The organism is Enterobacter cloacae complex sp. P38RS (assembly GCF_014930775.1).
Lineage (GTDB): Bacteria > Pseudomonadota > Gammaproteobacteria > Enterobacterales > Enterobacteriaceae > Enterobacter > Enterobacter bugandensis.
Genome location: NZ_JADBRS010000017.1, coordinates 1 through 56913, shown reverse-complemented (window position 1 = coordinate 56913; position 56913 = coordinate 1). Strand labels below are relative to the sequence as shown.

Sequence of the window (56913 nt, the reverse complement as noted above, 5' to 3'; positions counted from 1 at the left end):
CTTTATTACAACGAGGACGGCATCATTCCTCAACTGAAAGCCGTTGCCGAAGCCGAAGCACGTCTTAACGCAACCCCGCACGGTGCTTCGCTTTATTTGCCGATGGAAGGGTTAAACACCTACCGTAATACGATTGCGCCGCTGCTGTTTGGTGCGGACCACGCGGTGCTCGCGCAAAAGCGCGTGGCGACTATCCAGACGCTGGGCGGCTCGGGTGCGCTGAAGGTAGGCGCAGATTTCCTGAAAAAATATTTCCCGGATTCCGGCGTGTGGGTCAGCGACCCGACGTGGGAAAACCACGTGGCCATCTTTGAAGGTGCGGGCTTTAAGGTCGAGACCTATCCGTGGTTCGACAGCGAAACCAACGGCGTGCGCGTCGAAGCGCTGCTGGAAAAACTGAACACCCTGCCGGCGCGCAGCATCGTGCTGCTGCACCCATGCTGCCATAACCCGACCGGGGCGGACCTCACCAATGCCCAGTGGGATGCGGTGATCGAGGTGCTGAAGGCACGTAACCTGATCCCGTTCCTCGACATCGCCTATCAGGGCTTTGGCGCGGGCATGGAAGAAGATGCTTACGCCATCCGCGCCGTTGCCAGCGCCGGGCTGCCAGCGCTGGTCAGCAACTCCTTCTCAAAAATCTTCTCTCTCTACGGCGAGCGCGTTGGCGGTCTGTCCGTGGTGTGTGAAGACGCCGAAGCCGCGGGGCGCGTTCTCGGCCAACTGAAAGCGACGGTCCGCCGTATTTACTCCAGCCCGCCGAACTTTGGTGCGCAGGTGGTGGCGACCGTTCTGGGCGACGAACAGCTGAAAGCCACCTGGCTTGCGGAAGTGGAAGCGATGCGCAAGCGCATTCTGTCGATGCGTCAGGAACTTGTTAACGTGCTGAAAGAGGCGGTGCCGGGGCATAACTTCGACTATCTGCTCAAGCAGCGCGGGATGTTCAGCTATACCGGACTGAGCGCGGCACAGGTCGATCGCCTGCGTGACGAGTTCGGTGTCTACCTGATCGCCAGCGGCCGTATGTGCGTGGCGGGCCTGAATGCCGGCAACGTCCAGCGCGTGGCGCAGGCGTTTGCTGCTGTAATGTAAATGCTCACTAACCCAGCCCTCTCCCCGTGGGAGAGGGCTGGGGTGAGGGCATCAGACCGCATAAACACGTCCCCCGGCACTTTGTGATCGTCTTCTTTTTATTCATCTTTATAAGTAAAAACTCCTTTCCTTCCCCTCCCTCCGGGGTTATGGTCGGATAGATTTTTGACCATCCACTCAAAATATAAAGATAACAAACTGAATATTCAGGGGAAAATATGCGCAAGATCACACTGGCGCTCAGCGCCGCCTGCTTATTGTTCTCGCTTAATAGCGCCGTCGTCGCGCGAGCTTCCGCACCGACGCCGCTTTACACCGGCACCACCGCCGCCATCCTTGCCGAGCAGGCACCCATTCACTGGGTTTCCGTGGCCCAAATCGAAAACAGCCTGATGGGCCGCCCGCCAATGGCCGTGGGCTTCGACATTGACGATACCGTGCTGTTCTCGAGCCCAGGCTTCTGGCGTGGCAAGAAAACGTATTCTCCGGACAGCGAAGCGTATCTGAAGAACCCGGAGTTCTGGGAAAAAATGAATAACGGCTGGGATGAGTTCAGCATTCCGAAAGAGGTGGCCCGCGCGCTGATCGCCATGCACGTTAAGCGCGGCGACAGCATTTACTTTGTCACCGGCCGTAGCCAGACCAAAACGGAGACCGTCTCCAAAACCCTGCAGGACGATTTTCAGATCCCGGCAGCCAGCATGAATCCGGTCATTTTTGCCGGTGATAAAGAGGGACAAAACACCAAAACCCAGTGGCTGGAGCAGAAAAACATCAAAGTGTTCTACGGTGATTCGGATAACGACATTACCGCGGCGCAGGATGTGGGAGCCAGAGCGATCCGGGTGCTGCGTGCCTCTAACTCGACCTATCGACCGCTGCCGATGGCAGGCAAGTTTGGCGAGGAGGTGATTGTTAACTCCGAGTATTAGTTCTTGAGCGGCGGGTTTGATTCTTTTTTGAACAAATCCGCCGCTGCGGGTTTTACCTTTCGCCTTCTTGCTGCACACTTAGAAAGATTCATCTTTCAGAACGGAGCAGCTCATGTGGTATCAACAGACCCTGACCTTAAGCGCTAAACCCCGCGGATTTCACCTTGTGACGGACGAAGTCATCGGGCAACTCCGCGACCTGTCGCGCGTCAAAACGGGTTTACTGCATCTGCTGCTTCAGCACACGTCAGCCTCCCTCACGCTTAATGAAAATTGCGACCCTACCGTCCGGTCTGATATGGAACACCATTTCCTGAAGACGGTTCCGGACAATGCCCCCTACGAGCACGATTATGAAGGCGCAGATGACATGCCTTCGCATATCAAATCTTCTCTGCTGGGCGTATCGCTGATGCTGCCGGTTCATAACGGGCGGCTAATGCTGGGCACGTGGCAAGGGATCTGGCTGGGAGAACATCGCATTCACGGTGGTTCGCGTAAAATTATCGCAACGCTACAAGGGGAATAAAGATGACAATTTCGGAGATACTTCAGTACTGCATGAGCAAGCCTGGCGCGGAACAAAGCGTTCACAGCGACTGGAAAGCCACGCAGATCAAAGTGGGAGACGTGCTGTTTGCGATGGTGAAAGAGGTTGAAGGGCGCCCGGCGGCGTCGCTGAAAACCAGCCCGGAACTGGCGGATCTATTACGTCAGCAGCATGATGATGTGAGGCCGAGCCAGCACCTCAATAAGGCGCACTGGAGTACCGTTTATCTGGACGGCTCGCTGCCCGGCTCACAAATTTACTATCTGGTGGATGCGTCCTACAAGCAGGCGGTTGAGCTGCTGCCGGAAGCGACCCGACAGCAGCTCTCCGTGTAACAATTACAGCAACGGTTTAAGGAAGCGCGCGGTGTGCGAGGCTTCGCACTCTGCAACGGTCTCTGGCGTACCGGAGACGAGGATTTCACCCCCGCCGCTGCCGCCTTCCGGGCCGAGATCGACAATCCAGTCCGCGGTTTTAATCACGTCCAGATTATGTTCGATGACCACAATCGTGTTGCCCTGATCGCGCAGCTGGTGCAGCACCTCAAGCAGCTGCTGGATATCCGCAAAGTGCAGGCCGGTGGTCGGCTCATCCAGAATGTAGAGCGTCTGGCCGGTACCACGCTTGGACAGCTCGCGCGCCAGCTTCACGCGCTGCGCCTCACCGCCGGACAGGGTTGTTGCTGACTGCCCCAGGCGAATGTAGGTCAGGCCTACGTCCATCAGCGTCTGCAGCTTACGCGCCAGCGCAGGGACGGCGTCAAAGAACTCGCGCGCCTCTTCGATGGTCATGTCCAGCACTTCGTGGATGGTCTTGCCTTTGTACTTAATCTCCAGCGTTTCGCGGTTATAGCGCTTGCCTTTGCACTGGTCGCACGGCACGTAGATATCCGGCAGGAAGTGCATCTCAACCTTGATCACGCCGTCGCCTTGGCACGCTTCACAGCGGCCGCCGCGCACGTTAAAGCTGAAACGTCCTGGCGTATACCCGCGCGAACGCGCTTCCGGTACGCCAGCGAAGAGTTCACGTACGGGCGTGAAGACGCCGGTATAGGTCGCCGGGTTGGAACGCGGCGTACGGCCAATCGGGCTCTGGTCGATGTCGATAACCTTGTCGAAATGCTCCAGCCCCTGAATATCGCGGTACGGTGCAGGCTCGGCCAGCGTCGCGCCGTTCAGCGCCCTCTGCGCAATCGGGAACAGCGTATCGTTGATCAGCGTCGATTTACCGGAACCGGACACGCCGGTAATGCAGGTAAACAGGCCAACCGGCAGCGTCAGGGTGACGTCCTTCAGATTGTTGCCGCGCGCCCCTGTGAGCTTCAGCACTTTTTCCGGGTTCGCCGCGACGCGCTGTTTTGGCACTTCAATTTTGCGCTTGCCGCTCATGTACTGGCCGGTCAGCGACTCGGGCACCGCCATAATGTCCTTCAGCGTACCTTCCGCCACCACCTGGCCGCCGTGCACGCCCGCGCCCGGGCCGATGTCGATCACGTGGTCTGCGGCGCGAATTGCGTCTTCGTCGTGCTCCACCACGATTACCGTGTTGCCGAGATTGCGCAGGTGGATCAGCGTGCCGAGCAGACGCTCGTTGTCGCGCTGGTGCAGGCCGATGGACGGTTCATCCAGCACGTACATCACGCCGACTAAGCCCGCGCCAATCTGGCTCGCCAGACGGATACGCTGGGCTTCACCGCCGGAGAGCGTTTCCGCCGAGCGGGAAAGCGTCAGGTAGTTCAGGCCAACGTTCACGAGGAACTTGAGGCGATCGCCGATCTCTTTCAGCACTTTTTCGGCGATTTTCGCACGCTGGCCGGAAAGCTTCAGGTTGTTGAAGAAGTCCATTGCGTGGCCGATGCTCATGTCTGAGATGGTCGGCAGCGCCGTGTTTTCCACAAACACGTGGCGCGCTTCGCGACGCAGACGCGTGCCCTCGCAGGTGGCGCAGGAGCGGTTGCTGATGAACTTCGCCAGCTCCTCGCGCACCGCGCTGGATTCGGTCTCTTTGTAGCGGCGCTCCATATTGTGCAGCACCCCTTCGAACGGGTGGCGACGCACGGAGGTATCGCCGCGATCGTTCATGTATTTGAACTCGATGTTCTCTTTGCCGGAACCGAACAGGATCACTTTGTGCACGTTCGGGCTCAGGGTCGCCCACGGCGCTTCAACGTCGAATTTGTAGTGCTCCGCCAGCGACTTCAGCATCTGGAAGTAGTAGAAGTTACGCTTATCCCAGCCGCGAATCGCACCGCCCGCGAGCGACAGCTCGGGGTTCTGGATCACGCGATCCGGATCGAAATACTGCTGCACGCCCAGACCGTCACAGGTCGGGCACGCGCCCGCCGGGTTGTTGAACGAGAACAGGCGCGGTTCCAGCTCGCGCATGCTGTAGCCGCAAATCGGGCAGGCGAAGTTGGCGGAGAAGAGCAGCTCTTCCGCTTTCGGGTCGTCCATGTCGGAGACCACGGCCGTGCCGCCAGAGAGTTCCAGCGCGGTTTCAAAGGATTCAGCCAGACGCGTGGCGAGATCGTCACGCACCTTAAAGCGGTCAATCACCACTTCGATGGTGTGTTTCTTTTGCAGCTCAAGCTTTGGCGGATCGGACAGGTCACACACTTCGCCGTCGATACGGGCGCGGATATAGCCCTGGCTTGCCAGGTTCTCCAGCGTTTTGGTGTGCTCGCCTTTACGCTCTTTGATGATCGGTGCCAGCAGCATCAGGCGTTTGCCTTCCGGCTGCGACAGCACGTTATCCACCATCTGGCTCACGGTCTGTGCCGCCAGCGGGACATCGTGGTCCGGGCAGCGCGGCTCACCCACGCGGGCATACAGCAGACGCAGGTAGTCGTGAATTTCGGTAATGGTACCGACCGTTGAACGCGGGTTATGCGAGGTAGACTTCTGCTCAATAGAGATAGCAGGCGATAACCCTTCAATATGATCGACATCCGGTTTTTCCATCAGCGACAGGAACTGACGCGCGTACGCCGAGAGAGATTCGACGTAACGACGCTGTCCTTCGGCATACAAAGTGTCGAAAGCCAGTGAGGATTTGCCAGACCCCGAAAGCCCGGTCACGACGATGAGTTTGTCGCGAGGGATTATGAGGTTGATATTCTTGAGATTATGGGTGCGGGCGCCCCGAACTTCGATCTTATCCATTCACCTTTCCCGGTTGGAACACGGATTGCCTGGTTTGTTTGAAGGACAAACGGCTGTCAGAAACGGCTAATTATGACACAAAATGACCTGTTTGAATATACAGTATTGGAATGCATTTTCTGATTCACTGTGTAACAATGTTGAGTTCACGGGAGAACTCTGGAACGTGCTACGCAACTATCAAAGTGCAGCATGGAAATGGTACACTCGCGCGTTTACACTATTAAGAAACGTATTCAGGAGACACGAACATGGCCAGCAGAGGCGTAAACAAGGTGATTCTCGTCGGTAATCTGGGCCAGGACCCGGAAGTACGCTACATGCCGAGTGGTGGCGCAGTTGCCAACATTACGCTGGCTACTTCCGAATCCTGGCGTGATAAAGCGACCGGTGAAATGAAAGAGCAGACCGAATGGCACCGCGTTGTGCTGTTTGGCAAACTGGCAGAAGTAGCCGGTGAGTATCTGCGTAAAGGTTCTCAGGTCTATATCGAAGGCCAGCTGCGTACCCGCAAATGGACCGACCAATCCGGTCAGGAAAAATACACCACGGAAGTGGTGGTGAACGTGGGCGGCACCATGCAAATGCTGGGTGGCCGTCAGGGCGGTGGCGCACCGGCAGGTGGCGGTCAGAACCAGCAGCAGGGTGGTTGGGGTCAGCCTAAGCAGCCGCAGGGCGGCAACCAGTTCAGCGGCGGCGCGCAGTCTCGTCCGCAGCAGCAGTCTGCTCCTGCTCCGTCTAACGAACCGCCAATGGACTTCGACGACGATATCCCGTTCTGATCAACGGATGCTAAAAAAAACCCAGACATCGTCTGGGTTTTTTTATTGCTGAAGAGATCAGGTAATCACCATCGGCCAGTCTGGTGGGGTGTGGTTCATCGCCTCAACCATCACCACTTTTATATTTTCCCAGACCGCGGCCATATCCAGCAGGGTAATGCCCAGCAGGCCCGTTGCGAACCAGCAGGCCGCGCCAAGCCCTAACAGGGTACTTATGACGGCAAGACCCGCGTAGTCGGATTTACGAAACTGAATGTTCAGCGTGCTGGCTAAAAACATCAAAACCGCGCTCAACAAGGGCCAGCGCAGGAGAACCATGCTGGTAGTAATGGTTGCCATAAAACCCATCCTCTACAAAACAGACGAACTGAATGAAACAGTGTTTCTCGTTACACAATATGTGTGAACTATATCACATTTGTTGATTTATTCGCCAGTGCCTGCGTAGCCAAAAAAGGGGATTTTATTACCCGAAAAAAGAGCATGCGGTTCGGGACCGCCTTCGGACAGGGGGGGAGGCGGATCCACAACGCGCTGAGGTAATCCCGTCGGGTAAGTGGGGAAGAGCATCTGAAGGCAGAGAGACGGCCAGCCGTGCCGTTTTTAGGGGGCGCATTATTTTCTGATAATATTGTGGTGATGTCTGATTATTTATAAAACAACGAACAAAATATACCCGCAGAAATAGGATAAAACGTCACGTTGGTGTTGTACTTTTTTCATGCCGCCAGAAGTTTTGCTTAATCAGCGATCCTCTGTTGTGTTCTCTTCAAACCTCCCGTACGCGATGGATAATTATTTTCCTTAATTAAAACGGAACGAATACTTACAGTTTAGCTTACGGGAAAATATTATCGTCATAACGAAATTTAAGATTTTTAATACTAAAAGTCAGTTGCTAACTTCGCATGATTCATGCAACGTAATCACCTGTTTAACAAAGCATCCGGCCTTCATTACTACAGGCGTACAACATGCAGGGATATAGGGCGGGAAATGAATCGTAGCGCGCGGCGCAAAATGCTCAGAGTGGTAGGGATCATCATGGTAGTTATGCTGCCGGTGATGCTTGCTCTATGGTTTGCCCAGCTACGAGCCGAGTCGGAAACGAGCGCTCAGCTACGGACATTTGCTGAACTGGCTTTAGACAAAACAGAACTGGTAATTCAACAAGTTGAACTGGCCAGGGGCGAGGCAGAAAAATATCAGGGTGAACGTTGTACGCCGGAACATCGTCAATATATGTTGAACGTTGTTCGTGGCCGCCTGTTTGTCGCCGATTTAATTTATGCAGAAGGTCAGAATTTTCTTTGTTCGACCGTTTTTACACCGGATCAACCCTACGTCATTCCGGTCGCTAATTACACGCGTAAACCTGACGTTGCTATCTATTATTTTCGCGATACGCCATTTTATACTGGCTATAAAATGACATATATGCAGCGCGGAAATTATGTCGTGGTGGTCAATCCGCTTTCTTACAGTGAAGTGATGTCTACCGATCATTCCCTCGCATGGGGGGTATACGACACGGTAACTAATGCCTTCTTTTCCGTCAGCCAGAAAGCCAATGCGACTTTATTAAATTCGATGATTCAGGATAAGGAATCGGTATTTCAAAAAGATAACCGTTTCTATACCGTCGTGAAATCGACAAATCGGCCTATTGCCGCCATCGTGTCGACGTCAGATAAACGTTTTTATGAAACGCTCTATCACCAGGCGACGTTGACGCTACCGCTGGGAATGATCTGCAGCATTATTATTTTGCTGGTGTGGTCCCGCACCCATCGTGAGCTTAATTCGCCGGGGCGCTTACTGCACCGGGCGCTAAACAAGCGCCAGCTTTGTGTGCACTATCAGCCGATTATTGATATCAAGAACAACCAGTGTGTGGGGGCAGAGGCGCTGTTGCGCTGGCCTGGTTTCAATGGGCAGGTAATGAGCCCGGCTGAGTTTATTCCGCTTGCGGAAAAAGAGGGAATGAGCGAGCGGATTACGGATTATGTCGTTGAGGAGGTGTTCAGCGATCTGGGCCATTTCCTGGCGGCGCATCCGCATCTCTATATTTCGATCAACCTGTCGGCCACGGACTTCCACTCCTCGCGGCTGATCGCCATGATTTCTGACAAGGCCCGGCACTACGCCGTACGCGCCCAGCAAATTAAAATCGAAGTGACGGAACGCGGCTTTATCGATGTGCCAAAAACCACGCCGGTGATTCAGGCCTTCCGTCAGGCGGGCTATGAAGTGGCGATCGATGATTTCGGGACCGGTTATTCCAACCTGCACAACCTCTACTCGTTGAACGTGGATATTCTGAAAATCGATAAATCGTTTATCGACACCTTAACCACCAACAGTACCAGCCACCTGATCGCCGAGCATATTATCGAGATGGCGCAAAGCCTACGGCTTAAAACCATTGCGGAAGGGGTTGAGACGGCTGAGCAGGTGAGCTGGCTGTTGAAGCGCGGCGTTGAGTTCTGTCAGGGATGGCACTTCGCGAAAGCGATGCCGCCCCAGGAGTTTATGACCTGGCAGCAGCAACCTTTGCACTGATATGCATTAATTCAACTGGTGGCGATAATCGCTCGGCGTACGGTCAAACTCGCGGCGAAACACACGGGAAAAGGTTTGTTGCGAAACATAGCCAAGATCCATCGCGATATCAAAAATCGGCCGCTGCGTTGAGCGTAACGCCTGCGCCGCCAGCAGGAGCCTGCGCTGGCGAATGTACTCCCCCAGCGTCTGGTGCATGACCGTACGGAACATTCTCTGTAAATACCATTTCGAATAGCCCGATTTTTTTGCGACCACATCAATGTTCAACGGTTGGTCGATATGATCGTCAATCCATTCAATAAGTGTCTGAATAATTTGCTGATGCGACATAAGGTTGCCCCTCTGTAGATACAACTTTCTCGGTTGATTCGTCGTTTTCTCTGCGGGGGAGTATAATTCCTCAAGTTAACTTGAGGTAAAGAGGTTTTATGGAAAAGAGATTGCCGCGCATTAAAGCGCTTTTAACCCCCGGCGAAGTGGCAAAGCGAAGCGGTGTTGCGGTATCGGCGCTCCACTTCTATGAAAGCAAAGGGTTAATTAAAAGCATCCGTAACGGCGGAAACCAGCGCCGCTACACCCGTGACGTGCTCCGCTACGTGGCGATTATCAAAATTGCGCAACGCATCGGCATTCCCCTGGCGACGATCGGTGAGGCATTCGGCGTGTTGCCGGAAGGGCACACGCTTAGCCCGAAAGAGTGGAAAGAGCTTTCGTCCCAGTGGCGTGAAGAGCTGGACAGGCGTATCCACACGCTGGTGGCGCTGCGTGACGAGCTGGACGGCTGTATCGGCTGCGGCTGCCTGTCCCGTAGCGACTGCCCGCTACGTAACCCTGGCGACAGGCTGGGCGAGCAGGGGACCGGGGCGCGGTTGCTGGAGGAGGATTAAGTTCTTGCGGCAAAAAGCATAATAAAGAACTAAAGCGCCACTAAGGGCGCTTTAGTTTTTCCCGGTCTTTGTCTTTCTCTCTATCCCGCTGGTTCACGGGAGGGTTTCCCCCGACATCAGCACCCCTCGTGTCGAGCTGGTTGGGGAGGTTCCGGATTGTGCTGACACTTTAATTCTATGCAAGACCCGTTTTTTCGCCAGCCGCGCTAGCCGTTTTTTAGACGAAATTTTTTCGCGGTGTTGTTCGATTTTCTATAGTTAAAAAGTATGAATAACAGGAGAAAATCATGCTCACGGTACATCACCTTAACCAGTCGCGCTCGCACCGCGTGATCTGGGCGCTGGAAGAGCTCGCCCTGCCTTATGAGATTGTTCACTACCAGCGCGAAAAGAACATGCTGGCACCCGAGTCCCTCAAAAAGGTGCATCCGTTGGGCAAATCGCCGGTCATTGAAGATAACGGGCTGATCCTTGCGGAGTCAGGCGCCATTCTGGAATATCTGCAGGAAACCTATGATGCCGAATCGCGGCTGAAGCCTTTAGACCCCGCGCATAAGGTGCAATACCGCTTCTGGCTGCATTACGCAGAAGGGTCGCTGATGCCGCTGCTGCTCATGAAGCTGGTCTTCAGCAGCCTGGGCAAACCGCCCGTGCCGTTTGGCATCCGAACGCTGGGCAAGGCGCTGGGGCAGGGGGTACAGAAAGCGTATCTCAACCCCCAGCTGGAGACCCATGCGCGCTTTATTGACTCACATCTTGCTAAAAACAGCTGGTTTGCCGGAGAGACGTTAAGCATGGCCGACATTCAGATGAGCTTCCCCCTCTTTGCCCTGCTGGCGCGCGGCGGCATTGCTAATCTTCCGCATATTCAGGCATGGAAGCAAAAAGTGGAAACTAGTCCTGGCTGGCAAAGAACCCTGCAACAAGGTGGCCCGTTAACGATCCCGGGCGAGGATTGAAATGTAAACAAATTGCGCATAGACGATAACGTTTGCGCATCCTCTGTTTATTTCTTCATCGTCATAAGTGAATTTTAGCGAAAAACGACAAAGTTCAGTTGAAAAGGGCGGGTATTAGGCTGGATAATCGTTTGCCTTAATTTGACCACCCGTTTTATAAGCGCGGAGCTAAACGTTTGCTTTTTTTGTGACGCCCTTTCGTCGCAAACGCAACACACGGATTTGACGTTTTAGCTGGCAGCGGTGTCTCCACCACGCTTATGGACGTTCTATAAAAACTCTCAGGGGATGTTTTCTATGTCTACGCCATCTGCGCGTACCGGCGGTTCACTTGACGCCATGTTTAAAATTTCGGCTCGTGGCAGCACCGTGCGCCAGGAAGTCGTTGCCGGTCTGACCACGTTTCTGGCGATGGTTTACTCCGTCATCGTGGTGCCGGGCATGCTGGGCAAGGCGGGCTTCCCGCCTGCGGCTGTCTTTGTCGCCACCTGCCTGGTGGCCGGCGTGGGCTCCATCGTAATGGGCCTGTGGGCGAACCTGCCGCTGGCGATTGGTTGCGCCATCTCTTTGACCGCCTTTACCGCGTTCAGTCTGGTGCTGGGCCAGCAGATCAGCGTACCGGTTGCCCTCGGCGCCGTGTTCCTGATGGGCGTACTGTTTACCGTTATTTCTGCCACCGGCATCCGTAGCTGGATTTTGCGCAACCTGCCGCAGGGCGTGGCGCACGGCACCGGTATCGGTATCGGCCTGTTCCTGCTGCTGATCGCTGCCAACGGCGTGGGTCTGGTCATCAAGAACCCGCTGGACGGCCTGCCGGTAGCGCTCGGTCATTTCGCGAGCTTCCCGGTCATTATGTCGCTCATCGGTCTGGCGGTGATTATCGGCCTGGAAAAACTGAAGGTGCCGGGCGGCATTTTGCTGACCATTATTGGCATTTCTATTGTCGGCCTGATTTTCGATCCGACCGTTCACTTCTCCGGTATTTTCGCCATGCCGTCGCTGAGCGATGACAAAGGCAACTCCCTGATCGGCAGCCTGGATATCGTCGGCGCGCTGAACCCGGTGATCCTGCCAAGCGTGCTGGCGCTGGTGATGACCGCGGTATTTGACGCCACCGGTACCATTCGCGCGGTGGCCGGTCAGGCCAACCTGCTGGATAAAGACGGTCAGATTATTGATGGCGGCAAAGCGCTGACCACCGACTCCCTGAGCAGCGTCTTCTCTGGTCTGGTGGGTGCGGCGCCTGCGGCGGTGTATATCGAATCTGCAGCGGGTACGGCGGCAGGCGGTAAAACCGGTCTGACGGCCATCACCGTCGGCGTGCTGTTCCTGCTGATCCTGTTCCTCTCTCCGCTCTCCTACCTGGTACCTGCGTATGCGACCGCGCCAGCGCTGATGTACGTCGGCCTGCTGATGCTGAGCAACGTGGCGAAAATCGATTTTGCGGACTTCGTGGAAGCGATGTCCGGCCTGATTACCGCAGTGTTTATCGTCCTGACCTGTAACATCGTGACCGGCATTATGATCGGCTTTGCCTCGCTGGTGATTGGCCGCCTGGTCTCCGGTGAGTGGCGCAAGCTGAACATCGGCACCGTGGTGATCGCCGTTGCGTTGGTCGCCTTCTACGCGGGCGGCTGGGCAATCTGAGTTATCCATTGATGCGAAAACGGGTGGCTCAGGCCGCCCGTTTTTATTTTCAGGACTCATCCCGTTGCCTTTTGCGTTACTCTGGAGAGGATAGAATAAGAGGCACGACGCCTCAGGTTTGGCTTAAAAAGAAACACAGCAAACAGGGAACGCATGGAAATTTTCTTCACAATACTCATCATGACCCTTGTGGTCTCATTATCCGGGGTGGTTACACGCGTACTGCCCTTCCAGGTCCCCCTGCCTTTAATGCAAATAGCCATCGGTGCGCTGCTGGCGTGGCCGACGTTCGGTCTGCACGTGGAGTTCGATCCGGAACTGTTCCTCGTGCTGTTTATCCCGCCGCTGCTGTTTGCCGATGGGTGGAAAACGCCGACGCGCGAATTTCTTGAGCATGGGCGAGAGATCTTCGGCCTGGCGCTGGCGCTGGTGGTCGTTACCGTGGTCGGGATTGGTTTCCTGATCTACTGGGCCGTACCGGGTATCCCGTTAATACCCGCCTTTGCGCTGGCCGCCGTGCTGTCGCCGACCGACGCCGTGGCCCTTTCCGGCATTGTGGGTGAAGGGCGCATTCCGAAGAAAATAATGGGCATTTTGCAGGGCGAGGCGTTAATGAACGACGCTTCCGGCCTGGTGGCCCTGAAGTTTGCCGTGGCGGTAGCCATGGGCACCATGGTCTTTACCATTGGTGGCGCGACCCTGGAATTCTTCAAGGTGGCGATTGGCGGTATTCTCGCGGGTTTCGTGGTGAGCTGGCTGTATGGTCGTTCGCTGCGCTTCCTCAGCCGCTGGGGCGGCGATGAACCGGCGACGCAAATCGTTCTGCTGTTCCTGCTGCCGTTTGCCTCTTACCTTATCGCTGAACATATCGGCGTCTCGGGCATTCTGGCGGCGGTAGCGGCGGGGATGACCATCACCCGCTCCGGCGTGATGCGCCGCGCGCCGCTGGCGATGCGCCTGCGCGCCAACAGCACCTGGGCGATGCTGGAATTTGTCTTTAACGGCATGGTCTTCCTGCTGCTGGGCCTGCAGCTGCCGGGCATTATGGAATCCTCGCTGATCGCGGCGGAGGCGGATCCAAACGTTGAAGTCTGGATGCTGTTTACCGATATAGTGCTGATCTACATGGCATTAATGCTGGTGCGTTTCGGCTGGCTGTGGACGATGAAAAAGTTCAGCGTCCGCTTCCTGACCAAAAAGCCGATGGAGTTCGGCTCCTGGACCACGCGCGAGCTGCTGATTGCCTCCTTCGCGGGCGTACGCGGGGCGATAACCCTCGCCGGTGTGCTCTCTATTCCGCTGCTGCTGCCGACGGGCGACGTCTTCCCGGCGCGCTACGAGCTGGTGTTCCTGGCGGCGGGCGTGATCCTCTTCTCGCTGTTTGTCGGCGTGATTATGCTGCCGATTTTACTCCAGCACATTGATGCCGGTGACTCGACCCAACAGCACAAAGAGGAGCGGATAGCCCGCGCGGCGACGGCGGAAGTGGCGATAGTGGCCATTGAGAAGATGGAGGAGCGTCTGGCTGCCGATGCCGAAGAGAACATTGATAACCAGCTGCTGAAGGAAGTCAGTTCACGCGTAATTGGTAATTTGCGCCGTCGTGCTGACGGACGTAACGACGTGGAAAGCTCGCTGCAGGAAGAGAACCTCGAGCGTCGTTTCCGCCTGGCGGCGCTGCGCTCCGAGCGTGCCGAGCTGTATCACCTGCGCGCGACGCGTCAGATCAGCAACGAGACGCTGCAAAAGCTGCTGCACGATCTGGACCTGTTAGAAGCGCTGTTAATAGAGAATCAGTAGCGCGTTGTTGCCCGGTGGCGCTGCGCTTACCGGGCCTACGTTTGAACCGTAGGCCGGGTAAGGCGAAGCCGCCACCCGGCACTATTCAGACCGCACCCAAAACCCCTCACAACATTGCAGCCACGCCTGTGCGCTGTGCGAAAGATACACCCCTTCACGCCAAATCATCCCCAACTGCCAGTGCAGGTCACTCTCCAGCGGGATCCAGCGCAGCGTGTTTTTATCCAGCCGCTCGCAGATCGGCTGCGGCAGAATGGCAATTCCCACGCCCGCCTGCACCATCGCCGCCAGGAAATCCCACTGGCCGCTGCGCACCGCAATGCGGGGCTTCACGTTATGGTGGTTAAACAGGGTCATCAGCTGGCGGCTTAAGGCGAAGTCTTCGTTGTAGATCAGCAGCGGGTGTTCACCGAGCAGATCGGGCTTCACTGAGTCTATCTTCAGCCAGTCGCCGGAGCGGGGCACCAGCACGCACAGCGGATGGCTGAACAGCGGCAGCGTTGCCAGCCCGCTCTCTTCCTCCACGGGAAGGGCCGTCATCGCCACGTCCAGCTCGCCGTTGATCACCGCCTGCTGCACGGTCAGGCCGCCAAATTCAGAAATTTTGAGCTCAACGCCAGGGTAACGCTGGCGAAACAGGCTTATCGGCCCGGCCATCATCATGCCGACCATCGGCGGAATGCCGAGCCGCAGCAGACCTTTCGTCAGGTGGTTGATGTCCGCAAGCTCGGCCTCAAGCTGGCGAAACTCCGCCAGGATCGCCAGCCCGCGCTCGAACACCACGCGTCCGGTATCGGTCAGCAGCAGCTTGCGTCCGTCGCGGATCAGCAGGGTACAGTTCAGCTCGTCTTCGAGGTTTTTCAGCATCTTGCTGATGGTTGGCTGGGTAACGAACAACTTCTCCGCTGCGCGGGTAAAACTTTGCTGGCGAACCACCTCGACAAAATAGCGCAGCGTTCTTATGTCCATGATTATTCCTCGAAACTATACCTTCGATGATTTTAATTCATTTCAGTCGATGACGTACGCTCACTATACTGGCGCCTCGTCTCATTTCTGAGGAAAACCCCCATGGCCGTGGCGTTAAGCCGTGTTACGCCTGCCGTTGTGCAACGACTCCAGGTCCCGGTTCAGGTACTGCTCTACGCGGGACTGTTTATTTTTGCGGAATACCTTGTCGACTGGCTGCATCTGCCTTTACCCGCCAACCTGGTGGGAATGGTGCTGATGCTGGTGCTGATCCTCTGCCGCGCGTTGCCCCTCAGCTGGGTGCGCGCCGGCGCGCGCTGGCTGCTGGCGGAGATGCTGCTGTTCTTCGTTCCGGCCGTGGTGGCGGTGGTGAACTATGCGCAGCTGCTGATGGTCGACGGCTGGCGCATCTTCACGGTTATTGCCCTGAGCACGCTGATGGTGCTGGGTGCCACCGCCTGGGTGGTGGATAAGGTGTACCGGTTCGAAATCAGCAGGCAAAAGCATGACTAACTTTCAGATAAGCGTGTTGTGCCTGATCGTGACGGTCGCCATCTACTTTGCCAACAAGCGCCTGTATCGCCGCTTTCGCACGCTGCCGCTGATGCCGCTGGTCTTCACGCCGATCCTGCTGGTGCTGATGCTGGTCTTCGGCCATATCTCCTGGCAGAACTACATTGGTGAATCCCACTGGCTGCTGTGGCTGCTCGGCCCGGCGACTATCGCCTTTGCGGTGCCGGTGTATGACAACCTGGCGATTATCAAACGCCACTGGATGTCGCTCAGCGCGGGCGTCGTCACCGCGACGGTGGTGGCGGTCTGTAGCTCCGTCTGGCTGGCGCGGCTGTTTACCCTCTCCGATGAAATTCAGCGCAGCCTGGCCGTGCGCTCGGTGACCACGCCGTTTGCGCTGGCGGCCGCCAAACCGCTCGGCGGGCAGCCGGATCTGGTGGCGCTGTTTGTGGTGGTGACGGGCGTCTTTGGCATGGCGGTGGGAGATGTACTGTTCCTGCGGCTCTCTATCCGTGAAGGGATGGCGAAAGGAGCAGGGTTTGGCGCGGCATCTCACGGGGCAGGCACGGCGCGTTCGTATGAGCTGGGTCAGCAGGAAGGGGTCGTTGCAAGCCTGGTGATGATGCTCTCGGGCGTGACGATGGTGCTGATTGCGCCGCTGGTGGCGTGGGTGATGTTTTAAGCTCCCCGGCCAGCGTGACCGGGGAGAAAGGCTTAGTGTGCGCGGCCCTGCTCAACGCCGAGGCCGGTTTGTGAGCGGATAAACTGGGCGCGGAATTTCTCACGCTCCAGGTTACCCTCCGGCGAGTTGTCGGTAGCCGAGAAGATCCAGATACCGATAAACGCCACGGCAATGGAGAACAGCGCCGGGTACTCGTACGGGAAGATAGCGCTTTCGTGACCGAGGATCTGCACCCAGATGGTCGGGCCGAGGATCATCAGAATTACCGCTGTCAGCAGGCCGAGCCAGCCGCCTATCATCGCCCCACGGGTGGTCAGTTTGGACCAGTACATGGAGAGCAGAATGATTGGGAAGTTACAGCTTGCCGCAATTGAGAAGGCCAGTCCCACCATAAAGGCGATGTTCTGTTTCTCAAACAGGATCCCCAGCAGAATAGCGACCACGCCCAGCACCAGCACGGTGATTTTGGAAACCTTCAGCTCGTCGCGCTCGCTCGCGCCTTTACGGAAGACGTTGGCGTAGAGGTCGTGCGATACCGCAGACGCGCCCGCCAGCGTCAGCCCGGCGACCACCGCAAGGATGGTGGCGAAGGCCACGGCGGAGATAAAGCCGAGGAACAGGTTGCCGCCCACCGCGTCGGCCAGGTGCACCGCCGCCATGTTGTTACCACCAATCAGCGCGCCCGCCGCGTCTTTAAACGCCGGGTTCGCGCCCACCAGCATGATCGCGCCGAAGCCGATGATAAAGGTCAGGATGTAGAAGTAACCCATAAAGCCGGTGGCGTAGAAGACGCTCTTACGTGCTTCACGCGCGTCTGACACCGTGAAGAAACGCATCAGAATGTGCGGCAGGCCAGCGGTACCAAACATCAGGCCGAGACCGAGAGAGAGCGCGGAGATCGGATCTTTCACCAGCCCGCCCGGGCTCATGATCGCTTCTCCTTTCGGGTGGACAGCCATCGCTTCGGTGAACAGGTTATTGAAGCTGAAGCCGACGTGCTTCATCACCATAAAGGCCATAAAGCTCGCGCCGAACAGCAGCAGTACGGCTTTGATGATCTGCACCCAGGTGGTGGCCAGCATGCCGCCGAACAGAACGTACATCACCATCAGCACGCCCACCAGCACCACCGCGACGTGGTAGTTCAGGCCAAACAGCAGTTCGATAAGCTTGCCCGCGCCCACCATCTGGGCGATCAGATACAGCGCCACCACCACCAGCGAGCCGCAGGCGGAGAGGGTACGAATCGGCCCCTGCTTCAGGCGATAGGATGCCACGTCAGCGAAGGTGTAACGTCCCAGGTTGCGCAAGCGTTCGGCAATCAGGAACAGAATGATCGGCCAGCCGACAAGGAAGCCGAGGGAGTAGATCAGGCCGTCATAGCCGGAGGTGTACACCAGTGCGGAGATCCCGAGGAACGAGGCGGCGGACATAAAGTCACCCGCAATCGCCAGGCCGTTCTGGAAGCCGGTAATGTTGCCGCCCGCAGTGTAGTAATCGTTACGGGAGCGAACGCGTTTCGACGCCCAGTACGTAATGTACAGCGTCAGCACCACGAAAATCAGGAACATGATAATCGCCTGCCAGTTGGTTGGCTGGCGCTGTACCTCGCCGGTAATGGCATCCGCCGCGTGGGCGGCAAAGGGAAGTGTGGCGGCTAGCGCCGTCAGGACTCGCTTCATGATGCTTTTACCTCTTGCAGTACCGCTTTATTAAGACGATCGAACTCACCGTTCGCGCGCCAGACGTAGACGCCGGTCAGCACAAATGAAATCACGATCACGCCAATGCCAATGGGGATACCGCGCGTCACGCTGGTGCCCTCATGTAACGGGGTGCCCAGCCAGTGCGGCGCAAAGGCGATCAGCAGAATAAAGCCGACATAGATAATCAGCATGATGATGGAAAGGGTGAAGGCAAACCGTTGCCGCTTATCGACGAGCTCCCTGTAGTGCGCACTATTCTCTATCTGCTGACAAATATCGTTATTCATCACAGAAATCTCCAGAGGTAAGGTTGGTTTGTTTTATCCCCTCTCCCCTATGGGGAGAGGGTGAGGGGAGGAAGGTGCGGTCTGATGCCCTCACCCCGGCCCTCTCCCACGGGGAGAGGGAGAAAACACTAGGATGGCATTGCGATGGCCTGCTTCTCTTCGAGCAGTTTGTCCACCACGCCAGGATCGGCAAGCGTTGAGGTATCGCCGAGGTTGCTGGTATCGCCTGCCGCGATTTTGCGCAGGATACGGCGCATAATCTTGCCGGAACGGGTTTTCGGCAGCGAGTCTGTCCAGTGCAGTACGTCCGGCGTGGCAAGCGGGCCAATCTCTTTACGTACCCAGTTGCGCACCTCGGTATACAGCTCCGGCGACGGCTCTTCACCGTGGTTCAGGGTGACGTAGGCGTAGATCGCCTGGCCCTTGATGTTGTGAGGAATGCCGACCACCGCCGCTTCGGCAATCTTCGGATGCGACACCAGCGCGGACTCAATTTCTGCCGTACCCAGACGGTGGCCGGAAACGTTCAGCACGTCGTCCACGCGTCCGGTGATCCAGTAATAACCGTCTTCATCCCGGCGCGCGCCGTCGCCGCTGAAGTACATGTTTTTAAAGGTCGAGAAGTAGGTCTGCTCGAAGCGCTCGTGATCGCCAAACAGCGTGCGCGCCTGGCCCGGCCAGGAGTCTGTGATCACCAGGTTACCCTCGGTGGCGCCTTCCTGCGGATTGCCTTCGTTATCCACCAGCGCAGGCTGCACGCCGAAGAACGGACGGGTTGCCGAGCCGGCCTTCAGCTGCGTGGCACCCGGCATTGGGGTGATCATGAAGCCGCCGGTTTCGGTCTGCCACCAGGTGTCCATCACCGGGCACTTCTCGTTACCGATTTTCTTCCAGTACCACTCCCAGGCTTCCGGGTTGATGGGCTCGCCCACGGAGCCGAGGATGCGCAATGAGGAGCGGTCAGTGCCCTCGATGGCCTTATCGCCTTCCGCCATTAACGCGCGGATCGCCGTTGGCGCGGTGTAAAGAATGTTGACCTGGTGCTTATCGACCACCTGACACATGCGCGCCGGGGTCGGCCAGTTCGGTACGCCCTCAAACATCAGCGTCGTTGCGCCGCAGGCCAGCGGGCCGTACAGCAGGTAGCTGTGTCCGGTGACCCAACCCACGTCGGCGGTACACCAGTAGATGTCGCCCGGATGGTAGTCGAAGACGTATTTAAAGGTGGTGGCCGCATAGACCAGATAGCCGCCGGTGGTGTGCAGTACGCCTTTCGGTTTACCGGTTGAGCCGGAGGTGTAAAGAATAAACAGCGGATCTTCCGCGTTCATCTCTTCCGGCTGATGCTGGTCGCTCGCTTTTTCAATCAGGTCGCTCCACCACAGGTCACGCCCCTCGTGCCAGTCGATCTTGCCGCCGGTACGCTTGAGGACAATGACGTTATTGATGGATTTGACGTTCGGGTTTTTCAGCGCTTCATCGACGTTTTTCTTCAGCGGAATACCGCGCCCGGCGCGTACGCCCTCGTCGGCGGTGATCACCAGCTTCGAGTTCGAGTCAACGATGCGCCCGGCAACCGCTTCAGGGGAGAAGCCGCCGAAGATGACGGAGTGGATCGCGCCAATACGCGCGCAGGCGAGCATAGCTACCGCCGCTTCCGGCACCATCGGCATGTAGATCGCCACCACGTCGCCTTTTTTAATCCCCTGGTCCAGCAGCACGTTAGCGAAGCGGCAGACGTCGCGGTGCAGCTCTTTATAAGAGATGTGTTTGCTCTGAGAGGCATCGTCGCCTTCCCAGATAATGGCCGTTTCGTTGCCGCGTTCGGCAAGATGGCGGTCCAGGCAGTTCGCCGCCAGGTTCAGCGTGCCGTCTTCATACCATTTAATGGAGACGTTGCCTGGCGCGAAAGAGGTATTCTTCACCTTCTGATAAGGTTTGATCCAGTCAAGGATGTGACCCTGCTCGGCCCAGAAGGCGTCCGGGTTGGTAACAGATTGCTGATATTTCTCGTGGTACTGCTCCGGGGTGATCAGGCAACGGTCCGCAATGTTTGCGGGAATGTCGTGTTTGTGTATTTGGCTCATGGCTTTTTTTCTCCTTGTAAGATGTTAATAATATGTCGCAAAAACGTTAATAGTAGGGGCTTTACAAGCTTTGTTTAGTATTTGGGCGACAGATCACGCATTGTTTGAACAGGTTGAAAATTGAGCGAATGAAACTTTGAAGGGAAATAATTCACGATGCCGATTATTCACAATTCTTTATAAAAAAGCGTTTTTATAACAAAAGGTTATTTATCAGAATTATGACAAACTTGCGTCATAACCGCTTTTGATAGTGAAATGCGTCGTTCTTTAAGGCTTGCGCAACAGGTCGTGCAAATGATACTCATACGCCGCGTTAAAAAATCCCATAAACCAACGCAACACAATTCATACCCTTTCAGTATGTCTCCATATTCATGCAGTTTTGCTGGTGCGGAGATTTCATTGAGGAAGTCAGTTTCTATGAAAAATTTGAAAGTCAGCCTGGCCTGGCAGATCCTGCTGGCCCTTGTGCTGGGCATCTTGCTGGGCAGTTATCTTCATTATCATAGCGACAGCCGCGAGTGGCTGATTGCGAACCTGCTCTCTCCGGCAGGCGATATTTTTATTCATCTGATTAAGATGATTGTGGTGCCCATTGTGATCTCGACGCTGGTGGTCGGTATCGCGGGCGTCGGCGATGCGAAGCAGTTAGGTCGCATTGGCGCGAAAACTATTCTCTATTTCGAAGTGATCACCACGGTTGCGATTATCCTCGGCATAACGCTGGCGAACGTATTCCAGCCAGGCTCCGGGATCGATATGTCGCAGCTGGCGACGGTGGATATTTCGAAATACCAAAGCACCACCGCTGACGTGCAGAGCCATTCCCACGGTCTGATGGGGACTATCCTGTCGCTGGTGCCGACCAACATCATTGCTTCCATGGCGAAAGGCGAGATGCTGCCGATCATCTTCTTCTCGGTGCTGTTTGGTCTGGGGCTCTCCTCCTTGCCGGCAACGCACCGTGAGCCGCTGGTGACCGTATTCCGCTCTATCTCCGAAACCATGTTCAAAGTGACCCACATGGTGATGCGCTACGCGCCGGTTGGGGTGTTCGCGCTTATCGCCGTGACCGTGGCGAACTTTGGTTTTGCCTCCCTGTGGCCGCTGGCGAAGCTGGTGATCCTGGTGCACTTCGCCATTCTGTTCTTCGCACTGGTGGTGCTGGGGATTGTGGCGCGCCTGTGCGGGCTGAGTATCTGGATCCTGATCCGTATCCTGAAGGATGAACTGATTCTGGCGTACTCCACCGCAAGCTCCGAGAGCGTGCTGCCGCGCATTATCGAGAAGATGGAGGCGTACGGTGCGCCAGCGTCGATAACGAGCTTCGTGGTGCCGACCGGCTACTCCTTTAACCTGGATGGCTCGACGTTGTACCAGAGTATTGCGGCGATCTTTATCGCGCAGCTGTACGGCATTGACCTGTCGCTGTGGCAGGAGATCGTACTGGTTCTGACGCTGATGGTGACCTCAAAGGGCATCGCAGGCGTGCCGGGCGTCTCCTTCGTGGTGCTGCTGGCGACGCTGGGCAGCGTGGGTATTCCGCTGGAAGGCCTGGCGTTTATCGCCGGTGTGGACCGTATCCTCGATATGGCGCGTACGGCGCTTAACGTGGTGGGTAACGCGCTGGCGGTGCTGGTTATCGCCAAGTGGGAACACAAATTCGACCGTAAAAAAGCGCTGGCGTATGAACGCGAAGTGCTGGGTCGTTTTGATAAGACGGCTGACCAGTAACATCCTAAGCCCGGTGGCGCTGCGCTTACCGGGCCTACGGGTTTTGTAGGCCCGGTAAGGCGAAGCCGCCACCCGGCACGTTATTCTCCGCTCAACGCATCAAACTCCTCACACCCCGTATCAAACCCTTCGGTACAGCTCAGGTTTAGCCAGTAGAGCGCTTTCTGCTTATTCGGCGTGATAAAGCCTTTCTCTCCCTGCTGGAACAGCATCCCTGCCCAGTACTCCGCATAGCCGGTACGTGACAGTGACGAGCTGCGCTTAAACCATGACGCCGCCTGTACGTCATCCTGCGGCACCTCTACGCCGTTGGCATAAATCAGCCCCAGCAGCAGCTGCGCATCGACCGCCGAGTCGTTGTCGATATCTTCGGCCGCCGTTTGCAGGAGCTTGATGGCCTGAGGATAGTCGGTTTTACCCGCCTGCGTGTTCACCATAATACGCGCCAGCATAATCGTGCCGCGCTTGCTGCCGGCGATGGTGGCCTGCTGTGCCAGCGCTTTAGCCTGAGCGTAATCCCCCTGCGTAAAGAGGATCTGCGAGAGTAACCCCATGGCGTCGACATCACCGCCTTTTGCGGCTTTCTCGGCCCACAGCGCTGCCTGCTTTCTGTCACCGGAGCTGAAGTAGGTATCGGCGAGATAATACTGGGCGCGGGCATCGCCGGCTTCCGCCTGCTTCTGATACTGGCTGCCTATCTCATCCGCGCGGGCGAACGACGTAAAAAATAACAACAACAGAAAAATGGCTTTCATGGATTCTTATCATCTGGGTACACGCCGCGCAGTATAATCGCGGTAGCAAAAGAAAAAAATGGGTGCATTAAGACCTCAGCATCCTACAAGCCGGGCGGAACCGTGGTTTCGCCCGTAGAGGTTAGCCTGCCACGCAGGCTAATTTCGCCGCCACCTCCTGATGTTCACTCTTTATTGAAAACTCGCACAGTCTACCGCGAGTAATAAAGGTAAATATCACTATCGTCAGGCAGATAATAAAGACGATGCCTAACGCAGTTTTTAATGGCGTCATGCCTTTTACTCCTTGTCAAAAAAAGAATAAGAGGCTACTCTCAACCTGTTGGTAGTTGAGGGGTAGCCTCGGGTGAATGAAAATTTCCCGGGGCTTTCCACTTTCTGTCCCTCAACAATGCTCAAGACAGAAAGTCTTAAGCACCCGCCGCACATCTTATCCTTCTGAATTAAAATGCAAAGATGTAATTCTGTTCTGAGCAAATTACATTATTTTGCGAGCCGCTTTCCAGAATAATAATTTATATTTTTAATGTTTTAAGCGGAAATAAAAAGGGAGTGAATAACTCACTCCCTTTATTCAACGATTAATTAACGGCTTCAACCCATTGCGCTTTCACGCAGCCGTGCTTTCAGCTTGTTATATTCGTCGATCACATACTGTTCCGCCGCGTGCTGATCCGCTATCGGCTCCACGTTGACGGCGCAGTATTTATACTCCGGCGTTTTGGTTATCGGGCTGAGGTTCTCCGTCACCAGCTCGTTACAGGCACCAATCCACCACTGGTAGGTCATATAGACAGCCCCTTTGTTGGGACGGTCGCTGACCTGCGCGCGGGTAATGATGCGGCCTTTGCGCGAATTCACCCACACCAGCGCTTCATCCTCAATGCCGAGGCGCTCCGCATCGGCGGTGTTGATCTGCGCGTAGCCCGGTTCGTCCGCCAGCGCCGCCAGCGCGGCGCAGTTGCCGGTCATTGAACGACAGGAGTAGTGGCCTACTTCACGCACGGTAGAGAGCACCATCGGGTATTCGTCGGTGAGTTTATCGATCGGCGCAACCCAGTCGCAGGTGAAGAACTGCGCCAGCCCGTTCGGGGTGTCAAATTTCTCTTTAAAGAGATACGACGTCCCCTGGTCGGCCTCCGACTCGTCCCGGCACGGCCACTGGATGTAGCCCAGCTCACCCATTTTTTCATAGGTTGCCCCATAAAAGTCCGGGCACAGATGCCGCAGCTCGTCCCAGATCTCCTGGGTGTTGTTGTAGTGCATCGGGTAGCCCATGCGGGTGGCGATTTCGCTGATGATCTGCCAGTCCGTTTTCAAATCCCACTTCGGCTCGACCGCCTTAAAGAAGCGCTGGAAGCCGCGGTCCGCCGCCGTGTAGACGCCTTCATGCTCGCCCCAGGAGGTCGACGGGAGAATCACATCCGCCGCCGCCGCGGTTTTGGTCATGAAGATATCCTGGACAATCACCAGCTCCAGATCCTCAAAGCCTTTGCGCACCGCAGACAGCTCGGCGTCGGTCTGGAGCGGATCTTCACCCATGATGTAGGCCGCCCGCACTTCACCGTGCGCCGCGCGGTGCGGCAGCTCGCTGATGCGATAGCCGGTGTGTGCCGGCAGGCTCTCCACGCCCCAGGCCTTCGCGAACTTCTCGCGGTTTTCCGGGTACTTCACGTACTGGTAGCCCGGATACGTGTCCGGCAGCGCGCCCATGTCGCAGGCACCCTGGACGTTATTCTGGCCGCGAACCGGGTTAACGCCGACGTGCGCTTTGCCCAGATTCCCGGTCAGCATCGCGAGGCTGGTCAGGGAGCGCACGGTTTCCACGCCCTGGTAGAACTGGGTCACGCCCATGCCCCACAGGATGGCGGCGGTTTTCGCTCCGGCATACATCCGTGCCGCCTGGCGGATCTCCTGCGCGCTCACGCCGGTTATCGCCTCTACCGACTCCGGCGTGTAGCCTTCGACAATTTTCCGGTACTCTTCAAACCCTTCCGTACGCGTGGCGACAAACGCCTGATCGTACAGGTTTTCCTCGATAATGACGTGCCCCATCGCATTCAACAGCGCGATATTCGAGCCGTTTTTCAGCGCAATGTGCATATCCGCAATGCGCGCGGTTTCGATTTTGCGCGGATCGCAGACGATAATTTTCGCCCCGTTCTGTTTAGCGCGAATCACGTGGTTCGCGACGATAGGGTGAGAATCCGCCGGGTTATAACCGAAGATAAACACCAGATCGGTGTTATCTATCTCGTTGATAGCATTACTCATTGCGCCGTTACCGACCGACTGGTGCAGACCTGCAACCGATGGGCCGTGTCAGACGCGAGCGCAGCAGTCGACGTTATTGGTACCAATAACGGCGCGCGCGAATTTTTGCATCACGTAGTTGGTTTCATTCCCGGTCCCGCGTGAGGAGCCGGTGGTCTGAATGGCATCCGGGCCATACTTGGCCTTAATAGCACTCAGGCGCGTGGCGACGTAATCCAGCGCCTCGTTCCAGGAGACGGCTTCCAGCTTGCCGCCGCGCTCGCGGCGGATCATAGGGTTTTTCAGGCGCGGGGTGAGGATTTGTGTATCGTTAATAAAATCCCAGCCGTAATACCCCTTCAGGCACAGCGTGCCCTGGTTGGTTTTCCCCTGCGCGGCCTCCGCCCGGACGATTTTGCCGTTATCGACCACCAGGTGGATCTTGCAACCTGAGGCACAATAAGGGCAAACCGTGACGACTTTTTTCATCAGTCTGCTCCAGTTAATCAAATCTTTCGCACCGACTAATGCAGCTTCTATGCCATGTTTTTAGTGGGGTTACTCACCGGCTTTACGGTGCATTCCCGGCGAAATCCCTGACGAAAAGCAGACAATCGTCAAAATTGACGTGTCGAATGAGCGGCGGATGTGACATGGGTTGAATTTCCGTCACGGAAAAATCCATTTCACTGGAGCCGACGGCAGAATGGTTCAGACTTAACATAATCCCCTGACGGAAGCATATGATGAAACCGGCGATTCTGGTGGTTGATGACGATATGGCAGTGTGTGAACTGCTGCAGGATGTGCTGAGCGAGCACGTCTTTAGCGTGCTTGTCTGCCACAACGGCCAGGATGCGCTGCGGCAGGTCCAACAGGAGCCGGCTATCGCCCTTGTTCTGCTGGATATGATGCTGCCGGACATCAACGGCCTGCAGGTTTTGCTGCAGCTGCAAAAGCAGCGCCCGGCGCTACCGGTGATCATGTTAACCGGGCTGGGCAGTGAATCAGACGTGGTGGTGGGGCTGGAGATGGGGGCTGACGATTATATTGGCAAACCGTTCAACCCGCGCGTGGTGGTCGCCCGCGTGAAGGCGGTGCTGAGGCGTACGGGCGTGCTGGCGGCGGAAGCTCCCGCCGCGGGCATTGTGTTTAACGGATGGACGCTGGATACCTCCCGCTGCGAGCTGAGCGATCCGCAGCGTAATACCGTGCCCTTAACCCAGGGCGAGTACGGCCTGCTGCTGGCGCTCACGCAGAATGCCCGCCGGGTGCTGAGCCGCGATCGCCTGCTCGAGCTGACCCACAGCGAAAGCGCCGACGTGTTCGATCGCACGATTGACGTGCTGATCATGCGCCTGCGCCGGAAAATAGAGGCTAACCCGCATCAGCCTGCGCTTATCAAAACGATCCGCGGGCTGGGTTACGTGTTTGCCTCCGATGTGAGCCGACCCGAACAGGCGGCATAAGGCTTACGTTATCGCCGGAACAATGATGGCGGCAAAGATTGCAGCGATGCACAGATACTTGATGGCGTAATAGGCCTTACGGTTTCTTTTTTTCAGACGCTGTCCCCGCTCGCGGCCCGCATGAACGTATTTAAAAATGCGGTTAATGCCGCCGGTGCTGTCATTCTCGTCATTCGGTGAGCGGGCTGCAGACATCAGCGTGGTCCCCACCCAATGGTTAACCGCCTGCGCCCAGCGCCACTTCATCGGACGTTCAATATCGCAGAAGAGAATAATGCGCGTTTGATCCGATTTATTTTCTGCCCAGTGGACGTAGGTCTCATCAAAAATAACGGCTTCGCCATCCCGCCAGCTGTGGCGCTGCCTGTCGACTTCAATAAAGCAGCGATCGTCATTCGGTGTGAATAAGCCCAGATGGTAACGAACCGATCCCGCGTACGGATCCCGGTGCTTACCCAGCTTCGCACCCGCCGGCAGCTCGGCAAACATGGCCGCCTTCACCGAGGGGATTTCACTCACCAGCCGGGTCGTCACCGGGCATAAAGACTGCGCGGAGGGATGGGCATCGGCATACCATTTCAGGTAAAAACGTTTCCAGCCGCGTTTAAAAAAGGTGTTAAAGCCAGCGTCGTTATTATTTTCTGCCGCCTTAATATGATGCTGCAAACGCAGCGCCTCTTCGCGAATAACCAGCCAGTTTTCCGTCAGCTTATTTAATTCCGGGAAGCGCTCTGTTTCAAAGAAAGGCTGCCTGGCGGGCAGGGAAGAAAACGCCGTCATAAACATATTGATGGGGGCCATGAACGTCGAATGGTCGAAGAGCTGACGAGAAAGCGTCTGTTTTTCTTTGCCGCGTGAATGCGCATAAATAACGCTGATAATGAAAATACCGATGATGATTGCTGCGAACATTTTTCCCTTGTCCTCTTTCTATCTCATTTCGGAAAAGCGTGCGGACAGAGTGCTGCCCACGCCGAATATGCCAGATGGAGAGAGTGTAGTTCGGGAATATAAAATTCATAGAACTGTAATGAAAAATCGCAATTATTGTTAAACTAAGCGCTCTCGCGAATAAACGCCTGCAGCTCGGCCAGCGTTTTTGCGCCGTCAATCGCATTGGCGGCCAGCAGGCTTGCTCGCGCGCAGGCGTGCGCCAGATAAATACTTTCTGTCAGCGGCAGCGATTCATGGCAGCCGTATAAAAAGCCGGCGCAAAAGGCATCGCCCGCGCCAACGCTGCCGATAATCTCGTCCTGCTCCAGCATCCATGACGGGATCCAGCAACCCGCTTCACCGCGAGCTTCTCCCCATGCGCCTTCCGGACAGTGGATCACCACCCGCTGATGAACGCCTGCCGCCAGCAGCTGCGCCGCGGCATCGGCGATATGGGCGATGTTCAGCGCATCGTCGGCGTCGCGCATCTCCAGCCCGCTAAACTCACCGGCCTCGAGCTCGTTAATCACCAGATAATCCAGATGGCGCAGGGCAGGGAGCACCAGCGGCTGGTAGCGCGGGTCGCCCTTGCGGGACACCAGGTCAAGGGAGGTTTCATACCCCTGCTCGCGCATCTGCGCCAGCAGCCGCGCGCTGCGGGTGCCAAATTCGTCATCCGGCATATCCAGGCTGTCGAGCAGCAGCAGGTAGCCGAGATGGAAGATCTTCATCGATCCATCGAGACGATCGAAGGCGGGAAGATCCAGCAGACGGTTGGCCCCCGGCGAGTGGAAAAAGGTGCGCTGCCCGCTGGGATCGGTCATCACCTGCGACATGGAGGTTGGCGCAAAGGTGGTGCGCTGTACGCGCTGGCGGTTGACGTGGTACTGGTCGAGCATTGCCAGAATGTAGTCCCCGTCGCCGTCTTCCCCGATCAGCCCCACCGCCTGCAGCGGCAGGCCGGCGTGCATTTTCGCCAGCGTCAGCAGGACGTTGAGCGGCGCGCCGCCGGTTGAGCGTTCGCTGTGGGTGATTTCCGCCAGCCAGCCGCGCTCCGGCCACTGCACGATCTGGTGAACGTGATCCACCAGCATATTGCCTGCAGCGATGATGCCTTTGCGTTCCATTATGCCTGCCCCGCGCTGCCGAAGATGCGCATCTGCTCGGCGACCGTATCGGTTATCGCCTCTTCTATCCCCAGCAGCAGTTCGGCAAATTCATCGTACAGTGGCTGGCGGTTCGCCATGCGCTGCTCAACGGCGGCGAGCGCGGCCTGCGACATGCCGGTGTAGAAGTTGATTTTATGAATGCCCAGCTCGATGGCGCGGCGGAAGTCGGCATCGCTAATCCCGGAGCCGCCGTGCAGCACCAGCGGCAGCCCCGTCTGCTGACGAATGGCGTCCAGGCGCGGGAAATCGAGCTTCGGTTCGCCTTTGTATTTGCCGTGCGCGTTGCCGATGGCGACCGCCAGCGCGTCGATGCCGGTCTTATCGACAAACTCCCGCGCCAGCTGCGGGTCGGTAAAGAACGCTTCATCCGCATGTCCGTACAGCGCGCCGCCTTCATCCCCGCCGACCGCGCCCAGCTCCGCCTCCACCGAGACGCCCACCGCGTGGCACATCTTCACCACTTCCCGGGTCTGGCGAATGTTCTCCTCGTAGCTCAGCGTCGAGCCGTCGAACATCACCGAGCTAAACCCCAGGCGCAGGGCGCGCACGACGGCCTCGAAATGCAGACCGTGGTCGAGATTCAGCACCACGGGAATATCGTGACGGGCGGCTTCGAACTTGACCGCTTCGACCAGCGAATCCAGGGAAACATACTTAAAGTGCACTTCGGCGATGTTGATGATAAACGGCGAGCGTTCCTGCTTTGCGGCGGCAAACAGCGCGCGCAGGAAATGGGAGTCGAGCACGTTGAACGCGCCCAGCGCGTAGCGATGTTTCCTGGCGTGCTCAAGACCGTCGGCAAGAGAAATCAGTGGCATCATTCACTCCTTATCTCCGAAACAGGTTGTACTCGTTGCACAACACCAGCACCGCCGGTTCGTCTTCTTCGATGTTGTTATAGCGGGCAACGGGCTGCAAAAAGTGGTTGTCGTGCTCGTCGTCATTCACCGACGACACTTCGCCCACCAGCACGTCGCCAAAGACGCGTTCGCCCCAGAAGCTGTGATACAGACCGGGCGTGAGACAGATGCTTTCCCCTGGTGTGAGGCGCAGCTGGCTGCCGGGAGCGTGGGTTTGCCGACAGCCGTCAATCGTGACGGTCACGTCGGTGTTTTCGGTCTCTTCATGCGCTCCCGCATTCCATAACTCAATAATCAGGTTCCCGCCGCCCCGGTTAATGATGTCCTCCCGCTTGCGCCAGTGAAAATGCATCGGCGTCACCTGGCCGTCGCGCACGTGCATGATTTTTTCGGCGTAGCATTTCTCATACGGCACGCCGTTGGGGGAGCCGTTGCGCAGGGTAAACAGCGTCAGACCCTGTGCGGAAAAGCTGTTGCCGCCGAAAGCGGTCACGTCCCAGCCGAGCTTGAGGTCAAACACTTCCTGCCACTCGGCCCGATCAAGCTGCTGCCATTTTGTGGGTGGAAAGCTGGCAAACGGCGGGAGATGCACGTCGTGCATGGAAAAGAACTGCCGCGTGTGGCCGAGGATTTCATTAATGTCGGAGCGTTTCATGGGGACTCCTTGAAAACAGTTCCCTCTCCCTGTGGGAGAGGGAAAAGGATCATTTAACCGTCCACCCCTTATACGTGCCGACGTTCTTTTTATCGATCATCGTCACCGGGATCAGCACAGGCTCTTTCGGCGCAGGTTTGCCCTGCAGAATGTCATAGCCGATCTCCACCGCCTTCGCCGCCATCACCTGCGGATCCTGCGCCGGGGTCGCCACAAACAGGGAGTTTTCGCGCTTCAGCGCCTCTTCACCGTCCGGGGAACCGTCCACGCCGACGATAAAGAACTCGTTGCGCTGGGCCTGTTTCGCCGCCAGATCGGCGCCGATCGCGGTCGGATCGTTAATCGCGAATACGCCGTCGATCTTCGGATTGGCCGCCAGCAGGGAGGTCATCACTTCCAGCCCGCCTTCACGACTGCCTTTGGCATTCTGGTTGTCCGAGAGCACCTTGATGTCCGGATGTTTTTTGAATTCCGTCTGGCAGCCTTCCACGCGGTTCTGCACCGCGGAGACCGGCGGTCCGTTGATGATCACCACGTTGCCTTTGCCTTTCAGGCGGTCGGTAATGTACTTACAGGCCATTTCCCCCGCCTGGGTATTATCGGAGGTGATGGTCGCATCGGCCCCTTCCGCCGCCACGTCCACCGCCACGACCACGATCCCCGCTTCTTTGGCTCGCTTCACCGCCGGGCCGATCCCTTTGGAATCCGCAGCGTTGAGGATGATCATGTCCACCTTCGCGGCGATGAAGTTATCGATCTGCGACACCTGCTGGCCCAGATCGTACCCGCTGGAAACCAGCGTCACCTTGACGTTATCGCCAGCCAGCTTGCGCGCTTCCAGCTCGGCACCTTTGGTGATCTGCACGAAGAACGGGTTAGCCAGGTCGCCCACCGTCACGCCGATGGACTTCAGATCTTTTGCCTGCGCAAACGGCGTTGCGGCCAGCAGCGCGCCAGCACAGAGCGCGGTCACTAAGGGTTTCAAACGCATCTTGTCTTCCTCGCTTGTAGGGTATTGTTGTTATGCACTTTGATGATGTCGGGTACGGTATTTGTCGATCAGCACCGCTATGATGATCACCGCCCCTTTGATCACCAGCTGCCAGAAGTAGGAGACGCCCATCAGCGTCATGCCGTTGTTGAGGGTGGCTATGATCAATGCCCCCACCAGCGTGCCGGTGATCGTGCCGATCCCGCCGACGAAGCTGGTGCCGCCGAGGATCACTGCCGCAATCGCATCCAACTCGTAACCCGTGCCGAGGTTACCGTTGGCGCTGTAGAGGCGCGAGGCGCTCATCACCCCGCCGAGGCCGGAGAGCAGGCCGCTCATGCCGTAGACAAACAGCAGCACCAGCCAGACTTTGATGCCGGTTAAGCGCGCCGCCTGCATGTTGCCGCCGACCGCGTAGATATGAACGCCGAGCGTGGTGCGGCGCAGGATGAACCAGCAGATAGCGATGACCGCCAGGGCAATGACGACGAGCCACGGAATCGGGCCGAGATAGTTATTGCCGATCCACTCGAAGCTGATGCTGGAGTTAATCACCGTGGTACCGTCCGCCAGCAGATACGCCGCGCCGCGCAGCGCCGTATAGGTGCCGAGCGTGACGATAAACGGCGGCAGCCCGGCGAAGGCCACCAGCGCGCCGTTGAACAGCCCCAGCACCATGCCGAGCATCAGCGCCGCCGGAATGGAGAGCATCGCGAATTCAGGAATAAGCGAGACCACCATCGCCGCCACCGCCGTGGTGCCGAGAATCGAGCCCACGGAGAGGTCAATCCCGCCGGTCAGGATGATGAAGGTCATCCCCGCCGCCAGCACGATGTTGATCGACGCCTGACGGGTAATGTTGAGCAGGTTACTTTCGGTAAAGAAGTTCGGGGCGATAAAGCCAAACACCGCCACAATCAGGATTAAAATCGGCAAAATGCCGACCGTTTGCATCAGATCGCTCATCAGCATTTTTTTGGCGGAGGCGGATTTCGCCACCTGCTGCGGATGGGTTGGAGTTGTCATGATTGCACCGCCTGATGATGTGTGTCGTTCACGCCGGTTGCCAGCGTCATAATATTTTCCTGAGAGATGTCGCGCCCGTGCAGTTCACCCGCAATGCTGCCTTCCCGCATTACGTACACCCGGTCGCTCATGCCTACCACTTCCGGCAGCTCGCTGGAGATCATCAGAATCGCCACCCCCTTGCGCGCCATCTGGTTCATGATGCGGTAGATCTCGCTTTTGGCACCGACGTCTACCCCGCGCGTGGGTTCGTCGAGAATCAGAATGCGCGGGCCAATCGCCACCCAGCGCGAGATCAGCAGCTTTTGCTGGTTGCCGCCGGAGAGCCCGCCCGCGCGCACCTGAGAATGGGGCACGCGGATGTTAAGCAGGGCGATAGCGTCATCGGAAATTGACTGGGCTTTTTTGCGGTTAAGCATGCCGAAGGTGGCGTCGCGCTCCAGCGTCGCCATGGTGATGTTCTCCTGCGCCGCCAGCTCCAGAAACAGACCCTGTTCCTTGCGGTTCTCGGTGAGAAAACCAATCCCGTTTTCAATGGCCGCGCGCGGGGAGTGGATCACCACCGGCTCGCCGTCCACCTCAATCATCCCGCCGGTGGCCTTGCGCACGCCGAAAATCAACTGCGCCAGCTCGGAGCGTCCGGCCCCGACCAGCCCCGCCAGCCCGACAATTTCACCGGAGCGCACCTGCAGGCTGCATGGCTGCACTTTTTTACCGTCGGTGAGGTGGTGCACGTTGAGACGCGGGCTGCCGAGAGGGATATCGCGCTCTTTGTTGAACAGATCGCTGAGCGGGCGGCCCACCATCATCTTCACCAGTTCAGACGCGTTCAGCTTGTCGCGCGTCAGGCTGCCGACGTACTGCCCGTCGCGCAGAACGCTCACGCGGTCAGAGAGTTCATAGACCTCCGCCATGCGGTGGCTGATATAGATAATCGCCATGCCTTCATCACGCAGGCGCAAAATCAGTTCGAACAGGCGGTGGGTTTCGCGGGAGGAGAGGGCGGCGGTGGGTTCGTCCATCACCAGGATGCGGCTGTTGCGGTGCAGCGCGCGGGCGATTTCCACCTGCTGCTGCTCGGCGATGGTCAGCTTCATCACCAGGTCGGTGGCGCTGAACTGCGCGCCGAGACGGTCAATCACCGCCTGCGCCTGGGCGGCCATCTCCTTGCGCTGCACCAGCCCGCCGCGCGACAGCTCGCTGCCGAGGAAGATATTTTCCGCGACGGTCAGATTGGGGGCGAGCTGCATCTCCTGGTAAATCAGGGTAATGCCTGCGGCCAGCGCGTCCTTCGGCCCTTTGATGTGAAACGGCTGGCCGTCGATCAGGATCTCGCCGCCGGTGGCGGTATAGGCCCCCGCGAGGATCTTCATCAGCGTGCTTTTTCCCGCGCCGTTTTCCCCCATCAGCGCGTGGATCTCACCGGGGAAGACCGTCAAATCTACGCCCTTGAGCGCGTGGAAATTGCCAAAGGTTTTGGCAATGTGGCGCATCTCTAAAACCGGGGTTCTGCTCATGGCGGATCTCCTGTGAATGTCGATATCTGCACTTCATCACAGGTGCGTAAATGCAAAATGTCAGAAGCTGTTCATATTTGTCATAGTTATGAATAGCGAATGTGGATCACAGTTACGGAGTCAACATGTCTTCACGCCCCCCGTTCTTCTCCAGCGCCCGCGGTCGCCTGCTGATATTTAACCTGCTGGTGGTCGCTGTCACGCTGATGGTGAGCGGCGTGGCGGTGCTCGGCTTTCGTCATGCCAGCCAGATCCAGGAGCAGGTCCAACAGCAAACGCTGGACGACATGACCGGGAGCATGAACCTCGCGCGCGACACGGCCAACGTGGCAACGGCGGCGGTGCGGCTTTCGCAGGTAGTGGGGGCGCTGGAGTACAAAGGCGAGGCCGAGCGGCTGAAGCAGATGCAAACGGCGCTGCGCCGCTCGCTGGAACAGCTGGCGGATGCCCCGCTGGCGCAGCAGGAGCCGGCGCTGGTGGCGCGGATTATTCGCAGAAGCAATGAATTACAGCAAAGCGTAACGGGGATGCTGGAGCGTGGGCAAAAGCGGCATCTTGAGCGTAACGCGCTGCTGAGCTCGCTCTATCAAAGCCAGAGCTGTTTACGCCATCTTCAGGACATCAACCGCCGCTTCGGCAGCAACGTGCCGGACGCGCGGCAGCTGATGGAGATGGATCGGCTGATCGCGGCCGCGATTGATACACCTTCGCCGCGTGCTACCGTTCAGCAGCTGGACGCCGTGACCGCCACGCTGCCCCGAAGCGCCATACAGCCGGTCGTGGAGGGCGTTCTGCCCGATTTTAACGCCGAGCTGCGCAAGCTTGCCCCGCTCTCGAAGCAACTGGAGGAGAGCGATCTGTCCATCAGCTGGTATATGTTCCACATTAAGGCGCTGGTGGCGATCCTTAATAGCGATATTAATCAGTACGTTGAGCAGGTGGCGCAGGCTTCCCGGCTTCGCACGGCCCAGAGCCATCACGAGTTGCAATCCATCAGCGTGTTTATCAGCATCTTCGCCGTGCTGGCGCTGATCATCACCGGCTGCGCCTGCTGGTATATCTACCGCAATCTGGGCTCCAACCTGACGGCCATCTCCCGGGCGATGTCGCGACTTGCCCACGGTGAACAGGATGTTTCTGTTCCTGCGCTGCAGCGGCGCGACGAGCTGGGCGAGCTGGCGCGCGCGTTTAACGTTTTTGCCCGCAACACCGCCTCGCTTGAGCACACCACGCGTCTGCTGAAAGAGAAAACCACGCAGATGGAGATCGACCGCATCGAGCGTCAGGGGCTGGAAGAGGCGCTGCTGCACAGCCAGAAGATGAAGGCCGTCGGACAGCTGACCGGCGGGCTGGCGCATGATTTTAACAACCTGCTGGCGGTAATTATCGGCAGCCTTGAGCTGACAGACCCCGAATCAAACGACGCGCCGCGCATTACCCGTGCGCTGAAGGCTGCCGAACGCGGCGCGCTGCTGACCCAGCGGCTGCTGGCGTTTTCCCGCAAACAGTCCCTGACGCCGCATGCAGTAGAGATGCTGCCCCTGCTGGAAAACCTTCGGGAACTGATGCGCCACTCGCTGCCCGCCACGCTTACCCTGGAGATTGAAGCGCAAACCCCGGCATGGCCCGCGTGGATTGACGTCAGCCAGCTGGAAAACGCCATTATCAACCTGGTGATGAACGCCCGGGATGCGATGGAAGGCCAGAGCGGGCCGATCAAAATTCGCACCTGGAACCAGCGCGTGACCCGCAGCGACGGACGCAGGCAGGATATGGTAGCGCTGGAGGTCATCGATCGCGGCAGCGGGATGTCGCAGGAGGTGAAATCCCGGGTTTTTGAACCGTTCTTCACCACCAAGCAGACCGGAAGCGGAAGCGGGCTGGGCCTGTCGATGGTGTACGGTTTTGTGCGTCAGTCCGGGGGGCGGGTAGAGATCGAAAGCGCGCCGGGACAAGGAACGACCGTGCGGCTCCACCTCCCGCGCTCGACGCTGCCCGCCGTCTCGGAGGATGAAGCGCTGGCTGCCACAACGTCCGTGGATCACGAGCGGCTTGTACTGGTGCTGGAAGATGAGGCGGACGTTCGCCAGACCCTGTGCGAACAGCTGCATCAGCTTGGCTACCTGACGCTCGAAGCGGACAGCGGCGAACAGGCCCTGAACATGCTGGCGGCGTCGCCGGATATTGGTATGTTTATCAGCGATCTGATGTTGCCCGGAAGCCTGAGCGGGGCCGAGGTGATTAACCATGTGCGCAGCCATTATCCGCAGCTTCCGGTGCTGCTGATCAGCGGGCAGGATTTGCGCCCGGCGCATAACCCGCAACTGCCGGACGTTCCGTTACTGCGTAAGCCGTTTACCCGCCAGCAGCTGGCGCAGGCGCTGCGGAAGGTGATGGTAATTTGAGATTCCTCCGCTACCCCGGTTCCCAGCCGTTCATTACCGTAAAGCCAGTCAACCTGCGAGACTGGCCTTATGAAACGTTACTCTACCGTCCTGTTATTTGGTCTGCTGACTTTAACCAGCCAACTGGCGCATGCCGATGTGATTGATGACGCCATTGGCAACATTCAGCAGGCGATCAACGATGCCTACAACCCCAGCAGCAGCCGTAATGACGATGACGACGATCGTTACGACCGCAGCCGTCAAATCGACAGCCGACAGTACGACGATCGTCGTCGGCAGCTCGAAGACAGACGCCGCCGCTTAGACGAGCGTCAGCGCCAGCTGGACGACGACAGGCGTCGGTTAGAAGAGGACGAGCGCAGGTTGGAAGACGATTACGATCGCGGCTAAGTGCGGCCTGTTGCCCTCACCCCAACCCTCTCCCACGGGAGAGGGAGAAAACCTAATCCAGCACAAGTACCATCCCGTCATATCCCGCTTCAATGCCGTCCGGCAGCGGGTTATCCATCATCCATGCGTCAAACTGATGGCTAATGTGCGTCAGGATCACCTGCGGACAGCCAATCACCTCGTTCAGGGAAATCACCGTATTTAAATCACTGTGGTTGCGCGGCGTCTCCGGACGCGGTTCATGGCTGCAGTCGATGATTATCGCCTGTGGCTGATTGTTGAGCAGAAACGTCACCGTTTTATCCGGCAGCCCGGCGGTATCAGAAAGCCACGCCACGCGGCTATGGGCCGATTCCAGCAGATACCCGAAGGTCAGTTTTGAATGGTTGAGCGGCAGCGGCGTGACCCGCAGCCCCTGCAGCTCAAACATCACGAACGGCTCGACCGTGTGGCTGAAATCCAGAATGCCGGGGTGTTTAAACAGATCGTCACAGCCTGCGTCGTCCGGCGGGCCGTACACCGGGATGGTCGCGCCCACGCCCCAGCGCAGGGGGAATAGCCCCTGGACGTGATCCATATGATAGTGCGTGAGCAAAAACTGCTGGAAACTGCCCGCCGGCCAATCGTCCATCAGGTGCGGAATGCCCGCATCCAGCAGGGTGACTGCATCGTTGAATTTGACCACCGCGCTACAGGGGCGACGGCGATAGTTGTCCTGCAGGCGCGCCCTGCGACACGCCGCGCAGTCGCAGCCAAAGACCGGCACCAGCTGTGCGCTTCCGGTTCCCGTTAACGTGATGGTCAGACTCATAACGCACCTCTACAGCGGTTTGGTGAATCGAAAATGGCTCTGCGTATATCCCTCACGAACGTAAAAGCGGTGGGCGTCCGTGCGCTTCACGCTGGTGGAGAGCTCGGTCAGTTCAGCGCCGGCCTGCCTCGCAACGTCTTCTGCCCATGCCAGCAGCTGGCTGCCAATCTTTAACCCGCGCGCCTGCGGCATCACCACCAGCTCCTGGATCTCGCCGATCCAGCGGGCATGGTGCAGGTGAAACTGCATGTGCAGGCCGATCATGCCGACGACATGTCCGTCCAGCTCGGCAAGCTGGTAGCGCATGTTGTGATCCTGAAGGTTGGCCAGAAATCCGGCGTGAAACGCCTGGTGATCGAACTCTGCCTGCTTCAGTTCACAGATCAGGGCGTAAACAATTTGCGCGTCGTCGGCGGTGGCGGGGCGAAGCTGGCAGTCAGGCATGCTGTCTCTCCTTCTGGCGAATAAGCGATAAAAAGGTCTCGACTGACTGTAGCAAACTTCCGTCGTTATTGAGGACGTGACAGCCCGACGGAGTGTAGCGCGCCGCACGTTCCAGCCGCTGGTCGATCTCACGCGCATTTTCGCGCCCCCGGCTTTGCAGGCGGCTGCGCAGAATATCCGGAGAAACCTGCAAACAGACCGGCAGCAGCGCCGCTTCGTACCGGGCTTTGGCCTGCGGCAGATGTGCGCGCGAGCCGTTAACCAGCACGTCGAAGCCCGCGTGCAGCCAGAGGTCGATCTCGATGCCGACGCCGTAATAAAAGCCGTTCGCATGCCAGCTCAGCGCCAGCAGATTTTGCCCGGCGCGGGTAAAAAACTCCTGCTCGCTCAGGGCGATATGGTTTTCACTGCCAGCGTTCGCCGCGCGGGTAATGTAGCGGTGCGCCACCAGCAGCTGTGAATGTTCACGCTGCCGTAACGCCGACAGCAGGCTGTCTTTTCCCGAGCCGGACGGGCCCATTAACCAGATGAGTCTTCCCATCAGAACACCCTTTTTCCCTGACGCCAGACGTGGTCGATATGAACGTGCTCGCCCTTGCGGTGCGCCAGCACCAGGTCTGCCCGTTTGCCTTCGGCAATCTCACCGCGGTCGTGAAGGTTGAGCGCGCTGGCCGGGTTTTTCGTCACCAGTCGAATCGCCTGCGGCAGCGTAAAGCGGTTGTCCTCGTCGTCTGCAACGCGGTAGGCCGCGTCCAGCAGGCTGGCGGGGTAGTAGTCAGACGAGAGGATATCCAGCAGGCCGAGGGAAGCGAGTTTGCTTGCCGCCACGTTGCCGGAGTGCGACCCGCCGCGCACGATGTTCGGCGCGCCCATCAGCACGTTCATGCCGTGTTTACGCGATGCCTCTGCCGCCTCGAACGTGGTGGGAAATTCGGCGATCACGCTGCCAAGCTGGTGGGATTCGCGCACGTGATCGTGCGTGGCGTCGTCATGGCTGGCCAGCGCGATATTCCGGTCCCGACACATCGCGGCAATGGAGAGACGGTTCGGCTGCGACCACTGGGCTGCCAGCGCCAGCTGCTCTTCTTCGTAACGGGCCATCTCCGCGTCGTTGAGCGAGTATTTGCCCTGATAGTATTCACGGTACTTTTCAATGTTGGCGAACTGGCGCTGCCCCGGGGAGTGATCCATCAGGGAGACCAGCGAGACCGGCTCGCGGCCGACCAGCTTTTCAAACAGCGGCAGGGTGGTGTGGTGCGGCAGCTCGCAGCGCAGGTGCAGGCGGTGCTCGGCGCGGTTGAGGCCGCGCTTTTGCGTCTCCTCCACGGCGTTGATCATCTTTTCCAGATTTTCCAGACGATCGCCGCCGTCGCGCACGTCGCCGATCGCCACCGCGTCCAGCACCGTGGTGATGCCGCTGGCGACCATCAGCGCGTCGTGGCTGCTCATCGCCGAATGGGCGGGCCAGTCCACCTTTGGGCGCGGGGTGAAGAATTTATCCAGATTATCGGTATGCAGCTCAATCAGCCCCGGCAGCAGCCAGCCGCCTTCGCCGTCCATCGCTTCAGGAGAACGGCTTTGGGTTTCGGCAAAGGCGCGGATGACGCCGTCCTGGATTTCAACCGAACCCTTCACGACCTCATTTTCCAGCACCAGCCTGACATTATTGATAATCATGCGTTTGTCCCCATTGGGTGCAGCCTGTCCGCCACGCGATTGCGGACGGCGTCGTCGTGGAAGATCCCGACGATCGCCGCGCCGCGCGCTTTGGCCTGTTCGATCAGATCTATCACCGCCGCGCTGTTTTTAGCGTCGAGCGAGGCGGTGGGTTCATCCAGCAGTAAAATCGGATAGTCGACGATAAACCCGCGCGCGATATTCACGCGCTGCTGCTCGCCGCCGGAAAAGGTCGACGGGGCGAGGTGCCACAGGCGCTCCGGCACGTTGAGGCGCGTCAGCAGGCTGGCGGCCCTGGCGGCGCAGGTTTCGCGCGGCACGCCGAGATCCAGCAGAGGCTGCATCACCACGTCCAGGGCGGAGATCCGCGGGATCACCCGCAGGAACTGGCTGACCCAGCCGATCGTTGAGCGGCGCACTTCCAGCACCTTGCGCGCCGGGGCCTGAACCAGATCGACCCACTCTTCGTTATGGCGGATGTGGATGTGGCCTTCGTCCGGTAAATAGTTGGCGTACAGGGAGCGCAGCAGGGTCGATTTACCGCTGCCGGAGTGGCCGTGCAGCACCACGCATTCACCCTGACTCACCTCTAACGAGGCGTTTTGCAGCACCGGCAGGCGCACGCCATTTTGCTGGTGGAGCACAAAGGTCTTACTGACATTTTCAACGTGGATCATGTTGGCCTCTCAATTCTGTAATACCGAGGACACCAGCAGCTGGGTGTATGGATGATGCGGGTCGTCGAGCACGCGGTCGGTCAGCCCACTTTCCACCACCTGACCCTGCTTCATCACCAGCAGGCGGTCCGCCAGCAGGCGCGCAACGCCCAGATCGTGGGTGACAATCACCACCGCCAGGTTCAGCTCCACCACCAGGCCGCGCAGCAGGTCGAGCAGGCGGGCCTGCACGGAGACGTCCAGCCCGCCGGTGGGTTCATCCATAAACACCAGCTTTGGATGGGTGACCAGATTGCGGGCAATTTGCAAACGCTGCTGCATACCGCCGGAAAAGGTGGTTGGCAGGTCGTCAATGCGCGAGGCGGGGATCTCCACCTCCTCCAGCCAGTGCTGTGCGGTGGCGCGGATGTTGCCGTAGTGGCGCGCGCCGGTGGCCATCAGCCGTTCGCCGATATTGCCTCCCGCCGACACCTGACGGCGCAGGCCGTCCATCGGGTGCTGATGCACCACGCCCCACTCGGTGCGCAGCAGGCGACGGCGCTCGGCCTCGCTTATGTCGTAGAGGGAGCGTCCCTGATACAGGATCTCGCCGTGTTGCGGCGTCAGACGCGCGGAGATGGACTTCAGCAGGGTGGTTTTGCCGGAGCCGGACTCGCCGACAATGCCCAGCACTTCGCCCGGCCACAGCTCGAACGACACGTCGCTGAAGCCTTTTCCCGGCGCATAAAGGTGGGTCAGGTTATTAACCGAAAGCAGCGGTTTCATTGGCCGTTCGCCTCGCTCTGTTGGCGGCAGTAATCGGTGTCGGAGCAGACAAACATTCGTTTGCCCGTATCGTCCAACACCACTTCATCGAGATAGCTGTGTTTGGATCCGCAGATGGCGCACGGCTCGTCCCACTCCTGCACCGTAAACGGGTGATCGTCGAAATCCAGGCTTTCGACACGCGTATACGGCGGTACCGCGTAGATGCGTTTTTCACGTCCGGCACCAAAGAGCTGCAGGGCAGGCATCATGTCCATCTTCGGGTTATCGAATTTTGGGATCGGCGACGGGTCCATGACGTAGCGCCCGTTGACCTTCACCGGGTAGGCGTAGGTGGTGGCGATATGGCCGAAGCGGGCGATGTCTTCATACAGTTTGACCTGCATGATCCCGTACTCTTCCAGCGCGTGCATGGTGCGGGTCTCGGTTTCGCGCGGCTCGATAAAGCGCAGCGGCTCCGGGATCGGCACCTGGAAAATCAGAATCTGATCTTCCGTCAGCGGAGTCTCCGGAATTCGGTGGCGGGTCTGGATCAGCGTCGCGTCTTCGGTTTTTTCGGTGGTATTGACGCCCGTCACGCGCTTAAAGAAGTTGCGGATCGACACGGCGTTGGTGGTATCGTCCGCGCCCTGGTCGATAACCTTCAGCACGTCCGCTTCGCCAATCACGCTGGCGGTGATCTGAATGCCGCCTGTGCCCCAGCCGTACGGCATCGGCATTTCACGGCCACCAAACGGCACCTGATAGCCCGGAATAGCCACCGCTTTTAAAATGGCGCGGCGGATCATGCGTTTAGTTTGCTCATCCAGATAGGCAAAGTTGTAGCCGCTTAAGTTAGCCATTGGCGCGCTCCCGTTGCAGGCGTTTCAGCAGTTCCAGTTCGGCCTGGAAATCGACGTAGTGCGGCAGCTTGAGGTGCGAGACAAAGCCTGCGGCCTCGACGTTGTCCGCGTGGGCCAGCACGAACTCTTCGTCCTGCGCCGGGCCGGCAATGTGCTCGCCGTAGTCCGGCGCCTGCAGGGCGCGGTCAACCAGCGCCATCGCCATCGCCTTGCGCTCGCCGAGGCCAAACACCAGCCCGTAGCCGCGGGTAAAATGCGGGTCTTCATTCTCTGGCGCGACGAAACCGTTGACCATTTCGCACTCGGTCATCAGCAGTTCGCCGACGTTCACCGCAAAACCCAGCTCTTCCGGCACGATTTCGACGTCGAGATAGCCGCTGCGGATCTCTGCCGCGAACGGGTGGTTGCGCCCGTAGCCGCGCTGTGTGGAGTAGGCCAGCGCCAGCAGATACCCTTCGTCGCCGCGCATCAGCTGTTGCAGGCGGGACGAGCGTGAGCACGGGTAGACCGGCGGCGTGCGGGTGACGTCGTCCGGCGTGGCGCCAGTGTCTTCTTCCGCTTTCGCCAGCCCCTGGTTTGCCAGCAGGCTGAAGACGTGCGGAGACGGTTCCTGTTCGACGTCTGAAGTGCTGAGCGTTGGGGCTTCGCCGTTCGCCAGCAGCGTGAAGTCCAGTAGACGATGGGTGTAGTCGTAAGTCGGGCCAAGCAGCTGGCCGCCGGGAATGTCTTTATAAACGGCAGAGATTCGGCGCTCCAGGCGCATTTCCGCCGTGTTCACCGGCTCGCTGACTGCCAGACGGGGAACGGTGGTGCGCCAGGCGCGCAGCAGGAAGATGGCTTCCACGTTATCGCCGCTGGCCTGCTTGAGCGCCAGCGCTGCAAGCTCGCGGTCAGCAACGCCGCCCTCGGTCATCACGCGGTCAACCGTGAGGTTAAGCTGTTGCTCAATTTGGGCGACGCTCAGCTCGGGAAGCTGTTCATCGCCCCGGCGTCTGTGCTCCTGTAAGGCATGAGCGGCGGCGATCGCCTTTTCGCCTCCTTTGACGGCTACGTACATCAGCACACCTCCACGTGGGTAGTCCGCGGGATTGCCAGCAGGCGCTCCCCGCAGGTCAGGATCAGGTCAATGCCGAGCGGGAACGGGTGCGGGCGCTCGGTCAGCTCATGGATGATGCACTCCGGTAGCTGGGGCGCGACCATCCGCTCGTCGGCGATGCCTGCGCCCGTCAGGCGAAGCATGCGGCCACCGCTCAGGCTGGAGACCTGCAAAATCAGCGTGGCGCTGGTTTCCGGTGCGACGGCGCTGCCTTCGCTCAGGGCGTTAAGCTGTTCATGGCTGATCTGTTCGTCGGCCACGGCAAAGACCGCCTGCTGGGGCTGCTCGACCAGCGGCGCGCTGGTGTGAAAGCGCAGGTTCTGGCTGGCGATATCGTTCAGCAATGCGCCTGACAGCCATACCGGGGTGTCGTTGTCCGCCAGCGTCAGCAGCACGCTGGTGGAGGCGAGGTTCAGCGGCAGCCAGCCCTGCGAGAGCTGGTGCAGCGAGACGATCACGCCGGGCTCGCTCATGGCTTTCAGCAGGCGACGGAAACTCTGTTGGGCATCCTGGACGGCCAGGGTAAAAGCAGGTTGAAGCGTCATGCGTTGTCTCCGCGAACGAGCGTAAAGAAGTCGACCCGGCTGGTGTTCACTTCGGCCTGACGCGCGGCAAGGCGTGCGGCGCGGTCGGCTTCCAGCGGGGCAATAAGGGTTTCCATTAACGTCTGGAAATGCGGGTGTTCCTGTAAAAGCGCGTCGATCACCGCGCAGCGCTCGGCGTGCGTTTTGTCTCGCCCAAGTACGTAGCTATAACCCAGCGTGCCGCTGTTAAGGCGGATAGCCGCGCGGGTGAGGGTGGCATCGCCGGCGAAGAAGCGCTCGCCGGTGCCGCCCATGCGTGCCTGGATCTGCACCAGGCCGATCTCCGGCGCGCGGATCGTGTCGTAGTCCGGCGTCAGGCCGAGTGCGTTCATGCGGGCGGCCAGCGCAGCAGGCTGGCTATGGGCCAGCACGCGCATCCAGCGCTGTCGGGTGGAGGTGTCGAAGTGCATTCAGTGCTCCATGGTGAATTCAATCATGTCGGCGCGGGTCAGGCTGACGGAGTATTCCGTCGCGTTGATCTCGCCGTCACGGTGGTTGAGGGTGCGCACGCAGAGCAGCGGGGCCATATTGGGGATCTCCAGCACCTTGCTCTCTTTCGCCTGCGCGCGGCGGGCGCTGATGCGCGTCTGGGTGCGTTTGAGCGCGATACCCGTCGCGTCCTGAAGGAAATCATGCAGGGAACCGCTGGCGAAATGTTGCAGCACGGGCCAGAGGGTGAGGTCCGCGAAGTAGTGGTCGATCTGGCAGACCGCCACGCCGTTGACCCGGCGCAACGTACGCAGGTGTACGACGTTGTCGCCCTCCTGAATCCCGAGCGCATCCGCCACGTGATGGGAGGCCGGGCGCAGAACCGAGAGCAGCTTTTCGCTGGTTGGATGGCTACCCTGATCCAGCAGATTCTGGCTAAAACGCGCCTGGGCGTTGAGCGGGTAGTCAAACGGGCGCATCAGCACCAGCACGCCGACGCCCTGACGGCGCTGCACCCAGCCGCGCTCCACCAGCTGGTCAATGGCGCGGCGCAGGGTGTGGCGGTTCACTTCGTAGCGGTCGGCAAGCTGCTGCTCGGCGGGCAGGTAGTCACCGCAGCGGTAATGCGTGCGCAGCTCCACTTCGAGCCTGGCCGCAATTTCTTGCCAGCGGGTAGGGTAACTGGTCGGATGTCTGGATAAGTGCATACCAATCAAAGCCTCGCTAATCAGATGAAGTGCTTACGCAAGCGTTGAGAGAGGAAATCCAGCAGGCTGACGGTGACGATGATGAGCACCATCAGGGCGCAGGTTTGCTGGAACTGGAAACCGCGAATCGCTTCCCACAGGGTGACGCCAATCCCGCCTGCGCCCACCATACCGACCACGGTGGCGGAGCGAACGTTGGACTCGAAGCGGTACAGCGAGTAGGAGATCAGCAGCGGCATCACCTGCGGCAGGACGCCGTAGAGGATCTCTTCGATTTTGTTGGCGCCGGTTGCGCGAATACCTTCCACCGGGCCGGGCTCGATGGCTTCAACCGCTTCCGAGAGCAGCTTGGAGAGCACGCCGGTGGTGTGGATGAACAGTGCCATCACGCCGGCGAACGGACCCAGGCCAACGGCGACCACGAACAGCATCGCAAAGACCATTTCGTTGATGGCACGACAGGCGTCCATCAGGCGACGCATCGGCTGGTAAACCCACCACGGTACGATGTTCTCGGCGCTCATCAGGCCGAACGGAATGGAGAGAACGACGGCGAGGGCGGTGCCCCAGACGGCGATTTGCAGGGTGATCGCCATTTCGCTGAGGTAGTCCTGCCACTGGCTGAAATCCGGCGGGAAGAAGTCGGCGGCGAAGGTCGCCATGTTGCCGGAATCTTTGAAGAGCAGCAGCGGATCCATCTCCGCGCCCTTCCAGGAGATAACGAGTACCGCCAGCAGGATGGCCCAGCTTATGAGCGAGAACCAGCTGCGCTTCGGCGGCGGGAGAGTAATGGTTTGCATGTTGGCTCCTTAATCTGTTCTCCCTCTCCCCTAAGGGAGAGGGGACTTGTGTTACTGCACCGCTTTATTCACGCTCGTCATCGCACCCAGCGCGGCGGTCAGGCGGTCGAGGTCTTCCAGCTGGGCCTGGATTTCAGAGACTTTGCTGGTCTTCTCCTCTTCCTTCAGCCCTTTGTTGTCCTTCACGACCTGCATCTGCTTAAACAGCGCCAGCTGGCGAATCGGGACCAGCTGCAGATCGCTGGACGCGCGGAACGGTGCCCAGCCCAGACGTTCCAGAACCGCTTTCTCTTCCGGCGTTTTGCCGTAGTTCATAAAGAAGTCGTAGACCTTGTCCTTGGTGCTTTCGGAGAGATTTTTGCGCCAGACGATCGGATCGCCGGGGATCAGCGGGGATTTCCAGATGACCTTCAGCGCTTTCAGCTTGTCAGGCGCGGAGGTTTTCAGCTTGTCGAGGTTTTCGGTGTTGTTGGTGGCAACGTCCACCTGCTTGTTCGCCACGGCCAGCGCGTTGGTTTCGTGGCTGGCGTTTACGGTGCGCTTAAAGTCGCTGGCGGAGATGTTGTTTTTCGCGAAGACGTAGTAGCCAGGGACGAGGAAGCCGGAGGTGGAGTTCGGATCGCCGTTGCCAAAGGTCAGATCTTTGCGTTTGGCGATCATGTCGTTGAGGTTGTTGATCGGGCTGTCTTTGTTGACGATCAGCACGCTCCAGTATCCTGGAGAACCATCTGCCGCAACGGTCTGGGCAAAGACCTGACCGTTGGCGCGGTCCACCGCTTCCATGGCTGAAAGGTTGCCGTACCAGGCGATGTCCACTTTGTTAAAGCGCATCCCCTGGATGATGCCCGCGTAGTCCGGGGCGAAGAAGGCGTTCACTTTGATCCCCAGTTTGGTTTCCATATCTTTCAGGAACGGTTCCCACTGCGGCTTCAGGTTTTGCTGTGATTCCGTTGAAATGATGCCAAAGTTCAACGCTTTTTCCTGCTCTTCGGCGTACGCCGGGCTTAACAGGGTGCTGATGCTGAACATGCTGGTGAAGGCCAGCGCGGCAACGGCTTTGTAGTTCATTTCCATTCCTCGTTATCGGGGCGTTAAGCAGCCTGCGCGCGTTCTTCGACGCGGTTTACGCTGCGGTAGAGATGGTCAAAACGTTCGTTATCAAACTGGTGGCTGGCGCCATCGAAGAACACGTGGCCCTGACGCAGGGCGACGATGCGCTCGCAGTAGCGCAAGGCGTAATCCACCTGATGCAGCGTCACCACCACGGTGATGCCGTCGTTCTGGTTGATGTCGCGCAGGGTTTCCATCACGATGCGGGCCGACTCCGGATCCAACGAGGCGATGGGCTCATCGGCCAGAATGATTTTGGCTTTCTGCATCAGGGCGCGGGCGATAGCGACGCGCTGCTGCTGCCCGCCGGACAGCGTGGACACGCGCTGGTGGGCGAAGTGCGCCATGCCGACGCGGGTCAGCGCCTGTAAGGCTTCCTGCTTCTGTGATGGGGAGAACCAGCGCAGGCAGGTGCGCCAGAACGGGGTGCTGCCGAGCGCGCCAATCAGCACGTTCTCCAGCACCGTCAGGCGGTTCACCAGGTTGAACTGCTGAAAGATGTAGCCCGTCCGGGCGCGGCTTTTGCGAATATCGCTCGCCAGACGGCCCGCATGCTGCACGGTGTTACCCAGCAGCTCGACGCGGCTTTCCGGCGCTTTATCGCAGGTAATAAGGCCACTTAAGTGACGCAGAAGGGTGGATTTTCCTGAACCGGACGGCCCCAGCAGCGCCACCATTTCGCCCTGCTGGACGGTCAGATCAACGGCATGCAGCGCCTTGTTGTGATTGAAGGTCTTGCTCAGTTTCTCGACGCGGATGACAGTGTGCATGTGCTGGGCCTCACGATAAATGTGGCCTCATGCTGGCGCATCAATATGACATTTGGGTTAAGTGCAGGTTGCGGGAGTTTGAAGAGTTGAGGGGAGTTTGATGACAGGCGGAGGCAGACCGCCTACCGCCCGAAAATTAGTGCTGCTGCTTAACGACGTTAATCATCCACGGCACGCCGTACTTGTCGGTGACCTTACCAAAGCCGTGCGCCCAGAAGGTTTCCTGCCAGGCCATGTCGATATTCCCGCCATCGGCAAGGTTGTCGAACCAGCGCTTGCCTTCTGACACATCCTGCGTGTCGAGCACCAGCGTGAAGCCCGCGTACTGTGCGCTGCTGCCCGGCGGCAGCCCGTCGCTCATCATGATATCGCTGCCCGCAATGCGAACGTTGGAGTGAGCGATAGCCGAATCCGGAAACTGCATGCCGGACGGACAGCCTTCTTCGCTGTTATCGCTTTTTGGCATTTCGCCGAAGGTGATTTTATAGAGGAGTTCTGCGCCGACGGCTTGCTGATAGAAGGCGGTAGCCTCTGCACAGTTGCCGGCAAAAGAGATGTAGGGACTTAACGGCATAATCTTTACCTCACGTAAGAAAAGCCCGTTAAGTGTAGTTCCCGAAAGCCCGGTAAGCGAAGCGCTACCGGGCGGGTTAAATCAGTTCTTTTTCACGAACTCAGATTTCAGTTTCATCGGACCGAAGCCGTCAATTTTGCAATCGATATTATGATCGCCTTCCACCAGACGGATATTCTTCACTTTGGTGCCGATCTTCAGCATGGAAGAGCTGCCTTTCACCTTAAGATCTTTCACCACGGTGACGCTGTCGCCATCCGCCAGCAGATTACCGTTGGCATCTTTGACGATCAGTGCATCAGCGTCCTGCGCTGGCTCGGCATCATTCCATTCGTGTGCACATTCCGGGCAGATGAACATGCCATTATCTTCGTATGTGTATTCAGAATTGCATTTTGGGCAGTGTGGGAGTTGCATGTCGGTATCCTCAAAAGTGTTAACGCGCTGGAAAGTGCCAGCTAAATGACGGCAGAGTGCCGAAAAAGGCGGCAAGTATAACGCAAATCCACACTTTTGTCGGTGCTATTGTGAATTTAAAAAACGCAGAAAATGTGTTGCGAGTGACACTTACTGTCAGTCAGCTAAGCGATGCTAACGTCATTAACACGGTGGAAAGAGAAGTCGCTAAATATATCGAATATTTTATTGCGGCAAATTGCTACGCACCTTCATTTCGGATAAGGTGAAGCAACGCATTGTTATTTATCTTCGAACTTTACTGCCATGCATTTCTTATGTTGGCGGCCTATCCCTCTCTTTTTAGGTGGGTAAATAATGATGATATATCCTGAAGCTTCTTAAAATGGGCCAGGCTTTTTATCTTTTGGCTTTCAGGCCTTGAGGAGAGCTTTACACGCCATGCAGGGATAGCCATTTATTTCTGATTATCTTCAATTAGTTATATTTTGGTGAACATGTTTTCCACACGTGATCATATAAGCCTGAACATCATAATTAATACAAGTGGCTTAATAAAAGTAATAAATTTGCGTTAAGGAAAGGCTTTTATCATGCACACACAGACCATTTTTGAATTAAGTCAGGAAGCTGAGCGTTTGTTACAGCTTGCCCTGCAAAATCTCGATACCCTGAAATCAATGCCGACAGCGAAGCTGGAGAGCACGACGGCTGCTATTACAGGTGAAAAGAACAACGTGCTGCCTTTGCATTTTAGTGCGCGCGGCGTCGAAGCGCAGCAGGCAACGCTGAATAATGAATTACGCAAAATAACACGTCTGGAAATGGTTCTGGCTATCGTTGGCACGATGAAAGCGGGGAAATCGACCACCATTAATGCCATTGTGGGTACCGAAGTGTTGCCGAACCGCAACCGCCCAATGACGGCGCTGCCTACGCTGATACGTCATACGCCAGGCCAGAAAGAGCCGGTGCTCCACTTCTCACATGTCTCTCCTATTGATGATTTGATTCACCTGCTGCAGAAAAAGCTTGGCGATTACGATCGCGGCAAGCTGGCTCTGCAACTGGAAATTGATAAGGACATGAATACGCTGCTGGAGCGTATTGAGAAAGGCGAGGCCTTTGAAAAGCATCATCTCGGGGCGCAGCCAATATTTCATTGCTTGAAAAGTCTTAATGATCTGGTAAGGCTCTCCCAGGCGCTGGGCGTGGCGTTTCCGTTCTCTGAATACGCGGCCATCGAACATATTCCGGTGATTGAAGTGGAGTTCGTGCATCTTGCGGGTCTTGATGCCCACCTCGGGCAACTGACGCTGCTCGATACTCCCGGCCCCAATGAGGCCGGACAACCGCATCTGCAAAAAATGCTTAGCGAACAGCTAGCCCGCGCGTCGGCGGTGCTGGCGGTGATGGATTATACCCAGCTTAAATCTATTTCTGATGAAGAGGTCCGTCAGGCTATTTCGGTTGCGGGGAAATCAGTGCCTCTGTATGCGCTGGTGAATAAATTCGACCAGAAGGATCGCAATAGCGACGATGAAGAGCAGGTCAGGGCGATGATCTCCGGTACCTTAATGAAAGGCACTATTTCGCCTGGCCAGATCTACCCTGTTTCCTCTATGTGGGCGTATCTGGCAAACCGCGCCCGCAACGAGATGAATGCCCGTGGACGCCTGCCGGAGCATCAGGAGCAGCCCTGGGTGCAGGATTTTGCCGAAGCCGCACTCGGACGCCGCTGGCGTTCGGCGGACCTGGACGATATAAACCATATCCGTCACGCAGCCGATTTGCTCTGGGAAGATTCGCTGTTTGAACAGCCGATACGCAAACTGATTTACGCCGCCTATGCCAATGCCTCGCTATTCGCGCTGCGCTCGGCCTCGCATAAGCTGCTCAACTACGCGCAAAATGCCCGGGAGTATCTCGACTTCCGCTATCAGGGGCTGACAGTGGCCTTTGAGGGGCTGGAACTGAACATCGCGCGTCTTGAAGAGGATATGGCGCTGCTGCAGACGCGCCAGAGCGCGGTGAGCGATGAGGTGAAACATGAAGTTGACCAGGCGCTGAACGCGACCGCGGACTTTATGGAGGCCGAAAAATCGGCGCTTCACCAGGCCGTGGGCCATGTGTTCAGCCCTCAAAATATTCTTGATTTGGCAGGTATTGAGCGGCTGAATCGCCGCAGTGACAAACAGCAAGAGCGGGAACCGCTGGTTCTGGATGATGAAGGTCAGGCGCAGATCGTCCTGAGTAAAATTCGCTCCTCCTGTGAACTCATCATGCTGGATGCGCAGGCAAAAATCGCCCGGGAGCTGGCGTTACGCTTCGATCAGCTGGAATCTACGCTGGCGCGCTCGCTGAATGACGCTATCCGCCCCATTGAAACGCGTATAAAAGAGCATCTGAGCCATGCCGGCTTCCGGGCGCGGATCAGCTTCCCGGCCTTTCAGGCAAACCAGCTTGACTTCAATACGCGGGCACTGTTTAACGATGCCATTGCACAGGATAACCGCCCGGCAGGTCAACTTTCCGCCGGGAGCAGTATGCGTGAAACCGTTTCGCGTTGGCTCAATAATCCGGGCTGGGGCTGGGATGAGTATGTGGTCACGCGCACGCACTATGTTATCGACATTGCGCAACTGCATGACAAATTTAAGCAACATATTGATCAGTTTTGTGAACAAATACGTAAAGCTTTGTCCGCGCAGGTCGATGTCTCTGTTACGGCCGGAATGGCGACGTTCTTTGCAGAATTTTCGTTATGCCTGACCGGGTTACAGGAAAGCTTGCGTGATAGCCTCGCAGTGCGTCAACAAAATGAGCATTCAACCCGAGCGCTCAGCCAGCTGTTGAAGCAAAGCATTACGACTGCGACGTGGATTCAGGAAGATACCCGACTGTTACGCGATGACATTCAAACTCTATTCGCAGCAGAGCAACCATGACAACACAGCTACTGGACGGTCCCGGGCGGACGCTGGAGTGTATTCATCCCAGGTTTATGGTCGATCTTGTGCAGGGCGTGGACGCGGCGCGCCATCCCCATCTGGGGCCGCAGCAGCTGCAGTTTCGTGAACGTTTGACTCAGGAGATCATGACGCATACCCGGCTACGGCCCTGGGCGATGGCGGGAATGCTTAACGAGAACGCGGCCCTGCGCCTGGGGCTGGCGGAAAAACTCGCCGGCATGTTGGATCCGGGCCATCTTGCGCTGACGCTGATGGCCGATAAACTGACTGCACTGTGCCAGCAGGCTCACCTGCGCGCTCAGCCATCTCCCGGCCTGCTTGAACAGTATGCGGAGCTCTCCTCTCATTTTACCCAACGTGCCGCCTATAAAGAAAAGGCGCTGACCCAGCGTGGACTGACGGTACAGGCGGGCGAGCATAGTGAACAAATTTTCACCCGCTGGCGAGCCGGTCACTATGATGGCTGGTCTTTGGCCGGGCGCTGCTTCATTGTTCTGGAAGAGCTGCGCTGGGGAGCATTTGGCGATGCCTGCCGTCTGGCGAACAACGATGTGTCGGCCATGCTCAAGGATAATTTACGCAGCATGGCCGCCAACTACCTCGCACAGGGCATCAATGCGTCTCCCACAACGCGCCATTTCTATCATCAATGGCTGACCACACCCGCTTCGGCGGGTTTAATCGATCACAAAGACATGCTGGGCTGGCTGGGCGACTGGTGTCAGGCGGATATACACCCGGTGAGTTGGTCAGTGACGCAAAACTGGCAGACCGTCGCGCTGGGTATGCCGAGGCTGTGTTCGGCAAAACGGCTGGTGGATGCGATGGTGGAAGAGATTTTTGGTTGAACCCCTCATCCTGACCCTCTCCCCATAGGGGAGAGAGGATGGCTGGCGCGGTGCGTTAGTGATTCATTTCTAACGGTTTCGGTTCAGGCGGGATCTCTTGCACATTTCCGTAGCGTTTCGCGTATAGCGCCGTGATGATGGGCACCAGGATTGCGGTGACAATCACGCTGGCGGCAACCAGTGCCGTCGCGGACGCGGCCACCGGTTCGAAGGCCGGGTTAATCTGGGCGATAATCACCGGGTTTGCAACGGCAGCGCCTGCGGCTGAAGAGGCGGCGACGCCCGCCGTGCCGTTTCCTCCCCCGATTACGCGGTCAGCAATGATCAGCGGAATACCGGTGATGATGATAACCGCGATACCCAGCACAATCCCCAGCAGTCCCGTATCCAGAATCACGTTCAGGTTGATGGTGTTACCCAGCGCAAAGCCAAAGAACGGGATCAGCACCGGCGTGGCTTTGCTGAAGAAATCACGCAGATCGTGATCCAGATTGCCCAGCGCGAAGCCGATCAGGAATGGCAGGATCGCGCCGACAAAATGATGGGGCTCAAAAGAAGCCAGGCCAGCGGATCCCAGGATCAACATCGTCATGAGCGGGCCGGACTCCAGAGACATCAAAACAAACGCGCCGGACTCCTCTTTCGTTCCGTACTGGTTCATCAGGCTGGCATACAGCCCGCCGTTGGTCATGTCCATCGCCGAGACAATCGCCAGGACGGATAACCCGGCGAAGAAACCGGTCTGAATTCCATTTTCAGGAATGAACATCGCGCATATCATTGCGACCACCCAGGCAACCGCTATTTTGGTTATCACCAGCGTTCCGGATTTGCGTAATACGGTACCGGTTGCCCGCAAATTAATGGATGCGCCGATACAAAAGAACCAGACCGCCAGGATGGGAACGGTACCCGTAATCATCCCCTTTGTGAAACCACCAAAATAAGCCCCGGTTTCAGGGGCTAATGTATTCAGAATAGCACCGAGTACCAGCGGCACCAGCATCATACCACCCGGTATGCGTTCTATCGTGGCTTTAATCTTCATCTCTAACCCTCACAATTTCGCCTCTCATGGTGAGCGGCAGGTGCGAATAAAAAAATCAATAAATTCAATTTGATGAAGGGTGCTCTTGATGATTGGTTTGTGATAACCCTGCACCGAAATTCAGTCAGCGCTCTCGTTTCCTGTCGTAAGAAAACATGCGTCGCTATGTTTCAGGAATTATCATGCGATCGATGGAATATTGATTCAATGAAAATAAAACGGTGTTTTAGTTATCTTCATCACATATTGAATGTAAACTTTAAGACCCGTTGTGAGAGCTGAAAATTTATGTAAATCTCTTGTAAAAAATATGGTTTTTTATTCGGTTGGGAAAAGAAAAAGGATGAGGGCGTAAATGGAGGCTCTGGAAGGTTGAGAAAGTACTTATTTGCGGTAGTTGACAAAAACTGTCTTCACCTGACGCAGTATAAATATATGTGTGAAGTTGATCACAAATATAAACGCTGGTAGGGTAAAAGGTCATTAACTGCCCAGACAGGCGTCAACAGGTTCGGTTGTATCGACGGTAAACGTCAATGTAAGTAAACCTGCTACGCTTGAAGATGGAGGTTCGCACGGAGCGGATCTCGGGTTCACAGAGTGCGAGTTGGCTGTGGAACGGACAGGGCTAAGTCTACGAGGAAAGCTATGCTAAGAAGGAAAAAGGTTAAACCCATTACGCTTCGCGACGTCACCATTATTGATGACGCTAAACTGCGTAAAGCGATCACCGCCGCCTCGCTCGGTAATGCGATGGAATGGTTCGATTTCGGTGTCTACGGCTTTGTTGCCTATGCATTAGGTAAAGTGTTCTTCCCCGGTGCTGACCCAAGCCTGCAGATGATTGCCGCGCTGGGTACATTCTCCGTTCCTTTCCTGATCCGCCCGCTGGGTGGTCTGTTCTTCGGTATGCTCGGTGACAAATACGGTCGCCAGAAAATACTCGCTATCACCATTGTCATTATGTCGATCAGTACGTTCTGTATCGGCCTAATACCGTCCTATGCCACGATCGGTATCTGGGCACCTATTCTGCTGTTGCTCTGTAAGATGGCGCAGGGCTTCTCCGTCGGGGGTGAGTATACCGGGGCGTCGATCTTCGTCGCGGAGTATTCCCCTGACCGTAAGCGCGGCTTCATGGGCAGCTGGCTGGACTTCGGTTCGATTGCCGGGTTTGTGATGGGTGCGGGCGTCGTGGTTCTGATTTCAACCGTGGTCGGTGAGGAGAACTTCCTCGACTGGGGCTGGCGTATCCCGTTCTTTATCGCGCTCCCACTGGGTATTATCGGTCTTTACCTGCGACATGCTCTGGAAGAGACACCTGCGTTCCAGCAGCACGTTGATAAACTGGAGCAGGGCGACCGCGAAGGGCTGCAGGACGGCCCGAAAGTGTCCTTTAAAGAGATCGCGACAAAGCACTGGCGCAGCCTGCTGACCTGTATTGGTCTGGTGATTTCCACCAACGTTACTTACTACATGCTGCTGACCTACATGCCGAGCTATCTGTCGCATAACCTGCACTACTCGGAAGATCACGGCGTGCTGATTATTATCGCCATCATGGTGGGTATGCTGTTTGTACAGCCGATTATGGGTCTGCTGAGTGACCGCTTTGGCCGTCGACCGTTTATCATCCTGGGTAGCGTAGCGCTGTTCGCGCTGGCGATCCCGGCGTTTATTCTGATCAACAGTAACGTGCTGGGTCTGATTTTCGCGGGTCTGCTGATGCTGGCGGTGATCCTGAACTGCTTTATCGGGGTGATGGCATCCACATTACCTGCGATGTTCCCGACGCACATTCGTTATAGTGCGCTGGCGGCGGCGTTCAACATCTCCGTTCTGATTGCCGGCCTGACGCCTACGCTTGCCGCCTCTCTGGTGGAAAGCACGCAGAACCTGATGATGCCAGCCTACTACCTGATGGTTATTGCGGTAGTCGGCCTGGCGACCGGCCTGACCATGAAGGAGACGGCGAACCGTCCTCTGAAAGGGGCGACGCCTGCGGCATCTGATATTCAGGAAGCGAAAGAAATCCTGCGCGAGCACTACGATAACGTTGAGCAGAAAATTGAGGATATCGACGCAGAGATTGAAGAGCTGCAGAAGAAACGTTCCCGTCTTGTTGATCAACATCCACGCATTAACGAGTAATAAAGAAACCCGCCAACGGCGGGTTTTCTTTTATTAGCATCCGGCGGCGATGTAGTCGCCGTTGGCGCTAATGGGGATGACTGTCAGGAACAGGACGGTCGCGAACAGGATCAGGATGATACCTCCGGCAATTTTAACTGCCGGCACCAGCCACCTGAACGCGCTATCTCCCCCGAACCATGCCACCGTACGTTCACGGGCATAACGAACTGCCAGTGATAGCCCCATAATAGAGAGTGCCGTACCTAAAGACATGCTCATAACGGCCGCCATTCCCCAGGTGACAATGCCCAGCGCGTTCGAAAACATCAGAATCATGATCGCACCGCTGCACGGACGTGCGCCAATCGCCAGAATGACGCCCAGACGCGTTTTCCAGTCACCTTGTGTCAGATCTGCGCCCACGCCGTGATGACCACATCCACAATGTTCATCGTGCTGATGAAGGGGAGTGATGGCTGAGATCCTCATTCTTTGAGGCCGCAGGCTTTTCAGCGCCTGGTAAATGATGAAAGCACCAAACGCGCCAATCAGCACGGCGCTTATCTTCTCGACATACCAGCGGCTGGTGCTGATATCCCCTGACGCGAGGTTAAATCCTACTGCCAGAATAAAGACAAACAGAATGGCGCTGACGCCCTGCATCAGGCTGCCAAGAAAGGGAACGGTGCGTGCGGCCAGTTCGCTCTCCTTATTTGTGCTCAGGTAGGTTGTCACGATGAACTTCCCGTGCCCCGGCCCGATGGCGTGAAGGACGCCATAAAAGAAAGCGCCTGTTAAGAGCCATAATCCACCGCTGTACTGGTTGTTATTCAGCTGTAGTAGATACATCACCAGATAACGGTGCAGCGTAATCTGCGTGGCAAGGCACCACTGGATAAAGGCGTTCCAGTGCGTATGCAGCGTAAAAGCGGCGAAGAGGATGGTCAGCAGCATCAATCCGGCCGTAGGGAGGCGCCAGTCGCGAGGCAGGCGTTGTGTATTCATCAGGGGGAGCTCTGCGGAGAAGAATATTTGCCGCTAGTATAGTTGATCTTCTCTTTCAGTTCGCAGGATCGCATCAGGATCTTGCTGTAATTGTGGATAAGTCTGTGCGTAAAAGGGTATAAAGCGGGGTTTTGCTGGGGAATGCAGCGGTCAGTCATTTTTTTGCAACTTTTCTGTTGCGGGCTGCGGAGAACTCCCTATAATGCGCCTCCATCGACACGGCGGATGTGAATCACTTCACAGTTAACCCGGTCGGTTGAAGAGAAAAAATCCTGAAATAACGGGTTGACTCTGAAAGAGGAAAGCGTAATATACGCCACCTCGCAACGGTGAGCGAAAGCCGCGTTGCACTGCTCTTTAACAATTTATCAGACAATCTGTGTGGGCACTCAAAGTGACATGGATTCTTAACGTCCTCGGAC

54 protein-coding genes (1 of these 54 only partly in view) are annotated in these 56913 nt (G+C 57.4%); 19 read left to right on the top strand and 35 right to left on the bottom strand.

Going from position 1 to position 56913, the window contains the following annotated elements; translation table 11 throughout:
• The 4 genes from tyrB to IM303_RS18170 form a co-directional block, all read left to right on the top strand.
• Window positions 1-1092: the 3' portion of an aromatic amino acid transaminase gene (tyrB, locus tag IM303_RS18185; protein ID WP_045260940.1), read on the top strand. It extends 102 nt beyond the left edge of the window; the window shows 1092 of its 1194 coding nt (coding positions 103-1194); its start codon lies beyond the left edge, outside the window; its stop codon occupies window positions 1090-1092.
• A gap of 218 nt (window positions 1093-1310) precedes the next feature.
• Entirely contained in the window at window positions 1311-2024 is a 714-nt protein-coding gene (aphA, locus tag IM303_RS18180; RefSeq protein WP_041911537.1) for an acid phosphatase AphA, read from the top strand.
• 112 nt (window positions 2025-2136) lie between these two features.
• Window positions 2137-2553: a secondary thiamine-phosphate synthase enzyme YjbQ gene (locus IM303_RS18175; RefSeq protein WP_041911536.1), complete on the top strand. Its 417-nt coding sequence runs from the start codon at window positions 2137-2139 to the stop codon at window positions 2551-2553.
• A gap of 2 nt (window positions 2554-2555) precedes the next feature.
• The gene (locus IM303_RS18170) at window positions 2556-2909 is read left to right on the top strand and encodes an MmcQ/YjbR family DNA-binding protein (RefSeq protein WP_028015174.1); all 354 of its coding nucleotides are present in this window, start codon (window positions 2556-2558) and stop codon (window positions 2907-2909) included.
• Between the two features lie 3 nt (window positions 2910-2912).
• On the opposite strand, the gene uvrA is transcribed toward IM303_RS18170, so the two are convergent.
• Window positions 2913-5735: an excinuclease ABC subunit UvrA gene (gene uvrA / locus IM303_RS18165; RefSeq protein WP_192987555.1), complete on the bottom strand. Its 2823-nt coding sequence runs from the start codon at window positions 5733-5735 to the stop codon at window positions 2913-2915.
• Between the two features lie 251 nt (window positions 5736-5986).
• Here uvrA and ssb1 point away from each other — a divergent pair, with 251 nt between their 5' ends.
• Window positions 5987-6517: a single-stranded DNA-binding protein SSB1 gene (gene ssb1 / locus IM303_RS18160; RefSeq protein ID WP_193360146.1), complete on the top strand. Its 531-nt coding sequence runs from the start codon at window positions 5987-5989 to the stop codon at window positions 6515-6517.
• A 57-nt stretch (window positions 6518-6574) separates the two neighbouring features.
• Here the strand turns inward: ssb1 and IM303_RS18155 are convergent, their stop codons facing one another.
• Window positions 6575-6856: a YjcB family protein gene (locus tag IM303_RS18155; protein ID WP_028015176.1), complete on the bottom strand. Its 282-nt coding sequence runs from the start codon at window positions 6854-6856 to the stop codon at window positions 6575-6577.
• A gap of 657 nt (window positions 6857-7513) precedes the next feature.
• Here IM303_RS18155 and IM303_RS18150 point away from each other — a divergent pair.
• Window positions 7514-9079, top strand: a complete 1566-nt coding sequence (locus IM303_RS18150) for an EAL domain-containing protein (protein ID WP_192987566.1) — start codon at window positions 7514-7516, stop codon at window positions 9077-9079.
• Between the two features lie 6 nt (window positions 9080-9085).
• Here IM303_RS18150 and soxS read toward each other — a convergent pair whose 3' ends face one another.
• A complete protein-coding gene (gene soxS / locus IM303_RS18145) occupies window positions 9086-9412 on the bottom strand; it encodes a superoxide response transcriptional regulator SoxS (protein WP_008503387.1) in 327 nt (108 codons plus the stop codon).
• Window positions 9413-9510: 98 nt separating this feature from the next.
• Here soxS and soxR point away from each other — a divergent pair, with 98 nt between their 5' ends.
• The 4 genes from soxR (at window position 9511) to IM303_RS18125 (ending at window position 14375) form a co-directional block, all read left to right on the top strand.
• On the top strand, window positions 9511-9969 hold the full coding sequence (gene soxR, locus IM303_RS18140; RefSeq protein WP_023331806.1) for a redox-sensitive transcriptional activator SoxR: 459 nt from the start codon (window positions 9511-9513) through the stop codon (window positions 9967-9969).
• A gap of 287 nt (window positions 9970-10256) precedes the next feature.
• A complete protein-coding gene (locus tag IM303_RS18135) occupies window positions 10257-10928 on the top strand; it encodes a glutathione S-transferase family protein (RefSeq protein WP_028015178.1) in 672 nt (223 codons plus the stop codon).
• A gap of 297 nt (window positions 10929-11225) precedes the next feature.
• Window positions 11226-12575: a guanine/hypoxanthine transporter GhxP gene (ghxP, locus tag IM303_RS18130; RefSeq protein WP_193360145.1), complete on the top strand. Its 1350-nt coding sequence runs from the start codon at window positions 11226-11228 to the stop codon at window positions 12573-12575.
• 153 nt (window positions 12576-12728) lie between these two features.
• Complete coding sequence (locus IM303_RS18125) at window positions 12729-14375, top strand: Na+/H+ antiporter (RefSeq protein WP_028015180.1); 1647 nt, start codon at window positions 12729-12731, stop codon at window positions 14373-14375.
• 81 nt (window positions 14376-14456) lie between these two features.
• Here IM303_RS18125 and IM303_RS18120 read toward each other — a convergent pair whose 3' ends face one another.
• Window positions 14457-15344 carry a LysR family transcriptional regulator gene (locus IM303_RS18120; protein ID WP_041911529.1) on the bottom strand — a complete coding sequence of 296 codons (888 nt, stop codon included), beginning with the start codon at window positions 15342-15344 and terminating at the stop codon, window positions 14457-14459.
• A gap of 102 nt (window positions 15345-15446) precedes the next feature.
• On the opposite strand from IM303_RS18120, the gene IM303_RS18115 reads away from it, so the two are divergent.
• Window positions 15447-15857 (top strand): CidA/LrgA family protein, encoded by a 411-nt coding sequence (locus IM303_RS18115; protein WP_048959362.1) that lies wholly within the window; start codon window positions 15447-15449, stop codon window positions 15855-15857.
• On the top strand, window positions 15850-16539 hold the full coding sequence (locus tag IM303_RS18110) for an LrgB family protein (protein ID WP_045630755.1): 690 nt from the start codon (window positions 15850-15852) through the stop codon (window positions 16537-16539). The genes IM303_RS18115 and IM303_RS18110 overlap by 8 nt, the downstream gene beginning before the upstream one ends.
• A 32-nt stretch (window positions 16540-16571) precedes the next feature.
• On the opposite strand, the gene actP is transcribed toward IM303_RS18110, so the two are convergent.
• From actP to acs, 3 genes are all read right to left on the bottom strand, one after another.
• A complete protein-coding gene (actP, locus tag IM303_RS18105; protein WP_059357313.1) occupies window positions 16572-18221 on the bottom strand; it encodes a cation/acetate symporter ActP in 1650 nt (549 codons plus the stop codon).
• Window positions 18218-18532 (bottom strand): DUF485 domain-containing protein, encoded by a 315-nt coding sequence (locus IM303_RS18100; protein WP_028015185.1) that lies wholly within the window; start codon window positions 18530-18532, stop codon window positions 18218-18220. Before IM303_RS18100 ends, actP begins: the two co-directional genes overlap by 4 nt.
• Before the next feature lie 128 nt (window positions 18533-18660).
• Window positions 18661-20619 (bottom strand): acetate--CoA ligase, encoded by a 1959-nt coding sequence (gene acs, locus IM303_RS18095; RefSeq protein ID WP_192987552.1) that lies wholly within the window; start codon window positions 20617-20619, stop codon window positions 18661-18663.
• 423 nt (window positions 20620-21042) lie between these two features.
• On the opposite strand from acs, the gene gltP reads away from it, so the two are divergent.
• A complete protein-coding gene (gene gltP, locus IM303_RS18090; protein WP_028015187.1) occupies window positions 21043-22356 on the top strand; it encodes a glutamate/aspartate:proton symporter GltP in 1314 nt (437 codons plus the stop codon).
• 80 nt (window positions 22357-22436) lie between these two features.
• Here the strand turns inward: gltP and IM303_RS18085 are convergent, their stop codons facing one another.
• From IM303_RS18085 to fdhF, 3 genes are all read right to left on the bottom strand, one after another.
• The gene (locus IM303_RS18085; protein WP_045261055.1) at window positions 22437-23111 is read right to left on the bottom strand and encodes a tetratricopeptide repeat protein; all 675 of its coding nucleotides are present in this window, start codon (window positions 23109-23111) and stop codon (window positions 22437-22439) included.
• A gap of 121 nt (window positions 23112-23232) precedes the next feature.
• A complete protein-coding gene (locus IM303_RS18080; protein WP_028015189.1) occupies window positions 23233-23385 on the bottom strand; it encodes a Hok/Gef family protein in 153 nt (50 codons plus the stop codon).
• A 320-nt stretch (window positions 23386-23705) separates the two neighbouring features.
• Entirely contained in the window at window positions 23706-25853 is a 2148-nt protein-coding gene (gene fdhF / locus IM303_RS18075) for a formate dehydrogenase subunit alpha (RefSeq protein ID WP_080350978.1), read from the bottom strand.
• A 257-nt stretch (window positions 25854-26110) separates the two neighbouring features.
• Here fdhF and IM303_RS18070 point away from each other — a divergent pair, with 257 nt between their 5' ends.
• Complete coding sequence (locus IM303_RS18070; protein WP_192972052.1) at window positions 26111-26833, top strand: response regulator; 723 nt, start codon at window positions 26111-26113, stop codon at window positions 26831-26833.
• A 3-nt stretch (window positions 26834-26836) separates the two neighbouring features.
• Here the strand turns inward: IM303_RS18070 and lpxO are convergent, their stop codons facing one another.
• From lpxO to IM303_RS18035, 7 genes are all read right to left on the bottom strand, one after another.
• Complete coding sequence (gene lpxO, locus IM303_RS18065) at window positions 26837-27745, bottom strand: lipid A hydroxylase LpxO (RefSeq protein ID WP_028015193.1); 909 nt, start codon at window positions 27743-27745, stop codon at window positions 26837-26839.
• Between the two features lie 143 nt (window positions 27746-27888).
• Window positions 27889-28893 carry a carbohydrate kinase family protein gene (locus tag IM303_RS18060; RefSeq protein ID WP_193360144.1) on the bottom strand — a complete coding sequence of 335 codons (1005 nt, stop codon included), beginning with the start codon at window positions 28891-28893 and terminating at the stop codon, window positions 27889-27891.
• A complete protein-coding gene (locus tag IM303_RS18055) occupies window positions 28893-29753 on the bottom strand; it encodes a ketose 1,6-bisphosphate aldolase (RefSeq protein WP_028015195.1) in 861 nt (286 codons plus the stop codon). The genes IM303_RS18060 and IM303_RS18055 overlap by 1 nt, the downstream gene beginning before the upstream one ends.
• A 10-nt stretch (window positions 29754-29763) precedes the next feature.
• Window positions 29764-30450, bottom strand: a complete 687-nt coding sequence (locus IM303_RS18050) for a D-lyxose/D-mannose family sugar isomerase (protein ID WP_193360143.1) — start codon at window positions 30448-30450, stop codon at window positions 29764-29766.
• Between the two features lie 49 nt (window positions 30451-30499).
• Window positions 30500-31441: an ABC transporter substrate-binding protein gene (locus tag IM303_RS18045; RefSeq protein WP_028015197.1), complete on the bottom strand. Its 942-nt coding sequence runs from the start codon at window positions 31439-31441 to the stop codon at window positions 30500-30502.
• Between the two features lie 30 nt (window positions 31442-31471).
• Window positions 31472-32467 (bottom strand): ribose ABC transporter permease, encoded by a 996-nt coding sequence (locus tag IM303_RS18040; RefSeq protein WP_028015198.1) that lies wholly within the window; start codon window positions 32465-32467, stop codon window positions 31472-31474.
• On the bottom strand, window positions 32464-33984 hold the full coding sequence (locus IM303_RS18035) for a sugar ABC transporter ATP-binding protein (RefSeq protein ID WP_028015199.1): 1521 nt from the start codon (window positions 33982-33984) through the stop codon (window positions 32464-32466). The genes IM303_RS18040 and IM303_RS18035 overlap by 4 nt, the downstream gene beginning before the upstream one ends.
• A 125-nt stretch (window positions 33985-34109) precedes the next feature.
• Here IM303_RS18035 and IM303_RS18030 point away from each other — a divergent pair, with 125 nt between their 5' ends.
• Both IM303_RS18030 and yjdP read left to right on the top strand, forming a co-directional pair.
• The gene (locus IM303_RS18030) at window positions 34110-36389 is read left to right on the top strand and encodes a hybrid sensor histidine kinase/response regulator (protein WP_193360142.1); all 2280 of its coding nucleotides are present in this window, start codon (window positions 34110-34112) and stop codon (window positions 36387-36389) included.
• 69 nt (window positions 36390-36458) lie between these two features.
• The gene (yjdP, locus tag IM303_RS18025) at window positions 36459-36782 is read left to right on the top strand and encodes a DDRRRQL repeat protein YjdP (RefSeq protein WP_028015201.1); all 324 of its coding nucleotides are present in this window, start codon (window positions 36459-36461) and stop codon (window positions 36780-36782) included.
• Window positions 36783-36834: 52 nt separating this feature from the next.
• Here yjdP and phnP read toward each other — a convergent pair whose 3' ends face one another.
• From phnP to IM303_RS17945, 16 genes are all read right to left on the bottom strand, one after another.
• Window positions 36835-37593 (bottom strand): phosphonate metabolism protein PhnP, encoded by a 759-nt coding sequence (phnP, locus tag IM303_RS18020; RefSeq protein ID WP_028015202.1) that lies wholly within the window; start codon window positions 37591-37593, stop codon window positions 36835-36837.
• Window positions 37594-37602: 9 nt separating this feature from the next.
• Window positions 37603-38037, bottom strand: coding sequence for an aminoalkylphosphonate N-acetyltransferase (phnO, locus tag IM303_RS18015; protein WP_028015203.1), 435 nt, complete (start codon window positions 38035-38037; stop codon window positions 37603-37605).
• On the bottom strand, window positions 38030-38581 hold the full coding sequence (phnN, locus tag IM303_RS18010; protein ID WP_028015204.1) for a ribose 1,5-bisphosphokinase: 552 nt from the start codon (window positions 38579-38581) through the stop codon (window positions 38030-38032). Before phnN ends, phnO begins: the two co-directional genes overlap by 8 nt.
• The gene (gene phnM, locus IM303_RS18005; RefSeq protein WP_028015205.1) at window positions 38578-39714 is read right to left on the bottom strand and encodes an alpha-D-ribose 1-methylphosphonate 5-triphosphate diphosphatase; all 1137 of its coding nucleotides are present in this window, start codon (window positions 39712-39714) and stop codon (window positions 38578-38580) included. Before phnM ends, phnN begins: the two co-directional genes overlap by 4 nt.
• Entirely contained in the window at window positions 39711-40391 is a 681-nt protein-coding gene (phnL, locus tag IM303_RS18000; RefSeq protein WP_028015206.1) for a phosphonate C-P lyase system protein PhnL, read from the bottom strand. Before phnL ends, phnM begins: the two co-directional genes overlap by 4 nt.
• A 9-nt stretch (window positions 40392-40400) precedes the next feature.
• Entirely contained in the window at window positions 40401-41156 is a 756-nt protein-coding gene (gene phnK / locus IM303_RS17995; protein WP_045261067.1) for a phosphonate C-P lyase system protein PhnK, read from the bottom strand.
• Complete coding sequence (gene phnJ, locus IM303_RS17990) at window positions 41153-41998, bottom strand: alpha-D-ribose 1-methylphosphonate 5-phosphate C-P-lyase PhnJ (protein WP_041911512.1); 846 nt, start codon at window positions 41996-41998, stop codon at window positions 41153-41155. Before phnJ ends, phnK begins: the two co-directional genes overlap by 4 nt.
• Window positions 41991-43055, bottom strand: coding sequence for a carbon-phosphorus lyase complex subunit PhnI (locus IM303_RS17985; protein ID WP_192972034.1), 1065 nt, complete (start codon window positions 43053-43055; stop codon window positions 41991-41993). Before IM303_RS17985 ends, phnJ begins: the two co-directional genes overlap by 8 nt.
• Window positions 43055-43639 (bottom strand): phosphonate C-P lyase system protein PhnH, encoded by a 585-nt coding sequence (gene phnH, locus IM303_RS17980; protein ID WP_028015210.1) that lies wholly within the window; start codon window positions 43637-43639, stop codon window positions 43055-43057. The genes IM303_RS17985 and phnH overlap by 1 nt, the downstream gene beginning before the upstream one ends.
• Window positions 43636-44088: a phosphonate C-P lyase system protein PhnG gene (phnG, locus tag IM303_RS17975; RefSeq protein ID WP_028015211.1), complete on the bottom strand. Its 453-nt coding sequence runs from the start codon at window positions 44086-44088 to the stop codon at window positions 43636-43638. The genes phnH and phnG overlap by 4 nt, the downstream gene beginning before the upstream one ends.
• A complete protein-coding gene (gene phnF / locus IM303_RS17970) occupies window positions 44089-44814 on the bottom strand; it encodes a phosphonate metabolism transcriptional regulator PhnF (RefSeq protein ID WP_028015212.1) in 726 nt (241 codons plus the stop codon). It lies immediately after the preceding gene.
• 20 nt (window positions 44815-44834) lie between these two features.
• On the bottom strand, window positions 44835-45614 hold the full coding sequence (gene phnE, locus IM303_RS17965; protein WP_028015213.1) for a phosphonate ABC transporter, permease protein PhnE: 780 nt from the start codon (window positions 45612-45614) through the stop codon (window positions 44835-44837).
• 51 nt (window positions 45615-45665) lie between these two features.
• The gene (gene phnD, locus IM303_RS17960) at window positions 45666-46682 is read right to left on the bottom strand and encodes a phosphonate ABC transporter substrate-binding protein (protein WP_192972033.1); all 1017 of its coding nucleotides are present in this window, start codon (window positions 46680-46682) and stop codon (window positions 45666-45668) included.
• Window positions 46683-46705: 23 nt separating this feature from the next.
• Complete coding sequence (phnC, locus tag IM303_RS17955; RefSeq protein WP_028015215.1) at window positions 46706-47494, bottom strand: phosphonate ABC transporter ATP-binding protein; 789 nt, start codon at window positions 47492-47494, stop codon at window positions 46706-46708.
• Between the two features lie 136 nt (window positions 47495-47630).
• Complete coding sequence (gene yjdN / locus IM303_RS17950) at window positions 47631-48068, bottom strand: VOC family metalloprotein YjdN (protein WP_028015216.1); 438 nt, start codon at window positions 48066-48068, stop codon at window positions 47631-47633.
• Window positions 48069-48149: 81 nt separating this feature from the next.
• Window positions 48150-48485, bottom strand: a complete 336-nt coding sequence (locus tag IM303_RS17945; RefSeq protein WP_047366881.1) for a zinc ribbon domain-containing protein YjdM — start codon at window positions 48483-48485, stop codon at window positions 48150-48152.
• A 593-nt stretch (window positions 48486-49078) separates the two neighbouring features.
• Here IM303_RS17945 and crfC point away from each other — a divergent pair.
• Both crfC and IM303_RS17935 read left to right on the top strand, forming a co-directional pair.
• Window positions 49079-51433: a clamp-binding protein CrfC gene (crfC, locus tag IM303_RS17940; protein WP_028015218.1), complete on the top strand. Its 2355-nt coding sequence runs from the start codon at window positions 49079-49081 to the stop codon at window positions 51431-51433.
• Window positions 51430-52305: a diguanylate cyclase regulator RdcB family protein gene (locus tag IM303_RS17935; protein WP_028015219.1), complete on the top strand. Its 876-nt coding sequence runs from the start codon at window positions 51430-51432 to the stop codon at window positions 52303-52305. Before crfC ends, IM303_RS17935 begins: the two co-directional genes overlap by 4 nt.
• A 55-nt stretch (window positions 52306-52360) precedes the next feature.
• Here IM303_RS17935 and kdgT read toward each other — a convergent pair whose 3' ends face one another.
• Window positions 52361-53353, bottom strand: coding sequence for a 2-keto-3-deoxygluconate transporter (gene kdgT / locus IM303_RS17930; RefSeq protein ID WP_059357329.1), 993 nt, complete (start codon window positions 53351-53353; stop codon window positions 52361-52363).
• A 648-nt stretch (window positions 53354-54001) separates the two neighbouring features.
• Here kdgT and proP point away from each other — a divergent pair.
• A complete protein-coding gene (proP, locus tag IM303_RS17925; protein ID WP_028015221.1) occupies window positions 54002-55504 on the top strand; it encodes a glycine betaine/L-proline transporter ProP in 1503 nt (500 codons plus the stop codon).
• 33 nt (window positions 55505-55537) lie between these two features.
• Here proP and IM303_RS17920 read toward each other — a convergent pair whose 3' ends face one another.
• Window positions 55538-56491, bottom strand: a complete 954-nt coding sequence (locus IM303_RS17920; protein WP_192987633.1) for a nickel/cobalt transporter — start codon at window positions 56489-56491, stop codon at window positions 55538-55540.
• Between the last annotated feature and the right edge of the window lie 422 nt (window positions 56492-56913).

Coding starts and splice junctions, on each gene's coding strand:
- aphA (WP_041911537.1), top strand. CDS start 1,311: ATGCGCAAGATCACACTGGCGCTCAGCGCCGCCTGCTTATTGTTCTCG.
- IM303_RS18175 (WP_041911536.1), top strand. CDS start 2,137: ATGTGGTATCAACAGACCCTGACCTTAAGCGCTAAACCCCGCGGATTT.
- IM303_RS18170 (WP_028015174.1), top strand. CDS start 2,556: ATGACAATTTCGGAGATACTTCAGTACTGCATGAGCAAGCCTGGCGCG.
- uvrA (WP_192987555.1), bottom strand. CDS start 5,735: ATGGATAAGATCGAAGTTCGGGGCGCCCGCACCCATAATCTCAAGAAT.
- ssb1 (WP_193360146.1), top strand. CDS start 5,987: ATGGCCAGCAGAGGCGTAAACAAGGTGATTCTCGTCGGTAATCTGGGC.
- IM303_RS18155 (WP_028015176.1), bottom strand. CDS start 6,856: ATGGCAACCATTACTACCAGCATGGTTCTCCTGCGCTGGCCCTTGTTG.
- IM303_RS18150 (WP_192987566.1), top strand. CDS start 7,514: ATGAATCGTAGCGCGCGGCGCAAAATGCTCAGAGTGGTAGGGATCATC.
- soxS (WP_008503387.1), bottom strand. CDS start 9,412: ATGTCGCATCAGCAAATTATTCAGACACTTATTGAATGGATTGACGAT.
- soxR (WP_023331806.1), top strand. CDS start 9,511: ATGGAAAAGAGATTGCCGCGCATTAAAGCGCTTTTAACCCCCGGCGAA.
- IM303_RS18135 (WP_028015178.1), top strand. CDS start 10,257: ATGCTCACGGTACATCACCTTAACCAGTCGCGCTCGCACCGCGTGATC.
- ghxP (WP_193360145.1), top strand. CDS start 11,226: ATGTCTACGCCATCTGCGCGTACCGGCGGTTCACTTGACGCCATGTTT.
- IM303_RS18125 (WP_028015180.1), top strand. CDS start 12,729: ATGGAAATTTTCTTCACAATACTCATCATGACCCTTGTGGTCTCATTA.
- IM303_RS18120 (WP_041911529.1), bottom strand. CDS start 15,344: ATGGACATAAGAACGCTGCGCTATTTTGTCGAGGTGGTTCGCCAGCAA.
- IM303_RS18115 (WP_048959362.1), top strand. CDS start 15,447: ATGGCCGTGGCGTTAAGCCGTGTTACGCCTGCCGTTGTGCAACGACTC.
- IM303_RS18110 (WP_045630755.1), top strand. CDS start 15,850: ATGACTAACTTTCAGATAAGCGTGTTGTGCCTGATCGTGACGGTCGCC.
- actP (WP_059357313.1), bottom strand. CDS start 18,221: ATGAAGCGAGTCCTGACGGCGCTAGCCGCCACACTTCCCTTTGCCGCC.
- IM303_RS18100 (WP_028015185.1), bottom strand. CDS start 18,532: ATGAATAACGATATTTGTCAGCAGATAGAGAATAGTGCGCACTACAGG.
- acs (WP_192987552.1), bottom strand. CDS start 20,619: ATGAGCCAAATACACAAACACGACATTCCCGCAAACATTGCGGACCGT.
- gltP (WP_028015187.1), top strand. CDS start 21,043: ATGAAAAATTTGAAAGTCAGCCTGGCCTGGCAGATCCTGCTGGCCCTT.
- IM303_RS18085 (WP_045261055.1), bottom strand. CDS start 23,111: ATGAAAGCCATTTTTCTGTTGTTGTTATTTTTTACGTCGTTCGCCCGC.
- IM303_RS18080 (WP_028015189.1), bottom strand. CDS start 23,385: ATGACGCCATTAAAAACTGCGTTAGGCATCGTCTTTATTATCTGCCTG.
- IM303_RS18070 (WP_192972052.1), top strand. CDS start 26,111: ATGAAACCGGCGATTCTGGTGGTTGATGACGATATGGCAGTGTGTGAA.
- lpxO (WP_028015193.1), bottom strand. CDS start 27,745: ATGTTCGCAGCAATCATCATCGGTATTTTCATTATCAGCGTTATTTAT.
- IM303_RS18060 (WP_193360144.1), bottom strand. CDS start 28,893: ATGGAACGCAAAGGCATCATCGCTGCAGGCAATATGCTGGTGGATCAC.
- IM303_RS18055 (WP_028015195.1), bottom strand. CDS start 29,753: ATGCCACTGATTTCTCTTGCCGACGGTCTTGAGCACGCCAGGAAACAT.
- IM303_RS18050 (WP_193360143.1), bottom strand. CDS start 30,450: ATGAAACGCTCCGACATTAATGAAATCCTCGGCCACACGCGGCAGTTC.
- IM303_RS18045 (WP_028015197.1), bottom strand. CDS start 31,441: ATGCGTTTGAAACCCTTAGTGACCGCGCTCTGTGCTGGCGCGCTGCTG.
- IM303_RS18040 (WP_028015198.1), bottom strand. CDS start 32,467: ATGACAACTCCAACCCATCCGCAGCAGGTGGCGAAATCCGCCTCCGCC.
- IM303_RS18035 (WP_028015199.1), bottom strand. CDS start 33,984: ATGAGCAGAACCCCGGTTTTAGAGATGCGCCACATTGCCAAAACCTTT.
- IM303_RS18030 (WP_193360142.1), top strand. CDS start 34,110: ATGTCTTCACGCCCCCCGTTCTTCTCCAGCGCCCGCGGTCGCCTGCTG.
- yjdP (WP_028015201.1), top strand. CDS start 36,459: ATGAAACGTTACTCTACCGTCCTGTTATTTGGTCTGCTGACTTTAACC.
- phnP (WP_028015202.1), bottom strand. CDS start 37,593: ATGAGTCTGACCATCACGTTAACGGGAACCGGAAGCGCACAGCTGGTG.
- phnO (WP_028015203.1), bottom strand. CDS start 38,037: ATGCCTGACTGCCAGCTTCGCCCCGCCACCGCCGACGACGCGCAAATT.
- phnM (WP_028015205.1), bottom strand. CDS start 39,714: ATGATTATCAATAATGTCAGGCTGGTGCTGGAAAATGAGGTCGTGAAG.
- phnL (WP_028015206.1), bottom strand. CDS start 40,391: ATGATCCACGTTGAAAATGTCAGTAAGACCTTTGTGCTCCACCAGCAA.
- phnK (WP_045261067.1), bottom strand. CDS start 41,156: ATGAAACCGCTGCTTTCGGTTAATAACCTGACCCACCTTTATGCGCCG.
- phnJ (WP_041911512.1), bottom strand. CDS start 41,998: ATGGCTAACTTAAGCGGCTACAACTTTGCCTATCTGGATGAGCAAACT.
- IM303_RS17985 (WP_192972034.1), bottom strand. CDS start 43,055: ATGTACGTAGCCGTCAAAGGAGGCGAAAAGGCGATCGCCGCCGCTCAT.
- phnH (WP_028015210.1), bottom strand. CDS start 43,639: ATGACGCTTCAACCTGCTTTTACCCTGGCCGTCCAGGATGCCCAACAG.
- phnG (WP_028015211.1), bottom strand. CDS start 44,088: ATGCACTTCGACACCTCCACCCGACAGCGCTGGATGCGCGTGCTGGCC.
- phnF (WP_028015212.1), bottom strand. CDS start 44,814: ATGCACTTATCCAGACATCCGACCAGTTACCCTACCCGCTGGCAAGAA.
- phnE (WP_028015213.1), bottom strand. CDS start 45,614: ATGCAAACCATTACTCTCCCGCCGCCGAAGCGCAGCTGGTTCTCGCTC.
- phnD (WP_192972033.1), bottom strand. CDS start 46,682: ATGAACTACAAAGCCGTTGCCGCGCTGGCCTTCACCAGCATGTTCAGC.
- phnC (WP_028015215.1), bottom strand. CDS start 47,494: ATGCACACTGTCATCCGCGTCGAGAAACTGAGCAAGACCTTCAATCAC.
- yjdN (WP_028015216.1), bottom strand. CDS start 48,068: ATGCCGTTAAGTCCCTACATCTCTTTTGCCGGCAACTGTGCAGAGGCT.
- IM303_RS17945 (WP_047366881.1), bottom strand. CDS start 48,485: ATGCAACTCCCACACTGCCCAAAATGCAATTCTGAATACACATACGAA.
- crfC (WP_028015218.1), top strand. CDS start 49,079: ATGCACACACAGACCATTTTTGAATTAAGTCAGGAAGCTGAGCGTTTG.
- IM303_RS17935 (WP_028015219.1), top strand. CDS start 51,430: ATGACAACACAGCTACTGGACGGTCCCGGGCGGACGCTGGAGTGTATT.
- kdgT (WP_059357329.1), bottom strand. CDS start 53,353: ATGAAGATTAAAGCCACGATAGAACGCATACCGGGTGGTATGATGCTG.
- proP (WP_028015221.1), top strand. CDS start 54,002: ATGCTAAGAAGGAAAAAGGTTAAACCCATTACGCTTCGCGACGTCACC.
- IM303_RS17920 (WP_192987633.1), bottom strand. CDS start 56,491: ATGAATACACAACGCCTGCCTCGCGACTGGCGCCTCCCTACGGCCGGA.